A 57,671-nucleotide genomic window follows, 5' to 3' on the forward strand; every position below is an offset into this window, starting at 1 on the left:
GTGCAAAACACGGCCCTCAGCCCGCATCCATGCGGGCTGCCCCGGCCTTCCGGGAGCGTCTCAGCGATTTTGAGGCCGCCAGCACCGGCAGTTTCAGCAACAATTGTGAATAAATTAACGACAGGTCGTAAGAATGTAGGCCGGGACAGGCGCAGCCGCCACCCGGCATAAAAACGGCTCTGTGCCTGCTGTCATCGCCCGGTGGCGCTGTGCTTGCCGGGCCTACGATGTGTCAGCCTGTGAGAGGACCCCGCAGGCCGGGTAAGGCGCAGCGGCCACCCGGCAATATGACGGGCATGGTGCCTGAAAGCGTGCCCGGCGGCGCCCCTTTATTCCTGATGGCGGGTGATGTTGAGGATCTTCGCGCTGGCGCCGACCGGGAAATTGCTGAGGGCGCCGAAGTCGCTGCCCTGATAGCCCATGATCTTGCCGTCGGTGCGCATTTGCTGAAGATCGATCAGGATCACCCCCAGCGTCGGAATGATTTTCTCGCGCCAGACAAACAGATAGAGATCCTCCGCCACCAGCACATAGTGGCAGCGGTCGACATCCGCCAGCCCCTTTTCCACGCCGTCCAGACACTGCCAGGCGTAAAAATTATCGTTGAGATAGATGTGCTCATAGCGCTCGGTCGGGCTGTAGGTGTACTGATTGCGCATGCCGACCAGCGCAGGAGTAAAGCCCGGCAGCGGCCCCGGCTGCGCATCCAGGCGGGCGAAGACAAAGCGCGCTTCTACCGCGGTCAGCGGCAGGCCTCGCTCCACCCGGCTGAAGGCGTCCAGCCGCGCGGCGGCTTCGTCCGGCAGCTGGCCATAGACCAGGGTAGCGTTGCGCTGCGTCAGGTTACATACCGCGCTGATGCTGGCGTTATCCCGCTCCGGGTCAAGGAAGTCGATAAACAGAATATCCGGGCGCAGGGCGGTCGCCCGCCAGGGAGTGCGCGTGCCGTTCCAGCTTAGCGTCTGCTCATCTTCGATGATCAACTGCTGCGGCTCGCTCCCGGCGACATAAAAGGTAAAGCGCTCGTCTGCGGGCAGGCTGGCGGTGGCGAGTACATTACCGTGTGGCGCAAAACCATCGGCCAGCGCGCCGACCTGGATAAATACGGCTTCTGAAGTCATAGGGGCTCCTGAACAGAGTAGGGCGTTAGGCAAACGCCAGAGTGGGAACATCGACGATACTGGCGCCGCCGTCGGCGACCAGCGTAGCGCCGCTGATGATGGCGGCCTGCGGCGAACAGAGAAACTGACAGACCTCGGCTATCTCCACGGGGCTGGCGGGTCGGCGCAGCGGAACGTCGCGACAGACCCGCTGATACGCCTCAGTCAGCGACAACCCTTCCGCCTGCATCAGCGGGAGCATCTCTTCATCCGCCATCGGCGTGGTGACCCAGCCGGGGCAGACGGCGTTGGCGCGCACCCCCTGCGGGCCGTAATCGCGGGCGACGGAGCGCATCAGGCCGATTAAGGCGTGTTTGGCGGTGACGTAGCCGCAGGCCTGCGGACCGGCGGCCAGCGAGGCGATGGAGGCGACAAACAGCACGTTGCCGCGGCGGGCAATCAGCGAGGGCAGGCAGGCGCGAACGCTGGCGAAGGCGCTGGTGAGATTGCCGTTCAGCGCCTCGCGCCACTGGCGGTCGCTGGTATCGGCGGCGGGGCTGTTGCCCATCCCGCCGGCGCTGCAGATGAGGACATCAATACCGCCGGCCTGGTCGAGAATGGCCGGTAGTAGCCGCTGGCGCCACGCCTCGCCGTCGGCGGCATCGCCCATCAGCGCCGTGGCGCCGGTCTCATCGGCGACCGCCCGCAATGGCGCCTCGCGCCGTCCGGTAATAAACACCCGGTCGCCCGCGGCGCGCATCAGCCGCGCGCAGGTGGCGCCAATTCCGGTTCCGCCGCCGGTGATCACCACGACTCTCGCCATTCGCTCTCTCCTGTAATGGGGTTTCCGGTTACCTTAAAAAGCGCGCCAGCTCCCGGCTATCGCCCGGAAGAACGATAGCCGGGTCGGTTAATGGAGCTCGCTCACCGGGATCGCCTGCGGCGCCGGAACCGGCTTCATGGTGGCGGGGTCGACCGCCAGATAGCGTCCGGTCTTGCTGTCGATGCCGACGTAATCGATCATTTTGCCCTGCGCCCGGGTGACCATGGTGCGTCTGGCGAACGCCTCGTAGGCTTCGCTCATCGCTTTGACCCGATCGGGGTGTTGGGCCGCGACGTCATGAGTTTCCAGCGGATCGTCGTGCAGATTAAACAGCTGCCACGGCGCGTCGCCGGCGGTGAAGCCCCGCGGCACCAGCCGCCGCAGCTTCCATTCGCCATCGACCCACGCCGCCTGATGATGCAGCTCGACGCCGTAGTTCCCGCGCGGCGGCTGCTGCACTTCGCCGGTGAGATAGCGCTTAAAGCTGACGCCAATCATCGGCAGCACCGGCTTCTTCGCCAGCGATTTGTTCGGATCGATACCGGCGAATTCAAACAGGGTCGGCGCCACGTCATACACCGCCATCGTCGAGGCGTCGATTTTACCGTGGCGGGTAATCCCGGGGCCGGCGATCATAAAGTCGGTGTTAATGCCGCCCTGAGCGCTGGTGGTTTTGTGATAGTTGGCGTAAGGGGCGTTGCTGACGTTGGCCCAGTGCGGACCGTAGGAGACAAACGAGCCTTTGCGGCCAACGTTGTCATAGCTGTTGTCAAACTGCTTCCAGAATTCCGGGGTGGATTCGTAGTAGAAGCCCTGCGCCGGGTTGGCGCCGTTGTCGGTTAAGAACACCAGCAGGGTGTTTTTATCGCGACCGGTTTGCTTCAGCGTTTCCATCAGGGTGCCGATCTGCGCGTCCATATTGGCGATCATCGCCGCGTAGACCTGCATCACTTTCGCGGTATATTTCTGCTGCTCCGGGGTCAGCGCGTCCCACTCTTTATCCAGCTCAAGGTGCGGGAGCGGGGTGTTGTCATGGATAATCCCCAGCGCTTTCAGGCGGGCGATACGCTGGCGATAGACCTCGGCGTAGCCCTGCTCATACTGGCCTTCGAAGCGCTTGATCCATTCGTCAGGCGCCTGCAGCGGGTCGTGCGGGGCGGTAAAGGCCAGCCAGGCGAAGACCGGTTGTTCCTGCGGCGTGTCTTTAATCCAGCTGTTCATCTGCCGGGCGTAGGCCTCGCTGGAGTAGAAATCGTCCGGCAGGGAGACGCGCTCGCCGTCGCGGGTGTAGAAGGTGTGAAACGCTTCAACGGTACCCAGCGGAATAGCGTCGTTAAAATGGCTGGTGCCGCCGCCCATAAAGGCGAAAGCGTGGTTAAAGCCGCGGTCCTTCGGCGTGGCGCCGGGAACAAAACCGAGGTGCCACTTGCCGGCCATCAGAGTGTTATACCCCGCGTCTTTAAAGCGCTCGGCCATGGTGGTGACGCGGTCGGTCAGCCGCAGCTCGTAGCCCTCCTTGCCAATAGTGCTGTCATACCACCACATGCCGCCCATCCCGGCCTGCTGGTTGCTGTTGCCGGTGAGCAGCATGGAGCGCGCCGGGGCCGACATCGGCGAGGTGTAATACTGGCTCATGCGCATCCCCTGCTCGGCCATCGCCTGCAGGTTGGGGGTGGGGATCTCGCCGCCGAAGGGGCTAATGTCCGAGTAGCCCATATCATCGGCGATAATGACGATGACGTTCGGACGCTCCTGCTGCGCGGCGTGCGCGCCGCCGGCGAGGATGACACTGACCGCCGCGGCCATGGCTGTTTTATTCACAACGGATTCTCCTGTTTCAAAGGGATAGCTTCAGAGCAACGGGCTACGCCGGATGCGCGGCCCCGACAAACGCGGCCCGCCAGGCTTGCAGCCCTTGAAGGTCGCGGGAAAAGGGGCGCACGGGCGCAAGAATTTCGCTAAAGAAGCGGTAGTAGCCGCCGCAGAGGCGGTTGTTGCCCGCGGCGTTGAGATGCGCCGGACAGCCGCCCTGGCAGACCATTTTGACCGCGCAGGTCTGGCATTCGCGGCGCAGGCTTTTCTGCTGACCGAAAGGCAGTTGCACCGAGGCGTCGACCGCGGCGGCGAGCGTCTGCTCATCGAGGCGGCCCAGCCGATGCTCGGCGTTGATCAGATGATCGCAGGCGTAGAGCTCTCCGTCGGGCTCCATCACCAGATTGCTGCCGCAGCGGGCGCTGTGCACGCAGCTGCCGCTGGTGTGGGTGAAGTACTGCGCCCACGCCTGCTCGATATTGATGACGAACACCCGCCCCTTGTCGCAGCGCTTCTGCCACTGCCGCCAGATGCCGACCATAAAACGCCCCCAGTTATCGGCGCTCAGCTGATAGCCCTCGCGCAGCGCTGCGCCTTCGCTCATCAGCGGCTGAAACTGCAGATAGCGCGCGCCGAGGCTGACCACCCGGTCATAAATCGCCGCCGCGTGCGCCGCCATCTCGTTATGCACCACCACCAGCAGGTTAAACTCCACCTGATGCTGGTGGAGAAGGTCGATGCCGCGCAGCGCCGCCGGCCAGGTGGCCCGGCCGCGTTTATCCGGACGATGCTGGTCCTGTAGCGCTTCGCTGCCTTCGAGGCTCAAGCCGATAATAAAGCGATGCTCGCGAAACAGCCGGCACCAGGCGTCGTTGATCAGCGTGCCGTTGGTCTGCAGGCTGTTGCTGATGGTGACGCCGTCGGGGGCATAACGCGCCTGCAGGGCGAGCGCTTTTTTGTAGAAGCTCAGGCCGGCCAGCAGCGGCTCGCCGCCCTGCCAGACAAAGTTGATTTCTCGCGCGCCGGCGGGCTGGGCGGCGATATAGCGGCGGATAAACTGCTCCAGCCGCGCCTCGTCCATCTTGTTGACCGGCGTTTCATCCTGTGGGTAATAGCAGTAGCGGCAGGCGAGATTGCAGGCGGGGCCAATCGGCTTCATCAGAATATGAAACGGCACCGGCGAGCGCGGCTCAGCGGCCAGCGGAATTTGCTGCTGGCGCAGGGCGGCGATATTCAGCATCGGCTTATCCTCGGTTAATGACCGGCGCTGTTGATATTATTTTGGCAACAGCGGGTCAGGCGTAATCACATGATTAAGCCGCGGCGAAAATTAATTGCATCCTGTTAGAGGTATAAGTGAAAAAAAACAGAAATCCATCGTTCTTAAGGATGAGAGAGACGCGTCCGGGATAGGGTTTTTTTATCACCTGGGGCCTGTCCGCCGGGTGTTAATCTTTTTTGTTTATGTTTTAACGCCGCTATCGTAAAGCATGGCGGGTGTGTTTTTTAAATGCTTTATATAACAATGGATTGCTGAAAATTTTGTAACGGCTATCACACTGTTAATATGTTAATGATTGTGTTACTTAAATGTGAAATGTATGCTTCAATAATCGGTAGTCATTCATGTGTCATGTACCAGCACCTCGACGGGGAGGCCCTATCATGTCTGCTTTGTTAAAAGCCAGCCGTAATGATGCGATAATAGCCCGTTGTTTACAGACTATTTCCCAGTTAATTCCACTGTCTTCGGCGGTATTTTATCGAGTAAATAATCGGTTAAAACCCGAAAACTATATATTGCATAATATTTCTGATAATACGCACCAACAATATCTGGAAAACTTCCAGCCGCTGGATCCGTTGCTGCCGTCGCGCTTTAGCCACCAGAACACCACCATGGCGGCGATGACGCCGCGGCTCTGCGACCGCAACCGGCATTATTATCATGAATTTATGTTGCCGAATAATGTGCGCGACATGACCGAGATCTTTATTCGCCGCGAGCGGCGGATCGTCGCCGGTATCTCGCTGATGCGCGACGTGCCTTTCTCCAGCGAAGAGCGTCATCGGGCCCAGGCGGTGCTGCCGCTGGTGGAGTTGGCGATCCGCGACTGCCTGCAGGACGAAGATGACCTGCCCGCCATCCTGACGGCCAAAGAGCGGGAAATCGTCGGCATGGTGCGCGAAGGGGCCAGCAATAAGCTGATTGCCCGCCGGCTGGATATCTCGCTCTCGACGGTGAAAACGCACCTGCGCAATATTTTCGCTAAGACCGAAGTGGTCAATCGTACTGAACTCGTTTCCCGAACCTGGATGCCGGCCGCTCAGCGTACGCTGCATCTGTGATCTGACTATCGCATCCCGCGCGCGCCGTGGCAGCACGGCGTTTTCCTGATGCCTGTGGGTATCACTCCCTGGAGACCCCTCCGGGGGGAGGCTTTTTTGACCGGAGCACGCCCTACGATGTCAAGTACCCCTCTCACTGAACATGCGCTTTCCCGGCCCGCCGGGCTGGTCGTGTCCCTGCGTTTGCTGGCGGCGATTGTGATTTTCGCCGCAATTGCGCCGGGTATTCTGATGACCGCGCCGGCGGTGGCGGCGCAGCTGGCCAGCGAATGGCAGCTAAAACCCGGCCAGATCGGCTGGTTGTTCTCGGCGGAACTGGGGGCGATGAGCCTGGCGACGCTGCCGGCGTGGTGGTGGATGAGTCGCCTCGACTGGCGGCGGGTCGCCCTGACGGCCGGGGTTGTGTTTCTGACAGCCAATCTCGCCTCGGCGGCGGTGACCCAGTATGAGACGCTGCTGGCGGTGCGCTTTCTCGCCTCGCTGGCCGGCGGCACGCTGATGATTCTGTGCATCAGCTGCGCGGCGGGAACCTCGAACCCGTCGCGAGTCTATGCCTTCTGGGTGCTTGGGCAACTGCTGCTGGGGATGCTTGGCCTGCTGGTGCTGCCCGGGCTGTTTGCCAGCTTTGGCCTCAAGGTGGTCTATCTGATCCTCGCCGCCATTATGCTCTGCTGCCTGCCGCTGGTGTCGGCTTTCCCGCCGCGCTTTCAACCGTTGTCCGTCTCACGCCAGCAGCCGCCGACGGCGCTGTGGCGTCAGGCGCTGGCGGTCCTCGCGGTGCTGACCTTCTATATCAGCCTTAGCGCGGTGTGGACCTTTATCGGCACCCTCGGCGCGGCGGCGGGCCTGAGCCCGACGCAGGTCGGCCTGGTGCTGGCGGCGGCGACGGTCTGCGGCATTATCGGCGCGGGGGGCGCGGCCCTGCGCGGCACCCGGCGGGCCGATCGTTTGCCGGTGTGGCTGGGCTACGGCCTGCTGATCCTCAGCGTCGGGCTGCTGATCGGCCAGCCGCTGCTGGCGCGCTACGCCATCGCGGCGCTGCTGTTTAAGTTCACCTGGACCTTCGTGCTGCCCTTTATTCTCGCCCGCGTCGCCGGGCTCGATAACAACGGCCGGCTGATGAACAGCATTAATCTGGTGATCGGCGGCGGCATGGCGGCCGGTCCGGCATTAGCCGGGGCTTTACTGCAGCATTTTGCCAGCGCCGATCCGCTGCTGCTGGCGGCAGGGGGCTGCGCGCTGCTGTCACTGATTTTGATTGCGGCGGCGTCGGCCGCCGGCTAAGGCTTAGCCAACGGGAGGATAGAGTGAAAAGAAAAACCGGTTTCTTCTTTGATGAACGTTGTTTCTGGCACAGTACCGGTCTGCACGCGGTGACGCTGCCGGTGGGCGGGTGGGTGCAACCGCCTGCCGGCGGCGGTCATGCCGAATCGCCGGAGACCAAACGGCGGATGAAAAACCTGATGGACGTCTCCGGGCTGACGCCGCAGCTGGCGCTGCGCAGCGCGGCGCCGGCAAGCCTTGCGGACCTGCGGCGGATCCATCCCGACAGCTATCTGGAGCGCTTCAAGGCGATAAGCGATAACGGCGGCGGCATGCTGGGCAAAGAGGCGCCGTTGGGGCCGGGCAGTTATGAAATCGCCTGTCTCTCCGCCGGACTGGCCTGCGCGGCGGTGGAAGCGGTGCTGAAGGGCGAGCTGGATAATGCCTATTCGCTGTCGCGGCCGCCCGGACACCACTGCCTGCCGGACCAGTCGATGGGCTTCTGTTTCCTCGCCAATATTCCGATTGCCGTCGAGCGGGCGAAAGCGCTGCTGGGGCTCGGCAAGGTGGCGATCATTGACTGGGACGTTCATCACGGCAACGGCACCCAGCATATCTACCTGCAGCGCGACGACGTGCTGACCATCTCCTTGCATCAGGACGGTTGCTTCCCACCCGGTTATGCCGGTGAGGACGATCGCGGCGCGGGCGCGGGCGAAGGTTACAACATCAATATTCCGCTGCTGGCCGGGGCGGGGGACGACAGCTGGCGCTATGCGCTGGAAACCATCGTTATTCCGGCGCTGGCGCGCTTTGAGCCGGAGCTGATTATCATCGCCTGCGGCTATGATGCCAACGCCATGGACCCGCTGGCGCGGATGCAGCTGCACAGCGACAGCTTCCGGGCGATGACCGGGCTGGTGCAGCAGGCGGCGGATCGTCTGTGCGGCGGGAAACTGGTGATGGTGCACGAGGGCGGCTACGCCGAATCCTACGTGCCGTTCTGCGGCCTGGCGGTGATGGAGGCCCTGAGCGGCATTCGCACCGCGGTCCAGGATCCGCTGCTGGAATTTATTCAGCAGCAGCAGCCGCGGGCGGAGTTTGCGCAGTTCCAGAGGCAGGCCATCGATCGGCTGGCGCAACGGTTTGGCCTGCAGTAAACCGGCTCAGCTTCCCCGCTGTGATGGCGGGGAAGAAAATGCTTTCTCATCTACGATTTCACCGCGCATCCACTGACTGACTGCCTGATTGATCATCGCCAGCACGCTGAGCAGCAGCATCCGCTGCTGCGCTTCCAGCCGCAGATAACGGCGCAGCGGCGGCATTTTACAGACCACTTCGCTGGCGGCCCAGGGTTCAATACTGCAGCGCCAGCCGTTACCGTCAAAGGTCAACGAAAAGCGGCGGTAGTCCAGTTCGCTTAGGGTCTGCTGGAGATTAGGAAACCCGTTGAGATAGCCGGCGAGTTCCTCGCTGCCTTTGCCGCCGATAAAGCGGATCGGCTGGCGTTTCCACCAGCCGGATTGATGGGCGCGAATGTGACCGCGCACGGGCCGGGTGACCGGCCCTGCGACGACAAATTCGCAGCTGTGAATGCTGGCCATAAACAGCCGCTTCTGACGCACGCTGAAGGTGACGGCGGTGGCGTCGTTCAATCGCAGCAGCGCGCTGCGCTCGCTAAGCTTTTCGCAGGGCCAGCCGGCCAGATCGCGCTGCACCGCGTTCATTAACGGCGTCTCAAACCAGGGGACGGAGGACATCTGGCGTCATCTCCCCGCGGGTCTGTTTTTCGTAGTTGCTGATGGCGCGGTCGACCACCTCTTCCACCACCAGCGGCTTGAACGGATTGACGCGCTGTACGCACACCGTCCAGAACAGGGCGTAGGCGGCGGTCAGGCCGAGCATAATGCCGAACGGCACCAGCACCTGGCGGCTGTCCATCCCCGGCGGGGTGATATTGACGATAGCGATGATAATCCCGACGCTGGAGATAATCTGCGGCAGCGGGAACCACGGCGAGCGGTAGGCGCGCGGCAGGTCCGGGCGGCGAATGCGCAGCATCACCACCGACAGAGTAACCAGCAGATAGGCGACGCCCCAGGCGCAGACCGCGGCGAGGATCAGCGGCACGATGCGGTCCAGATCGCCGTTCAGATACCAGGCGTGCAGGCAGGGGATCGCCACCCCGATGGCGATGGCGATCACCGGCGTTTTAAAGCGCGGATGCAGCCAGGTCAGGAAGCGGGGCAGCGCGCCGTCCAGCGCCATACCGTAAATAATGCGCGGTACCGCGGCCATCAGCGTATTGATGGTGGCGCAGCCCGCCAGCAGCAGCCCGACCCCCAGCCAGTACTGGCCGGCGTGGCCCATCACCCGCTCGGCGAAGGCCGGGATCGCCATCGGCGTATCCAGCAGATGGACGTTGTTGGCCGCGTCGAGCACGGTGTTCTCCACCTGGCGGTTGATCGCCGCCCCGTAGATAAACATGCAGCTGGCGACCCCCAGCAGGCCCAGCGCCATCGCCCGCGGAATGGTACGGTGAGCCTGTTTGATCTCCGGCGCCATCGGCGTCACCAGTTCGCAACCGACGAACATAAACATCGCCATGCCGATATAGCCGAACAGGCCATGGATATCGCTGACGTTCAGCGGCGTGCCGAACCAGCCGGAAAGGTGGGTGACCGGCGCCATAAAAATGCCGCACAGGCCGAAAATGGTCAGCGTGGTCCACATGCCGAAGGTCAGCACCACTTCGACCTTGCCGAAGATTTCCACGCCGATGGCGTTCAACAGGCCGAAAACCACCACCATGCCGACGCCCACCATCCAGGTGTTCTGGTGAGCGGCCATCTGGGCGTTGATCGATTCGAAGTTCACCAGCGCCATAATGCCGGCCAGGATCGTCTCCGCCGTCCCGGCGAAAATATGCACGATCAGATAGGCGCACAGCGCGCCGGTGATGGCGAAGAAGCGTCCCATGCCGCAGGAGATATAGTCGTACACCGAACCGGTGGTGGGAATGAGCGTCGCCGCCTCGGCAAAGGTGGTGACCTGCGCCTGCATCATAATAAAGGCCAGCAGCACCGCCAGCGCGAAGGTATCACCGCCCATGCCGAAGCCGCTGGTCACCGTCAGGATCACCGGGCTGGCCATAATCAGCCCGACGGAGCTGGCGAGAGTGGTCGGGAAGCCGACGACCCCGCGCTCAAGATGGCTGGCAAGTCTGTTACTAAACATAGTCAACCTCTGCACAATAGTGGGGGAGGGCAGGGAATAGCCAGCGCCACTCCCGGATAGTCATAATTTAGGCGGGCATCCTGCTCAACGAATATCGTCCGGAAGGTGGAGGGCGGCGCATGATTCTGTGACGCCGTCGATGAATGTGAGGGTGGATAAACAACATGACCCCGAAAACCGGGGCCATCCGTCTTGCCACATTGCGCCTGTTTCTGCCGGGTGGCGGCTGGCGCCTGACCCGGCCTGGCGACGGCATTCGTCCCCCCGGCCCGGGCAAGCGCAGCGCGTTAGCGCGTCTCGACGTTCGCCAGGTAGTGCTTCACAAAGCGCGGCGTCAGGATTTTCCACTCCACTTCGGTACCCTGTTTAACAAACCAGCTGTCGCCCGGCGCAAAGCGCTGCGGCTCGCCGCCGGCGACGGTCAGCTCCACTTCGCCTTCCAGCACGGTGGCGTGTTCGGTAAACGGATAGGTCATGGTAAAGCTCCCCTCAGTGGACGAAAACAGTCCGCAGGTAAAGGCATCCTGCGGCTCGCCGTAGATCATCGCCCCGGCCACCTGCGGGTCGCCGGCGGTCGGCGTCGCGCCGAGCAGGCTGACGCTGCCGATCGGCTGCAGGTCGGGCACCGGGTGTTTAAGTTTAAAAGCGTGCATAGCGTTCTCCTGGTTAACTCCGGCCTTTCCAGAAACCGGCGGTTTGATGCATCAGTTTTCCGGCGGTGACTAATAGCAAGCGCAGGCTGTCACGGCCGTGGATGGTCGCGTGGGGGATGCTGCTCAGCAGACGATAGCGGTCGGAACCGCCGTTGATCCCTTCGGCGAGGATTTTGCACACGATGTGCGACGGGGTGACGCCGAAGCCGGAGTACCCCTGGACGTAAAAGACGTTGTTGTGATCGCGTAGGGTGCCGATCTGCGGGAACAGGTTGGCGCTACAGGCCATCGGCCCGCCCCAGGCGAAATCGATCTTCACATCCTTCAAATAGGGGAAGACCTCCGCCAGCAGGGTGCGGTTCCAGGCGGCGAAATCGTTCGGCGTATACTCCACAAAGCGGGTGGCGCTGCCGAACAGCAGGCGGTTTTCCCGGGTGACGCGGTAATAATTAATCACCGGGCGAATATCGCTGAAGGCGCCGCGCAGCGGGCTGATGCGCTCGATCAGTTCATCGGAGAGCGGCTCGGTCGATACCTGGTAGGAGTAGGTGACCAGCGTTTTGTTGTAGATCTCCGGCTCCATATTGTTGAGGAAGCTGTCGCAGGCCCATAGCAGTTTGGCGGCTTTGACGCTGCCCATCGCGGTCCGTACCCGCACCTGTTTGCCGTAATTCACCTCCACCACCGGCGAGGATTCGAAGATCTTCACCCCCAGCGAATGGGCGGCCTGCGCCGAGCCGAGGAGCATATTGAGCGAATGGATCTGCCCGCCGCCCATATGTTTCAGCGCGCCGCAGTAGACCTCGGAGCCGACCACCTGCTGCACCTCTTTCCCGGTATACAGTTCGATATCTTCATCCGGGGTGGCGGCCTTAAACTCTTTCTCCCACTGGCGCAGCGTTTTGAGCTGCCGCTGGTTATAGGCGAGGTAGCCGTAGCCGGGGACGAAATCGGCGTCGATGTTGTATTTGCGGATGCGCTCGCGAATGATGCCTGCGCCGAGGTTGGCGATTTTAAACAGCGTCTCCAGCCCCTCTTTGCCGACGTGCTTTTTTACCGCTTCGATATCGTGACCGATACCGGCCATCACCTGGCCGCCGTTGCGCCCGGTGCCGCCGTAGCCGAGATGGCGTGCTTCCAGCACCACCACGTTGGTGATGCCCTGTTCCGCCAGCTCAAGGGCGGTGTTAATGCCGGAGAAGCCGCCGCCGATAATCACCACGTCGGCTTCAATATCTTCCCGCAGCGCCGGAAAATGGAGGTGGTATTTCTTCGTCGCGCCGTAGTAGTTCAGCGCATCGATTTTGATGTTCATCGCGTTACCCTGTGGTCTTGCCTCGCTCAAGTTCCTCATCACAGCACGCCGCGCGGGCGTTGAATATCGTCCGGAAGAATGACGTTCTTTAGAACGATGGGCGGCGGCGGGAAGCCGTGCTGTGATGGGCCAACGTTGCTGAAAAAACGGGTACTGACGATGAGCGAGATAACCTTACTGGCGGAAGTGACCGCCTTTTTACGCCAGCCGCACGGGCAGTTTATCGCCGGTGAGCGAGAGGCGGGCCGCGGCGCGCCGTTTGCGGTGATCAACCCGGCCACCGGGCGGGCGATCGCCGAGGTCACCGCGGCGGATAGCGACCAGGCGGACCGCGCGGTAGAGAGCGCCCGCCAGGCGTTTAGTCAGTGGCGCGAAATGCCGACGCTGGCGCGCGGAACCTTGCTGCTGAAGCTGGCGGATGCCCTGGCTGAGCATCGCGAAGCGCTGGCGCAGCTGGAAAGTCTCTGCTCCGGTAAGACCATCACGCTGGCACGCATGTTAGAGCTGGATCAATCGGTCGCGTTCCTGCGCTACTTCGCCGGCTGGGCGGGGAAGGTGACCGGCGAAACGCTGGATGTGTCACTGCCGTCGATGGCCGGGGAGAAATATACCGCCTTCACCCGCCGTCAGCCGCTGGGGGTGGTGGTGGGCATCGTGCCGTGGAACTTCTCAATCATGATTGCCGTCTGGAAGCTGGCGGCGGCCCTGGTCTGCGGCTGCACCATCGTCCTCAAGCCGAGCGAGTATACGCCGCTGACGCTGCTGCGCGTGGCGGAGCTGGCGAAAGCGGTGGGTATTCCTGACGGGGTGATTAACGTGGTCAACGGCGCCGGCGGCGAGATTGCTCAGCGGCTGATTACCCATCCGGCCTGCGCCAAGGTGAGCTTCACCGGCTCGGTGGCTACCGGCGAGAAAGTCCAGCAGTCGGCTGGCGCTTTCGGTAAACGGGTGACCCTTGAGCTGGGGGGCAAAAACGCCGCGCTGTTTCTTGACGACCTGACGCCGGAGGCGATGGTCAACGGCATTCTTGAAGCCGGCTACCTGAACCAGGGGCAGATTTGCGCCGCCGCGGAGCGCTTTTATCTGCCGCAGGGCAAACTGGATGCGGTGCTGGCGCTGCTGAAAGAAAGACTCAGCGCCTTCACGCCGGGATCGCCGCTGGATGAGCGCACGCTGATGGGGCCGCTGGCCAATCGCCAGCAGCATGAAAAAGTATTGCGGCTCATTCAGACCGCACGCGACGAGGGCGATACCATCGTCTGCGGCGGCGAAGCCCTGCCGGGGGAGGGCTATTTCCTGCAGCCGACGGCGGTCAAAGTGCGCAGTGAAGAGAGCACCCTGATGCGCGAGGAGACCTTCGGCCCGGTGTGCAGCTTTATCGGCTATCACAGTGAAGACGAGGCGCTGGCGCGGATGAATGCCTCGCCGTATGGCCTGGCGGCCAGCGTCTGGTCGGATAATATTCGCCTGGCGCTGCGCTACTCGGAGGCGATAGACGCCGGCATCGTGTGGGTCAATATGCATACCTTCCTCGACCCGGCGGTGCCGTTCGGCGGCATGAAGGGCTCGGGCATCGGTCGCGAATTCGGCAGCGCGTTTATCGATGACTACACGGAGCTGAAGTCGGTGATGGTGCGATATTAAGTTTTCCTGACCGGGCTACAGGCGTCTACGTAGGCCCGGTAAGCGCAGCGCCAGCGGGCAAAGAGAGCGGGTAGTCAGCCGCGTATGTGCCGGACGACGACGCCTTGCCCGGCCTGGGATCGTGCAAGCGTGGGGGGAATCTAGCCGCCGCCATAGCCCCACGCAACTTGCGACAATCCCCCCTAAGTGATAAAAGGTGCCCCTTCGCAAAAACACACAGGGGAACGACGTGAAAGACGCGTCAACGTCGTCGGATGCCGTAGAAGAGAGCGGCCCGACGCTTCATCGCGGTTTACAGAACCGACACATTCAACTTATCGCCCTTGGCGGCGCGATTGGCACCGGCCTGTTTCTCGGCATTGGTCCGGCGATTCAAATGGCTGGCCCGGCGGTCTTGCTGGGCTACGCGGTGGCCGGGATTGTCGCTTTTCTGATCATGCGCCAGCTGGGCGAAATGGTGGTGGAAGAGCCGGTATCCGGCTCCTTTGCCCACTTTGCCTACAAATATTGGGGCCCATTCGCCGGCTTCCTGTCCGGCTGGAACTACTGGGTGATGTTCGTGCTGGTGGGAATGGCGGAGCTGACCGCCGCCGGGATCTACATGCAGTACTGGCTGCCCGACGTTCCGACCTGGATCTGGGCGGCGGCCTTCTTCCTCATTATTAACGCCGTCAATCTCGTCAACGTGCGCCTGTATGGCGAAGCGGAGTTCTGGTTCGCGCTGATAAAAGTGCTGGCGATTATCGGCATGATTGCCTTTGGCCTGTGGATGCTGTTTGGCGGCCACGGCGGCAGCAAGGCGGGTTTCGATAATCTGTGGAAGCACGGCGGTTTCTTCGCCACCGGCTGGCATGGTCTTATCCTGTCGCTGGCGGTGATCATGTTCTCCTTCGGCGGGCTGGAGCTTATCGGTATCACCGCCGCGGAAGCGCAAAATCCGGAAAAGAGCATTCCGAAAGCGGTCAACCAGGTGGTTTATCGTATCCTGCTGTTTTATATCGGTTCGCTGGTGGTGCTGCTGGCGCTCTACCCATGGGTGGAGATCAAATCCGACAGCAGCCCGTTTGTGATGATTTTCCATCATCTCGACAGCAACCTGGTGGCGTCCGCGCTGAACTTCGTCATTCTGGTGGCTTCGCTGTCGGTGTATAACAGCGGCGTGTACTCCAACAGCCGGATGCTGTTCGGCCTGTCGGTGCAGGGCAATGCGCCGACGTTCCTCGCCCGCGTCAGCAAGCGCGGCGTGCCGGTGAACTCTCTGCTGCTCTCGGGGATTATCACCTCGCTGGTGGTGGTGCTGAACTACCTGCTGCCGCATGAAGCGCTGGGACTGCTGATGGCCCTGGTGGTGGCGACGCTGCTGCTGAACTGGATCATGATCTGCATGGCGCATCTGAAGTTCCGCGCCGCCCAGCGCCGCAAAGGGCGTGAGTCGAAGTTTAAAGCGCTGCTGGCGCCCGCCAGCAACTACTTCTGCATTGCTTTCCTTGGGCTGATTCTGGCGCTGATGTGCACGATCGACGGGATGCGCCTGTCGGCGATCCTGCTGCCGGTGTGGATCCTGTTCCTGTTTATCGCCTTCAAACTGCTGCGCCGCCCGGCGTAAGCGAGATGCCCCGCCGTCCGGCGGGGCTGCCTGCCTTTTTATTGTGATCCTCTTCGCAGGTGGCGCATTTGCCTGGCGATCTTCTTTTTGTAATCGATTACTTTTGTTTTGTGCGATTTTGTAATCGATTACTTTTCTGAGGGCGAGCAACATGGTCACAACAACAGAAGGTCGGGAAAGTGTCCGCGTGAGCCACCGTTTTTTGGTGCCGCGGCTGTCGTTAATGATGTTTATGCAGTTCTTTATCTGGGGCAGCTGGTCGGTGACCCTGGGGCTGGTCATGACCCGCTATGAGATGTCATTGCTGATCGGCGACGCGTTCTCCGCCGGGCCGATCGCCTCCATCCTGTCTCCCTTTGTGCTGGGGATGCTGGTGGATCGCTTTTTCGCCTCGCAGAAGGTGATGGCGGTGATGCACCTGGCCGGGGCGGCGATCCTGTGGTTTGTCCCCCAGGCGCTGGTGGCGCAGAACGGTGCGCTGCTGATTGGCCTGCTGTTCGGCTATACGCTGTGCTACATGCCGACCCTGGCGCTGACCAACAATATCGCCTTCCACAGCCTGGCTAACGTCGATAAAACCTTTCCTGTGGTCCGCGTGTTCGGCACCATCGGCTGGATTATCGCCGGGATCTGCATCGGGGTGACCGGCATCTCTGACACCACCGGCATCTTCACCCTGGCGGCGCTCTGTTCGGTGGCGCTGGCGATCTACAGCCTGACGCTGCCCCACACCCCGGCGCCGGCCAAAGGCATGCCGGTTCAGTTTCGCGATCTGCTGTGCGCGGACGCCTTCGCGCTGCTGAAAACGCGCCATTTCCTGATTTTCTCCCTCTGCGCCACCTTAATTTCCGTGCCATTAGGTACCTATTACGCCTATACCGCGTCGTATCTGGCGGATGCCGGCGTTAAGGATGTCAGCACCGCGATGTCCTTCGGCCAGATGTCAGAGATCGTCTTTATGCTGGTGATCCCGCTGCTGTTCCGTCGCCTCGGGGTGAAATACATGCTGCTTATCGGCATGGTGGCGTGGTTTGTGCGCTATGCCTTTTTCGCCCTCGGCGTCAGCGAAGAGGGGCGCTTCCTGCTCTATCTCGGCATTTTGCTGCACGGCGTGTGCTATGACTTTTTCTTTGTCGTCGGCTTTATCTATACCGACCGCGTGGCGGGCGAGAAGGTCAAAGGCCAGGCGCAGAGCATGATTGTGATGTTCACCTACGGGATCGGCATGCTGCTGGGCTCGCAGATTTCCGGCGCGCTGTATAACCATCTGGTGGCCGGGCAGAGCGTGCCGCAGGCCTGGGTGACCTTCTGGTGGATCCCGGCGGTGGCCGCCGCGGTTATCGCGCTGATTTTCCTTTTCTCTTTCCAGTACAACGAGAAAGAGCCGCACTAATTTTTCAGGAGGGGGTATGAAAACGATTAAGGGACCGGGCATTTTTCTGGCGCAGTTTATCGGCCCGCAGGCGCCGTTCAACACGCTGGAGGGGGTGGCGCAGTGGGCCGCCGGCCTCGGGTACAAGGCATTGCAGATCCCCTGCAACCACCCGGCGATTTTCGATGTCGAGCGGGCGGCGGCGAGCCAGACCTACTGCGACGAGGTCAGCGGTGTCCTGGCGGAGCATGGGCTGGCGATCAGCGAGCTGTCCACCCACCTTGAAGGACAGCTGGTGGCGGTGCATCCGGCGTATGACGCGGCGTTTGACGCCTTCGCTCCGGCGGCGCTGCATGGCGATCCGCAGGCGCGCCAGCGCTGGGCGGTGGAGAAGGTCAAGCAGGCGGCGGTGGCCTCCGGTCGCCTGGGGCTGAAGGCCCATGCGACCTTTTCCGGGGCGCTGGCATGGCCCTTTTTTTATCCATGGCCGCCGCATAATCAGCCGCTTCTGGATGAGGCCTTTGCCGAGCTGGCCCGGCGCTGGCGGCCGCTGCTGGACCTCTTCGACGAGCAGGACGTTGATGTCTGCTACGAGATCCACCCCGGCGAAGACCTGCATGATGGCGTGACCTTTGAGCGTTTTCTCGCGCGGGTGGATAACCATCCGCGCTGCAATATGCTCTATGACCCGAGCCACCTGCATCTGCAGCAGATGGACTACCTGACCTATATCGATATCTATCATTCGCGTATTAAAGCGTTTCACGTCAAGGACGCCGAATTTCGCCGCAACGGGCGCAATGGCGTCTACGGCGGCTATCAGCCCTGGCAGCAGCGGGCTGGCCGGTTCCGCTCTCCCGGCGACGGGCAGATCGACTTCAAAGGGGTGTTCAGTAAGCTGACCGAATATGATTTTGACGGCTGGGCGGTGCTGGAGTGGGAGTGCTGCCTGAAGGACGCCGAGACCGGCGCGCGCGAGGGCAGCGAGTTTATTCGTCGCCATATCATTCCCGTTGCCGGGCGGGCCTTCGATGACTTTGCCGCCGGCGGGAGGGAATAATATGATTCAGGTCGCGATTATTGGGGCAGGGTTTATTGGTCCGGCGCATCTGGAGGCGCTGCGGCGGCTGGGGGATATCGAGGTGGTGGCGCTGTGCGACAGCAGCCTTGAGGCGGCGCAGCGCAAGGCGCGAGCGCTGAATATTGCCCATGCCTACGACAGCGTGGAGGCGCTGCTGGCCCATCCGGGGCTGCAGGTGGTGCATAACTGTACGCCGAACCATCTGCATGCCCAGATTAACCGGCAGATCCTCGCCGCCGGGCTGCACGTCTTCTCCGAAAAACCGCTGTGTATGACGGCGGAGGAGGCGCGGGAGCTGGTGACGTTTGCCGCCCGGGCCGGCGTGGTGCACGGCGTCAGCTTCGTCTATCGCCAGTTCGCCATGGTCCAGCAGGCGGCGGCGATGATCCGCCATGGCGATGTCGGCAGAATCTTCGCGGCGCACGGCAGCTATTTACAGGACTGGATGCTGCTGGAGACCGACTACAACTGGCGGGTTGATGCGGCGCAGGGCGGCGCGTCGCGAACGGTGGCCGACATCGGCTCCCACTGGTGCGATACCGTGCAGTTTATGACCGGTCGGCGGATTGTCGAGGTGATGGCGGATCTGTCTATCGTCTGGCCGACGCGTAAAGCGCCAGTGAATGGCAAAGCGACCTTCAGCGCCGTTCACGAGGCGCAGGGATATGAAACCCGGCCTGTCGATACCGAGGACTTTGGCTCGGTGCTGTTGCGTTTTGACGATGGCAGCAAAGGCAGCTTTATGGTCTCTCAGGTGAGCGCCGGGCGGAAAAACCGTCTGGCGGTGGAGATTAACGGCAGCCGCTGTTCTCTGGCCTGGGATCAGGAAGTGCCCCAGCGGCTGTGGATTGGCCACCGCGAGCAGCCAGATCGGCGGCTCAGCGACGACCCCAGCCTGCTGCGGCCGGAGATCGCTGACAGCGCCCATTACCCCGGCGGCCATATTGAGGGCTGGCCGGATGCCTTTAAGAATATGATGGGCCATTTTTATCAGGCGGTGCGCGCCGGGAAGATGCCGGAGGCCGGGGCCCGGCGCTTCGCCGCTTTCGACGACGGCGCCGATGTGATGTACATCATCGAGGCGATCGTCAAAAGCCATCAGCAGCAGCGCTGGGTGAGCGTCGAACGCTAAATTCTGGCGGGGCGCAGGACGCGCGCCGCCGGGTTATTTCACCCCAAGATAGCCGTCGAGATAGGCCCCGGAGAGCTCATTGCCGAACAGGACGGCATCTTTATTTTCCATCGCATTATCCCATTTGTCGCTGGCGTTGCCGGTAAAAGCGTGCTCGGTGCGGGTGCCCTGCGCCGCCTGCTGTTTGATGGCTTCGGCGGTGCGGCGGGCGTCGCTTTCGCTCATGCCAGCGGCTTTATCCTGCTGGCCGCGGGCGTACATCGCCGTGAAGGTCGGCAGGTTTAAACGGTAATTTTCCTGACGGTTGACGGTGAAGTTGCCGCCGACAAAATCGGAGCGGTGGGCGACGAACGCATAGGCGTGGCGTTCCGGTGACGATTTTGACGAGGTGCAGCCGGTGATCGTTACCAGGGCACAGCTGAGGGCGAGAATCGCGGTGGAGAGCCTCATGGGGATATCATCCTTAATCATAAAAGCACAAATGGGGCGCAGGCGGTCTGTTGCGCCTCCTGCGCTAATAAGCATATGAAACGGCAAAAGGATGCGCGTTAACGGGGCGGGAGAGAAGCCCTGATTATTAATAGTTTCCCGAGACACCGTCTTACTGAGCCGCGCTTGCGCGCCAGGCTGGCAGGCCAACCAGAGGTCATTTATGATAGCCTGCAGGATCCACCTCTATCGCAGGAAGTGCAGGGTTTATGTCTATTGTTAAAATCTTTGGCCCGGTTCATCGCCAGAGTCGGGGATAATTTTTCATGCGCAAATGGCTCAGAGTCAGCAACCACGCTGACTTCGCCAATCAGGATTTTGGTGCTGGCAGGTAGGCTGAAACCAGCCAGTTCAGCAATTTTACAGGCAGATTGACCAACGATAGCGGCATTCAGCGCACCGTTTTTAAGGATTAATGCAGAAACTGCTTTTAACTCTTTACCGCGTAGAAAATAGCCACCATGAGTGGCGAAACGTTGACGTACCGCGTCATACACGGAATCAACCACGACAATGGATTGTTCGGAAGCGCAGATGACTCCGTTGTCGAAGGTTTTGGACATTAGCACGGAAGATACGGCGCGTTTAATGTCGGCAGTTTCGTCGCTCACCACAGGTGTGTTGCCTGCACCCACACCAATAGCTGGTTTACCAGAATTGTAAGCCGCTTTAACCATACCTGGTCCACCCGTTGCCAGGATCAAATTAATATCCGGGTGGTGCATCTGGGCGCTGGACAATTCAACAGAAGGCTCTTCGATCCAGCCGATAATGTCTTCTGGCGCGCCGGCATCGATGGCCGCCTGTAAGACAATATCCGCCGCCTGGTTAGTGGCATTTTTAGCACGTGGTTGCGGGGAAAAAATAATACCATTACGGGTTTTCAGGCTGATCAGCGATTGGAAAATTGCCGTGGAAGTTGGATTCGTGGTGGGAACAATAGTGCAGATAATGCCTACTGGTTCAACAATTGTGATAGTACCAAAAGTTTCATTTTCGAACAGTATGTCGCAGGTTTTTTCGTCCTTACAGGCGTTGTAGATTTATTTAGATGCGAAATTATTTTTAATGACCTTATCTTCGATGATACCCATACCTGATTCAGAGACGGCCATTTTTGCCAGGGAAATGCGGGCGTCTGCCGCAGCCAGGGCGGCGGCACGGAAAATTTTATCCACTTTATCTTGCGAAAAGGTAGCGTATTCTGCCTGTGCTTTTTGACACGGCTAATCAGCTCATTGAGTGCCTCAAGCTGCTCTGAACGATGGTTGTCAGTCGCTGGCGGAACATCAATGTTGTGGGGCGTTTTAGTACTCATCATTGACGTGATAATTTATCCAAATATATGATCAAAAAAATATGTCTGCAATAAATAAGTTTTGTTTTCGCAAAATACATAATCATTACCTGCTGTAGTATGTAATTTAAAAGAGTTGTAGTAAGATTCACAAGATAACTAAATTCAAAACGATTTGAGTGAAATGCAATAATGAACCTACTGGAAAAGATACCGCTGACATCTCTTAAAGTATTTGAAGTTGCTGGGCGAACCTGCTCGTTTACTGCCGCTGCTGGCGAACTGAAACTGACAGCCAGTGCCGTAAGCCATTCCATAAGAAAAATGGAGAAAATGTTGGATGTCCGCTTGTTTCATCGTAATACACGGGAGATGTCGTTAACCCGAGAAGGTGAAGTTTTGCTTAGGTGTATCCAGAAGGGGTTTCAGGAGATCGAGGGGGGATTTAAATCCTTATCGTTAAGAAAAAATCGTCCCCTACGTATCCACACCGCACCAAGTTTTGCAAATCAATGGCTTTTGCCAAGACTCTCTTCTTTCATTAGCGCTTTTCCTGATGTGGAACTAAAATTTTCGGCGGATACCGACCCCGTCCGATTCGAAGATGATGAATTTGATGTGGATATCATTTATGGTGAAACCGCTAAGCCTGGCTGTCATCAAATCCCACTCTCGGTTGAACAACTCACGCCGCTCTGTAGCCCGAAGATAGCTCAACGTATTAAAAAACCAGAAGATTTGTATCAATGTTTATTAATTCAATGCGATATTCAGCTTTATCAGTGGCGTGGATGGTTTGAAGAAAATAATCTCGCCCCGCCGGAAAGTTATGGTTTAAGCTTTGATCGGAGTTTTATGGCGATCAAAGCGGCATCTGATGGTCTCGGCGTGGTTCTGGAGTCAATGCTGCTCGCTGAACAAGAGCTTAAGCATGGAATTCTGGTTTGCCCTTTAATGAAAACGACAAAAGAAATACATTACATTGGCCACTATCTATGCTACCCAAAATTTAATCAGCACTCGCATCTTCAGATATTTCAGGACTGGATTTTAAAGGAGCTCAATATTGCACATCATCGTTGAGCTGAATCACATTGTTGGCCCGTCAGCGGTAAGTATTCAACCCGTCATAATATACGTAACGTGATCAACATCACTCCACCGGTTGCCAGGTAAAACATCCGTCACGGATACGTTAGTCATGGGATGGAAAATGGCAATATACAAGGCGATAGGATATTGCAATAGATATTCAGCAGGGCAAGGCGTACTGATTATTCAGCCGGCAGGGAAGGAGGGAAACTCAGGCGGCCTGAGCGTGGGGGGGATAAGCATGCGTGAAACCCTATTGAATACCTTATTGATATCACGCACGCCTGATTGATAAACAGAACAGATACCGAAGTTTTACTTTTGCAGATGTTCAGGCATGGATGCGCCAACAGGCAATGGTTCTTTAATGGTAAGCACGACAAGGAGGCAGACTAATGCAGCGATAGACAGGCTTATAAAGACGGCGTTCCAGTCATATTTATCCAGTAATATCCCCACGATCAGCGGCATACACACTGCGCCAATTTGACCGCCGGTATTGATGATTGAATAGGCAACCGGATAGCAGTCTTTTGACGCACGGCCCATGGCATACACAGAGTAGGCCGAGTAGCCCAGCGACAGTAAGAAGCCAATACTGAACAAAATAACCCCCAGCGCCAGCTTGCCCTGCGGGCCGGTGAGCATAAATCCCATCATGATGATGGTACAGAATGCGCTGAACAGCATTAATGGTTTACGTCTTTTACCAAACACATTATCTGACAACCATCCTCCCAGCAGATTACCAAAAACGTTGCCTGCGAACGGTGTGGAAGCCAGAATGGCGGAATTGATAATATTAAACCCATGCTCCTGCAGTAAATATTTTGGCAGCCACGACATGAGTACGCCATCCACAATGCCCACCATGCACATGTAGCCCATGGCGGCGCCATAAATATCCCAGCTGCTGAAGATCTCACGCGATGTTTTAAGCGGCGACAGCGCCGTTGTTCTGATGAAACGGTCGATCACCCCGTACTTAAATGGCCTGGCCTTAAATCGCTTTTGATTCTCCGTTGCGTGTTCATTTTCATCCTGAAATTGATCATTGATATAGTCCGCTTCTTCCTTATTGACAAACGGACTTTCGGCGGGTTTGTTTCTTACCAGCACATACCACACGATTGACAATATCATGCCCGGGACGGCGAAAAAATAAAAGATATGTCGCCAGTCATAATGAATCAGGATCCATGCGCAAATCGGCGGCACTAAAAAAGGTCCGAATTTGGAACCCGCGAGAAAAATACCCGTGGCGGTGCCCTTCTCTTTACTGGGAAACCAGTTATTGATCGTGGCGGTGGAGCTAATTACGACCGGGGCTTCACTGATGCCAACCAGCGCCCGTAAAACTTTAAGGACGACGAAAGAGTCGACTCTTCCCATAAAAAAAGTAAAAATTGAGGTCAGCGCCATCCCTAAAGCATAGGAAAATCGCACACCTTTTTTTCTGACCAGGTAGCCGGAAGGGATCTGGCATAGCGCGTAGCCGGCAAAAAACAAACTGATAATTACCCCAATATCAGTATTACTGAGTTTAAACTCGTCCTGGATATACGGGATAGCAAAACCAATGTTGGCCCTGTCTGCCTGGGCAACGACGAATATAATAAAGATAAGGGCCATAACAAACCAGCGATACTGGCTCTTCCGCTGAGTCTTTTTCTGTTTTAATGACTCAATATTATTTGTGGTCATATAAACCTCACGCTGGGTAATAGAGGTAACTCAATGCCGCCTTATGCGGCGGCATAATATCTGTTATCGAGTGGTTAGTTGATACGGTTTTTGATTTTTTCCACCAGTGCAGTGGTTGAAATACCGTAGCGATCGTGCAGCGTGGGCAGCGCACCGGCATGCAGGAATTCATCCGGGAGAGAAACCACGTCAAATTCACAATTCACGCCTTTGCGCATCAGCAGCGCGGCAACCGCTTCGCTCAGGCCGCCCACGCAGGTATGGTTTTCTGCCGTGACGACCAGACGACCCGGTTTTGCTGCCTGCGCGAGGATAGTTTCTTCATCCAGCGGCTTGATGGTCGGCACGTGCAGCACTGCCACGCTCACGTTGTCCTTACGCAGCTTTTCCGCCGCTTCCAGGGCGCGCATGGTCATCAGGCCGGAAGAGATAAGCAGTACATCGTTACCCTCTTCTAGCAGCTTCGCTTTGCCCAGTTCAAACTTGTAGCCATATTTGTCCAGTACCAGCGGCACCTTGCCGCGCAGCAGGCGCATATACACCGGGCCTTTATGGTCGGCAATTGCTGGCACGGCCTGTTCAATTTCCAGTGCATCGCACGGATCGATGATGGTCAGTCCCGGAATGCCGCGCATGATCGCCAGATCTTCAGTCGCCTGGTGGCTGGGGCCGTAGCCTGTGGTCAGGCCCGGCAGGGCAGCGCAAATTTTCACATTCAAGTGTTCTTCGGCAATGACCTGGTGAATGAAGTCATAAGCGCGGCGGGTTGCGAATACCGCGTAGGTGGTGACGAAGGGGGTGAAGCCCTCTTTTGCTATTCCGCCTGCCGCACCCATTAGTAGTTGCTCGGCCATTCCCATCTGGAAGAAGCGTTCAGGATAGGCCTGGGCAAAAATATGCAGGTCGGTATATTTCGACAGGTCAGCGGTCATGCCGACAATGTCCGGGCGTTCTGCCGCCAGTTTCGACAACGCAGTGCCGAAGGGGGCGGAAACCGTCGCCTGGCCTTCATCAGCGATAGACGCGATCATGGCAGACGTTTTTAAGCGAGTTTTAGTCTGATTTGGCTGGCTCATTACAGCACTCCTTCCGGTTTATTGGCATCCAGCACGGCGATCGCTTTCTGCCATTCATCGGCGTCGACGCGGATAAAGTGGTTTTTGTCGCGGGTTTCCAGGAACGGCACGCCTTTGCCCATTAGCGTGTCGCAGAGGATCACGCGCGGTTGGTTTTCCGGCCAGCTTTTCGCGTTTTCAAACGCTTTGATAACGGCAGATACGTCATTGCCATCTATGCGCTGAACGTACCAGCCAAACGATGTCCACTTCTCATGCAGCGGCTCAAAGCCCAAAATCTTACGCGAGTCGCCATCGGCCTGCTGCTTGTTCACGTCTACGATGTTGATAAGGTTAGTTAGCCCGTAGTGTGCGGCAGACATGGCCGCTTCCCAGGTTGAACCTTCATCCAGTTCGCCATCCGACATGGAGTTGATGACCAGCGCCGGATTTTTCTTCTGGCGCAGACCCAGCGCCATCCCGATGGCGATGCTCAGCCCCTGGCCTAACGAACCGCCGGATATTTCCATCGCCGGGGTGTAAGTGGCCATGCCGGACATCGGCAGGCGGCTGTCATCAGAGCCGTAAGTTTCCAGCTCCTCTTCCGGGATAATTCCAGCTTCAAGCAGCGCCGCGTAATAGGCGATAGCATAGTGACCGTGTGATAGCAGGAAACGGTCGCGTCCTTCCCACTCCGGCTCTGACGGACGGAAATTCATCATGTGCGCAAAGGCCGTTGCTAACACATCGGCATAGCCCAGAGCCTGACCGATATAACCTTGCCCCTGAACTTCCCCCATACGAAGGGCATAGCGACGGATGCGCCATGCGGCGGCCGCGACTTTCTGTAATTCAGTTTGTGCCATAATAAACTCTCAGTTAACTTATTGATTCTGATAAAAATATCAGTTACGTCAAAATTTATTTAACAGGTGGCCTTGACGGATATAGAAATATGTCCGTGTAAATAATTAAATATTAATTAAGCGATTGTTATTGGATATTCCACGTTTCAATAACGCGGCTATCATCTTTCAGGCCAAGTCCGGCATTTAATGCAGCAAGATAACGTTGATGAGCAACCTCAAGCATAGGAACCTGAGCGTGACAACGTTGCGCCGCGACTGAAACTAATCCACTGTCTTTGACAAAAATATTAATGGTACTGGTCACCTCAACATCGGTACCTTTTAACATTCGGGGCCCGCGGTCGGATAACATCCAGGATCCTGCCGCGCCTTTTTCTATTAACGGTAATACGTTTTTTGGATCGAGCCCCAGTTGGCGGGCAAGATTTAATGCCTCGGCGGCCGCAACAATATGAATGGAACACAGATGCTGGTTAATCACTTTAATGGCCTGCCCGTCGCCGATGTTTTTGCCGACAAAACGCACACTGCCCATGGCCTGTAATACCGGGCCGACAGCCTCAATGTCATGCTCAACGCCGGACGCGAAAATCACCAGCTCTCCCGTTGATGCCCGCGCCGTTCCCCCGGTAACCGGCGCGTCAATGACTCTGGCGCCAGCGCGGTTGAGTTCGCGGGCGGCAAGACGAGCAGCATCCGGGCCCACGGTGGACATAATCACCCATGTCTGCCCAGCCAGATAATCGCCTGCCTCTGCAACCAGCTGCTCCAGCTGTTTTGGCGTTGCCACCATCACAACCACTATCTCAGCGTCCGGGACTGACTTAAGGTTTTTTACGACGTGAATATTCTGTTCAGCCGCCCTGGCAATAGAGCTTTCAGCCAGATCAACGCCAGTTACGGAATGCCCTGCCAGCTGGATTTGTTTCGCCATCGGCAAGCCGATAGCCCCCACACCCACAAATACAACGTTCATTCTCCTTCTCCTTTCTTTCTCTGGCTGCGCAATGCTTCTCTGTATCAGGGAATATCGCGGCGGCCCGGTCACGATATTTAAGTGCTTTGGACCGGGGGTGACAAACAAACAACATTCAACAGCCGTTGAATTTGAGTCACAAAACTTACTGAGCTTTAAGGCGTACAGCTGGTCGGTGCAAGCTACCCGTTGACAGCTGATTTGGCGCGTAGCTGAAGCGAATTAGGTGCTGAAACAGGTCAATTTACTCTGTCTTACAGAGACAGGAATCACTGCGAGATTATTCAGGTTTATTCATTAAGCAGGGCTGTCAGATAAGACCTCATCGGTATATCAATAGCAGCAATCAAATTGACCGGCTGTTAACCTTCAGCAACCTCGTCTGAGGAGTGAGTATGGTTCGAAACAAAATTTGAAGAACATCACATTTTTAAATGAGCTGATAAAGGTCCGCGATCAGGTAAAATTTTAATTGTTGTGATCTCATCCACTTTAAATGTTCAGGCGTGGAAAAGTAAATCAATGGAAATAATATAGAAATATTACCTTCTTTTGCCGAAGGTTCGCGAAATTATTTATGTTTCATAATAAAAAGTTGAGATGGTGTTATTTACATATAATAAAGATAAATATCTAAATATAATAAGATTTACTCTCCCCGAGCATTGCAAAGCCTCTTTGATCGCTTGCGGAAACTTAATATTTTCATGCGAACCTGGCCCTCCCGGTATCTCTGCTGACGATAAAAATTCAGCATCACAACCGCCTCCGCTGGCGACGCAGGCGACGCAGGCGACGCTCATTTATGATAATCTGCGAAACATCATGTCTATGCGGGAAGTGCTGGGGTCATGTCTATTCAGAAAATTGCTCGTCTGGCCGGCGTTTCGGTGGCCACGGTGTCGCGGGTGCTGAACAACAGCGATACGGTAAAAGCCAAAAACCGTGAGCGCGTGCTGCAGGCGATCAAAGAGAGCAACTATCAGCCGAACCTGCTGGCGCGTCAGCTGCGAACCGCCCGCAGCAATATGATCCTGGTGATGGTCTCCAATATCGCTAACCCCTTTTGCGCCGAGGTGGTGAAAGGGATAGAAGAAGAGGCGGAAAAGAACGGCTACCGCATTCTGCTGTGTAACTCCGGGTCGGATCTGGCCCGCTCGACCTCCGGCCTGCAGCTGCTCTCCGGCAAAATGGTCGATGGCATTATCACCATGAACGCGCTCTCCAGCCTGCCGGAACTGACCACCATGATTGGCGATGCGCCCTGGGTACAGTGTGCGGAGTATGCCGACACCGGCAGCATCTCCTGCGTCGGGATTAACGACGTCGAGGCGGCCCAGGGGGCGGTGTCCCGGCTGGCCGACGGCGGCCGCCGCCGCATCGCGCTCATTAATCACGACCTCAGCTATCGCTACGCCCGTCTGCGCGAGCGCGGCTATAAAAGCGTGCTGCACGTGCACGGTCTGGCGTATCAGCAGGTAACCTACGCGCAGGATCTTAGCGCGGCGGCCGGTAAACGGGCGATGGAGCAGCTGCTGTCGCAAGATGAGAAGCCCGACGCGGTATTTGCCGTATCGGACTCCCTTGCCGCCGGGGCGCTGCGGGCGATTGACCAGGCCGGGCTGCGGGTGCCGGAGGATATCGCGGTGATCGGCTTCGACGGCACCGAGCTGGCGGAAGTGGTCTCTCCGCAGCTAACCACCGTTGAACAGCCCTCCCGGGCGATCGGCCGCACGGCGGTGGATCTGTTAATGAAACGCATCGACGATCCCGATGCCGCCGTCGAGCGGGTGATGATGGACTGGCGCGTGATCGCCCGCGCCAGCGCCTGAGGTCAGCGGGAGAAGGCCCCCGCCAGCGCGCGAATGTCGTTGCCGGTGGGCGTTTGATGAATGCGTAAGCCAAACTCCTCCACCACGGCGAAGACATGGTCGAAAATATCCGCCTGGATCCCCTCATATTCCGCCCACACCACGGTGTTGGTGAAGCAGTAGATCTCGATCGGCAAGCCGTTGGCATCCGGCGCCAGCTGGCGCACCATCAGGGTCATATCCTGGCGGATGCGCGGATGATGACGTAAATACTCCTGCAGATAGGCTCGAAAGGTGCCGACATTGGTCATTCGGCGCTCATTGAGAACCGATTGCTCCCCGGCATACTGCTGGTTCCAGGCGCTAATCTCCTCGTGGCGCGAATCCATATAGGGTTTAAGCAACTTCGCCCGGATCAAGCGCTGCTGCTCCTGTTCATCGAGGAAATGAATGCTGGTGGTGTCGATGTTGAGGCTGCGCTTAATGCGGCGGCCGCCGGAGGCCGACATCCCGCTCCAGTTTTTAAACGAGTCGGAGACCAGCGACCAGGTCGGAATGGTGGTGATGGTGTTGTCCCAGTTGCGTACCTTGACCGTGGTGAGACCGATATCGATCACCGCGCCGTCGGCGCCGTACTTCGGCATCTCCAGCCAGTCGCCAAGCTTGAGCATATCGTTGGCCGAGAGCTGGATACCGGCCACCAGACCAAGGATCGGATCTTTAAATACCAGCATCAGTACCGCGGCCATGGCGCCGAGCCCGCTAATCAGGATCGCTGGCGACTGGCCTATCAGCAGGGAAATAATCAGGATGCCGATAATAATCGCCGTCACCAGCTTAATTCCCTGGAATATCCCCTTCAGCGGTAGCTGAGAGGCGGCGGGAAATTTCTGCGCCAGCTTTAAGATCACATCCAGCAGCGAGAAGAAGGACAGCATGGCATATATCATCACCCATAGCTGAGCCACGGTGGTTAATATTTCCGCGGCCTCGCTGCCTTTTTGCAGCCACAGCACCGCCTGCACGTTAACGATGATCCCCTGCAGAGTAAAGGCCAGTCGGTGAAAGAGTTTATTCTGCGTGATGATTTGCAACCACAGATGGCTGCTGGCCAACGCCCGTTTTTCAAAAGCGCGCAGGACCACTTTGTGCAATATCAGATGCACGACGACGGCGGTGAACAAGATAATGCCGAAGATAATCATCAGCGAGCGGGTGGGGGTTATTTCGATTCCTAAGGCGGCAATTTGCGATATTAATTCCTGCATAACGTCTCCTGAATATCCAGCGGGTATGATGACCGCTGGATAACGATTATGCAAATTACCGCCGCCGGTATTACGACGCCGCCGTCGCCGGCTGTCGGTTGAGATGATGGCGCAGCCACAGCGCGATGGCCCCCAGCAACAGCATCATGGCCACCTCGACCAGCAGAAAATCAATCAGCGCCTGCGGATAGTTTCCGCCGCCGCGGCGGGCCAGCGCCAGGAACAGCGATCCGAGGATAGCCGGCCCGAGACCGAGGGTCGCCTGCTGCAGGGTGCTGAGGATGGCGCTCCCGGCCCCGGCGTCGCTGGCGCTGATATCGCGCATGCCAATCCGGTAAAAGCTGTTGACGATCAGCGCCTGACCGTAGCCGATCAGCGCCGTGGCGGGGACCAGCGTCAGGGCGGTGGTGGCGATGCCGAAGCGGGAGAAGGTGGCGCACAGCAGCAGTAGCCCGGCGATCTGCACCGTCAGACCGGTTAACAGGATCCGCCCCATGCTATAGCGGGCGATAAGCCGCGGGGCATACAGCGCCGAAATAAAATAGGCCACGCCGAGGGCGATAAAGCTATTGCCGGACTGCCACGGCGCCATCCCCAGCCCTTCCTGCATGGTCAGCGCCATGCAGAACATAAAGCCGGACCAGGCGCTGAAGAACAGCAGAGCGATGGCCATCCCGAAGCGGATGCTGGTCAACTGCAGCAGACGCGGCGGCAGCAGGGGATGGTCGCCGCGCTGCTGCTGGCGCAGGGCGCTCTGACGCATGGCGAACAGCAGCGGCAGGACCGCCACCAGCATCAGCTGCAGCCACAGCGGCCAGTGCAGCTCGGGACCGAGGGCCATCGGGAACAGCAGGCAGCAGAGGATGAGGGCGAGGTACAGGGTACCCTGCCAGTCAATCCGCGACGGCGTCTCACGACGGGTTTCCGGCACATAGCGGCGGCTCAGGGCCAGCACCAGCAGGCAGATCGGCACATTGATAAAAAAGGCGTTGCGCCAGCCCAGCCCGGCGATATCCGCCGATACCAGCCAGCCGCCGCCCATCTGACCGACGATAAACGCGATCCCGCCGATCCCGCCATACAGGCTGATGGCCCGGGCGTGGGCCGGGCCTTTGAGGGTGACGTGCAGGGTGGCGAGGATCTGCGGCACAATCAGCGCCGCCCCGGCGCCCTGCAGTGTACGGGCGGCCAGCAGGGCGCTGATGCTGTTCGCCATGCCGCACAACAGGGAAGCGATGCCAAAGAGAGCGACGCCCCACATAAACAGGCGACGGCGGCCATAGTTATCGCCAAGCTTACTGCCCATCGCCAGGCAGACGGCAAAGGCGACGCCGTAGAGCGCGACGATAAGCTCCAGCTGCGTGGCGCTGGCCGCCAGGGTGTGGGTGATGGCGTCCAGCGCCACATTGGTGATCGAGGTATCAATAAGCGGCAGCATCTGGCCGCCCAGCAGCAGCCACAGACCGGCGCGGCCGGGTGAAACAGCAGACGTTTTCATGGGGTTCTCCATTGCGTCATTCAGCAGACCGACGTAGCATTACCGATAAATTAAACGGGTACCAGTTCCTGTCTATACTGGTACTGGAACTACCATGCTGGAGGGGTGATGACCACGATGCCGCAACGAGAGTCGACGTTCGCCGTGCCGGACGATCGGCGCAAACAGCTGGGGGCGTTTCTGCGCGCCCGGCGTGAGAGCCTCGATCCGCAGCGCCTGGGGTTGCCCCGGGTGGGCCGCCGGCGCACGCCGGGTCTGCGCCGGGAGGAGGTGGCGATGCTCGCCGACGTCGGCGTCACCTGGTACACCTGGCTGGAGCAGGGGCGGGAGGTGAATCCGTCGGAAGCGGTGCTGGTGGGGGTAGCGAATGCCCTGCAGTGCAGCCCGCTGGAGACCCGGCACCTGTTCGTGCTCGCCGGGCTGACCCCGCCGGAAGCGACCCAGGTGACGGTATGCGAAGGCATCAGCCCCGGCACCCGGCGAATGCTGGACAGCCTGATGCCGCAGCCGGCCAGTATTCAGAAACCGAACTTTGATATTGTGGCCTGGAACGACAGCTTCTGCCGCCTGATGGGCATCGATTTCGCCACCCTCCCGGAAGAGGATCGCAACTGTATATATCTGTATCTGACCCATGAGACCTGGCGCAGCCGGATCGAAAATCGCGATGTGCTACCGACCTTCGTCTCCTATTTCCGCGCCGCGATGGCCGAGCACCGTGGCGATCCGGCATGGGAAAACAAACTGGCGCGCTTTTTCGCCGCCTCGTCGGAGTTTGAAGCGCTGTGGCATCAGCGCTACGAGGTGCGCGGCGTGGAAAACCAGATTAAACATTTTAACCACCCGCAGCTCGGGCGATTCAGCCTGCAGCAGATGTACTGGTATTCGGCGCCGCGCAACGGTTCGCGCCTGCTGGTCTACCTGCCGATGGACGAGGCGGGCGAGCAGGCGCTGGCGTGGCTGGACCAACATTAATCACAAGGAATCAGATGGCTGGCAATGTGCCATCTTCGGGTATTGCCCGGCCTGCCGGGAACGTCTCAGCGATGTTGAGGCCGCAACACCGGCAGTTTCAGCAGCCCCAGGCCCGGCGGTGATTTGGGACCGTAGGCCGGGTCAGGCGCAGCCGCCACCCGGCAATATGACGGGTATCGAGCCTGATATCATGCCCGGCGGCGCTGCGCTTACACGGGCCTAGGTTGCGGGGTAACAATCTGATATATAAATGGTTAGGTAGGCCGGGTCAGGCGCAACTGCCACCCGCAGAAAGGCGAGCACATTAGCGAAAACAGGTTTGTCATCAGTCTCAAGGAATGCCTATGAACGTAACCCGAAAAGAGCAGCGCATTATTCAGCGCGCGCTGAACGCCTGGCAGGCCAGCGGGGAGTTAACCCCGGCGGACAGCCAGCGGCTGGCGCAAACGCTGCGCGTCTCCCCCTTCGACTGGCGGCGCCTGAGCCGCTATGCCTTCTGGACCGCGCTGACCTGCGTGCTGATTGCTCTGGGCAGTCTGTTCGCCGACAATGAACTGGTGGCGTGGCTGCTGAGCCTGTTCAGCCGCTCGGCGCTGACGCGGATCCTGCTGCCTGCGCTGCTGGCTGTCGCCTGCTACGCCTGGGGTTATCGCCGCCAGCGGCGGGAGACGCAGTGGCACTACAGCACCGAGGCGATTTTGTTTCTGGGCGTTGTCTTTACCGCGGTGGCGCTATGGCAGCTTGGCGAACGGCTGGATAACGGCAGCGGCCATATCGCGCCGCTGTTTCTGGCCGGATGCGTGATTTACGGCGCTATCGGCTATGCTGCCCGCTCCGGGCTGGTGTGGCTCTTTTTTCTGCTGGCGCTGGGCAACTGGTTTGGCGCGGAAACCGGCTATGTCTCGGGGTGGGGCGCCTACTGGCTGGGCATGAACTACCCGATTCGCTTCGTCCTGTTCGGCGGCGCGCTGCTGGCGCTCTGCTACGGCGCGCAGTCCCTGCTTCGCCAGCGGCAGCTGTTTACCGTCAGCAAGGCGATGGGCCTCACGTATCTGTTTATTGCGCTGTGGATCCTGTCGATTTTCGGCAATTACGACGCTGACAGCTGGTACAACGTAAGCCAGGCGCGACTCCTGCCGTGGGGGCTGCTGTTTGCCGCGGCGGCCGGCGTCTGCATTTTTATCAGTCTGAAAACCGATGACGCAATGCTGCGCGGCTTTGGGTTAACCTTCCTGGCGATCAATCTCTATACCCGCTTCTTTGAGTTTTTCTGGAACGGGATGCACAAGGTGCTGTTTTTCCTGATCCTTGCCGTCTCGCTGGCGGTGATTGGCCGCTATGCCGAGCGCATCTGGCACGCGGGTGAAAGGCAGGTGGAGAACAACTAACCTCGCTTTGAGAACGCTAACCACTCAGGCCGCGCTAAGTCGCGGCTTTTTTTCGTCCATGATTCCAGTTTCAGCACGTTTTTCTGCGATTGGCAGCAAATGCGCATACGCTTGCCGGGCATCGGCAAAATTAGCCTTTAAGGCAATTTGCCTTATATGCTAACATTTAGAGGAAGGGAGTCTGATGTTCAGAATGGTTGTGCACGTGGACGTTAAAAAGGAATTGCAGGCGCTTCCGGCCATTGTCCAGGCGAAGATGATCAGGCAATTAGACAAGTTACGCCAAAATCCCACCGCGCTGAGAGAACCTGACAGTAAACCGCTGGGGCAGGGGCTATTCGAAATTCGGGCGTTAGGTTCGGTACAGGGGCGGGGGATTTACGTTTTTCAGCAAGGCAAGACGCTCTTTCTGCTACGGGTTTTTGTCAAGAAAACGCAAAAAACCCCGTCATCGGAAATTCGCCTGGCGCTGAAGCGATTAGAGGAGATGCGCAATGAGTAAAAAGATCATTGACTGGGATACGTTAAAAACGGAACTGCTCAGCCAGCCTGAGGTTCAGGCTGCGTTCGATGCGCAAGAACGTCAACATCGATTACGTACTATGCTGGCGCAATGGCGCGAGCAGGCGGGGCTGACACGAGCCCAGGTGGCGCAGAGGATGGGGGTGAGTGCGCCAACGGTCTCCAGAATGGAAGCCAATATCACCCGCGCCAGTCTGGATACCTTAACGCGATACGCGTTAGCCTGCGGTATAAAGCACCCACAAGTTTTACTGTATTAAATTAACGCGCCCGGCGGCGCTGCGCTTGCACGGGCCTACGGTGAGGGCTAACCAGCTGATATAGAGAGGGTTATGTAGACCGGGTCAGGCGTAGCCGCCACCCGGCACTGACAAGCGACACCACAGGCGCCCGGTTAAAGGCGCCTTGTGGGGAGATTAAATCTCGGTAATCGTCGTCGACTGCGGCAGACGCGACTTCGGCAGGGAGGCGTTAAAGTCTTCAACGCTATGATGGCCGACCGGGACCACCACCAGGCTGGTGTAGCCCTGGGCTTTCAGGTCAAATTCCTCATCGAGGATCGCAAAATCAACCCCTTCAATCGGCACGGCGTCGAGACCCATCGCCGCTACGCCCAGCAGGAAATTGCCGACGTTGAGATACACCTGCTTCGCCATCCATTGATCGTCATCCTTCAGCTCTTTGCGGTGCATATCGGCAAAGAAAGTGCGACCCTTGTGGTTAGCGGCTTTTGCGTCCGGGGTGGCGAAACGGCCATCGGCCTCTTCCTGATCCACGACGCGCTGCAGCCAGGCGTCGTCCATCGCGGTTTTCGCGCAGAACACCACCACGTGCGAGGCGTCGAGAATTTTACGTTCGTTGAACACGTAGGTACCGCTGGCGGCTTTCGCCACGCGGGCTTTCCCTTCATCGGTGCTGGCGACGATAAAGTGCCACGGCTGGGAGTTGGTGCTAGACGGGCTGTACTGCAGCAGCGTTTTCAGCTGTTCCGCTTCCCCGGCAGTCAGCTTTTTCGTGGCGTCAAAGGCCTTGGTGGAATAGCGCTTCAAAGCGACCGATACGATATCCATAACTCTTCCTCACAGTTTACAGCACCTTACCGGTGCGTTCAGGAGAGGAAGAGTACAGCGAAGATCGCCAAATGATAAGGGTGAAAAATGCGATAACACTTATCGCGTTTGGCTGAAAATCAGCGCGGACGCAGGCGCTGCTGGGCCTTTTTGCTCAGCTTGTTCACCACCTGATGCCATGAGTCGTCAATCAGCTCGGCCAGCAGATCCTCGCTGATGTCGTCCCCCGGCACCACCGTGATCCAGTGTTTCTTGTTCATATGGTAGCCCGGTTCGATACTGCGATAAATTTCCTGATTGAGCAGCGACTTCTGCGGCTCGGCCTTGAGGTTGACCAGCGCCCGGCCGCGAATGGTCATGGTGATCATAAAGATGCGGCCGTCGACCTTAAACACGTCGTACTCCGGCCCAAAGGGCCAGCAGTGCTCGGTAAACGGGTAGGTCAGGGCGATACGGTGGGCGCAGGGGTGCAGCGTTTCCGGCGTCATTTGGCATCCGCCTCATGCAGGGCGTTCCACATGGCTTCAAAGCCAAGGGCGATAATCTCCCGGGCGCGCTGCGGATCGTGGCTGGCGAATTCGATAGTGGTTTCCGCCAGCGACAGAAACAGGGCATCGCCAAAGGCGCGATACGCTTCGCTGAGGAATATCTCTTTCACCGACAGCTGGCACATTTCGTTGAGCTCCGGAAAGCTCTCTTTCACCTGGCGGCGGGTTTCGTCCGTGATGCGCTCGCTGAGCGCCATCCGGCGGATCGCCTTGTGCTCCATCGGGTTGCGCACGCCCCAGTCGATATAGCTGTTCCAGATATTGCGCGCGTTCTCTTTCGGGCGCTTTTCGTCCGGATCCAGCCCGGCGATCATCATCCGCACCAGGCGCAGCTTAATGGCGAGGTACAGTTCGTTGAGCAACTCATCCTTGGTGGCGAAATAGCGAAACAGCGTCCCCTCGGCAACCCCGGCGCTGCGGGCGATGGCCGACGTCGAGGCGGCGATGCCGGACTGGGCGAAAGCCGCGGCGGCAGCTTCCAGTAACGCTTGCTTTTTATCTTCACTCTTTGGACGAGCCACTACATTTTTCCTCACGCAGGTTTAAACAAACCGCCGATCTTTGCACGTCTGACCAGGTCGCTGCAACGGCGGAACGCAAAAATTGAAAATCGTCTTGACGACTTTCATCACATTCCTAATAATGAGTGCGTACTCACTCATAATCAAGTTATATCATAAAGCCTCCGGGATGGGGGCTTTTGTCTGGTCAGGATATGAACCGTGTCACTTTCAGCGTGGTCGCCATCATGTTACTCGCAGCAGCAACGACATTGCCGTTTGTCCTCAATGCCGGTTTTGGTAAGGCGCCGCAGGGGGCACAGCTTAGCCAGGTGGAAGCGTCTCCCCACTACCGGGACGGCCAGTTCCATAACCAACTGCCCACGCCGGGATTCACCGGGCAGAAAAATATGCTGGCGGCGTGGTGGGATTTTTTGATGACCAAACGGGAAAACGCCCGTCCCGCGCAGCCGCTGCCGCTGGTGAAAACTGATCTGGCGACGCTGCCCCTCGGGCAGGACGTAATGGTCTGGCTCGGCCACTCTTCCTGGTATCTGCAGCTGGCGGGAAAACGCATCCTGATCGACCCGGTGTTCAGCGATTACGCGGCGCCGTTCTCCTTTATCAATAAAGCCTTCCCCGGCGATTATCCGTGGCGGGCGGAAGGGATGCCGGAGATCGATCTGCTGATCGTCTCCCACGATCACTACGACCATCTGGATTACGCCACCATCCGCGCTCTGCTGCCGAAAATTAAGCGGGTCATTACGCCGCTGGGGGTTGGGTCGCACCTGCGCTACTGGGGAATGGACGGGGCGCTGATTACCGAAGCGGACTGGCAGCAGGCGATTCCGGTTAGCGATGAGCTCACCGTCCACGTCCTGCCGGCGCGGCACTTTTCCGGCCGTGGGCTGAAGCGCAACCAGACGCTGTGGGCCAGTTTTCTGTTCGTTACCCCGCAGCAAAAGATTTATTACAGCGGCGACAGCGGGTATGGGCCGCACTTTAAAGCGATAGGCGATGAGTTCGGTCCGATCGATCTGGCGATCATGGAGAACGGACAGTATGACCAGGACTGGAAATATATCCACATGATGCCGGATGAAACGGCTCAGGCTGCTGACGACCTGCGCGCTCGCGCGGTGCTGCCTGGGCATGCAGGACGATTCGTTTTGGCGAAACACAGCTGGGATGAACCGTATCAACGGCTGGCGGCTGCCAGCGAAGGAAGGGCCTGGCGTCTGCTGACGCCTGTGCAGGGCGAGCCGGTGTGGGTCGCCGATAAGACGCAATCATTTAACGCCTGGTGGCGCTAAGCGCCAGTGCAGTATCAGAGGAGAGAGCATATGACGATTTCCGCTCAGGTGATTGACACTATCGTCGAGTGGATTGATGACAACCTGCATCAACCGCTGCGTATTGATGATATCGCTCGCCATGCCGGGTATTCGAAATGGCATCTGCAACGGCTGTTTTTACAGTATAAAGGGGAGAGCCTGGGGCGCTATATACGCGAAAGGAAGCTGCTGCTGGCCGCCCGCGATCTGCGCGACACCGATCAGCGGGTCTACGATATCTGCCTGAAGTATGGCTTCGATTCACAACAGACCTTTACCCGCGTCTTCACCCGGACCTTCAATCTGCCGCCGGGCGCCTACCGTAAAGAGAACCACAGCCGCGCCCACTGAGGCGCGCCCTTCCTGATTTAGCGTTCGAGGGAAAACCAGCGACGCCACACCCAGCGCAGCACCAGATACTCAATGGCGCCCAGCGCCAGGAACCACAGACAAAACAGCACGGTATAAAGCTGGTTGAGATCCATCATATGGAATGTCTCAACCAGCTTTTGCGCCAGCGTCAGGCCCAGCGACGGCGCGGGCAACAGCAGACAGGAGAGCAGGGCCAGCAGTAAGATCCCGGCGGCGGAGAGGAGCGTTTCCAGCGGATGTTTCATGTCATGTTAATCATCAGTTAAAAAACATATTGTCCGGCAAAATAACACCTAACGCAATATGCTTTGTATTTTACTCGCCTTAATGCGCCTCTTTTTAATATTATTGCCTGCGTTGTCTTCTCATGTTAATTAATCTGAAATAATTTGTAATTAAATTAAAATTCGTTGCTTGTAAATTAACGTCATTATTATGCCAGCGCTTTTACAAAACTATAAGTGCTATACCCAACCAGCGTGGCAGCGATGATGGCCAGCAGGATGTACAGCGCCAGACGGCGTCCGCGGTAGATTCCAAACATATTTGACCTCGTTTAGTTTTGGTTTATTAATATTCTGTAATAGTTGATTCGTGGAATTAACTTACCACATATTTTTTATTTTGCGAAAAATTTAGGCTTGTAATGGTTCACATTTTTATCGGCTTTTTTGCCACCTTTTATTGCATTGGCCAGGAATGATTTCAGGCTTTCCGACTCACGGAATTTATAAGGAAAATGTAATTTGACCAAGATGAATAACCCAAAGTTTACGACGCCCTCGGGCGACACCGCGCCACGGCAGGTCTGGCAGCAGACCGTTGACGCAGTGCTGGCGCAGACCAAAAGCCAGGCCGCTGGGTTAAGTTCCGCAGACGCCGCCGAGCGCCTGAATACCTGCGGGCCGAACGCGCTGCCGGAAAAGAAGGGAAAACCGACCTGGCTGCGCTTTCTCGCCCACTTTAACGACGTACTGATTTATGTGCTGCTGGCCGCTGCGGCGCTCACCGCCATCATGGGTCACTGGGTCGATACCCTGGTGATCCTTGGCGTGACGGTGATTAACGCCCTGATCGGCCATATCCAGGAGAGCAACGCCGAAAAATCCCTGCAGGGGATCCGCAACATGCTCTCCAGCGATGCCCGCGTCCAGCGTAACGGCAAACATGAGACTATCCCGACGCGCGACCTGGTTCCGGGGGATATCGTTATCCTGCGCGCCGGCGACCGCGTGCCGGCGGACATGCGGCTGATTGAAACGCACAACCTGCGGGTGGAAGAGGCGATCCTCACCGGCGAGTCGACGGTGGTGGATAAAATCACCGACGCGCTGGAGGGCGACCTGCCGCTGGGCGACCGGGTGAACATGGTCTTCTCCGGGACCACCGTCAGCGCCGGCGGCGGCGTCGGCGTGGTGACCGCCACCGGCGCGCAGACCGAACTCGGCCATATCAACCAGATGATGGCGGGCATTGAGAAGCACCGCACCCCGCTGCTGGTGCAGATGGATAAGCTCGGCAAAGCGATTTTCGTCATTATCCTCGCCATGATGGTGGCGCTGTTTATTTTCAGCCTCGCGTTGCGGGACATCCCGATGGGCGAACTGCTGCTGTCGCTGATTAGCCTGGCGGTGGCCGCGGTACCGGAGGGGCTGCCGGCGATCATCTCGATTATTCTGTCGCTCGGCGTCCAGACGATGGCGCGCAAGCGGGCGATTATCCGTAAGCTGCCGACCGTGGAAACCCTCGGCGCCATGACCGTGGTCTGCTCGGATAAAACCGGCACCCTGACGATGAACGAAATGACCGTCAAGGCGATCATCACCGCCGACTGCTGCTACCGGGTGGAAGGCGACAGCTATGAGCCGCAGGGGCGGATCTTCCTTGAGGGGAGCGATGAGCCCGTGCAGGTTCAGCCGGGTACCGTGCTGGAGACCTGGCTGCGCACCATCGACCTGTGCAACGACAGCCAGCTTACCCAGGATGAGCGCGGTCTGTGGGGGATCACCGGCGGGCCGACCGAAGGGGCGCTGAAGGTGCTGGCGGCGAAAGCGCAGCTCCCGGCGGTGGAGGCCCGTCTGGTGGCCAAGATCCCTTTTGACTCACAGTACAAATATATGTCGACGCTGCAGCACATTGATGGCGATGCCCGGGTGTTAATCACCGGTGCGCCGGACGTCATCTTCGGCATGTGCCGCGAGCAGATGACCCGCCAGGGCGCGGTGCCCTTCGAGGCGCAGTACTGGGAAGAGGAGATGGCGCGCTTCGCCCGTCAGGGGCTGCGCATGGTGGCGGCGGCCTGTAAGCCGGCCAGCGTTGATGCCACCACGCTGAACCATGAGGACCTGCAGGAGGGACTGATTTTCCTCGGCATCGCCGGGATGATGGATCCCCCGCGTCCGGAAGCGATTGACGCTATTCACGCCTGCCAGACCGCCGGCATCCGCGTGAAGATGATCACCGGCGACCACCCGCAGACGGCGATGAGCATCGGCCAGATGCTGGGGATCACCAACAGCAGCCAGGCCATGACCGGCTACCAGCTGGAGCACATGGACGATGCGGCGCTGGCGAAGGCGGCGGTGGAGTACGACATCTTTGCCCGCACCAGCCCGGAGCATAAGCTGCGCCTGGTGAAAGCCCTGCAGGATAACGGCGAAGTGGTCGGCATGACCGGCGACGGCGTCAACGACGCGCCGGCGCTGCGCCAGGCCGACGTGGGTATCGCCATGGGCATCAAAGGCACCGAAGTCACCAAAGAGGCGGCTGACATGGTGTTGACCGATGATAACTTCGCCACCATCGCCAGCTCGGTAAAAGAGGGCCGTCGGGTCTATGACAACCTGAAGAAGACCATCCTCTTCATCATGCCGACCAACCTGGCGCAGGGGCTGCTGATCATCATCGCCCTGCTGGCGGGGAACATGATTCCGCTGACCCCGGTGCTGATCCTGTGGATGAACATGGCGACGTCGGCGACCCTCTCCTTCGGCCTGGCCTTTGAGGCCGCGGAGCGCAACGTGATGAACCGCCCGCCGCGTAAAACCGGCCAGCACGTGATGGATGGTTTCGCCGTGTGGCGGGTGGCTTTCGTCGGGTCGATGATCGCGATTGCCGCCTTTATCCTTGAGGCCTGGCTGGCGCCGCGCGGCCACAGTCCGGAGTTTATCCGCACCGTGCTGCTGCAGATGCTGGTGACGGCGCAGTGGGTCTACATGATCAACTGCCGCAGCAGCGACAGCTTCTCCCTGAGCATGGGCCTGCTGCGCAATAAAGGCATCTGGCTGGTGACTGGTGTCCTGCTGCTGATGCAGCTGGTGATTATCTATGTCCCGCTGATGCAGAGCATGTTTGGCACGGAAGCGCTGCCGCTGCGCTACTGGTTTGTCACCCTGGTCATCGGCATCGCCATGTTCCTGGTGGTGGAAGTCGAGAAGCGTCTGACGCGCCGGTTCCGCAAAACGGCCTGATCGATCTCGCGCGCCTGGCTGCAGGCGCGCGTTACTTTCGCAAGGATCCTCTATGATTAACACCTTTCGCTTTGCGCTGCTGGCCTGCGTCCTGGGCGGCAGCGCCTTGACGGCGACCGCCGCGCCGGCGGTGCCGGTCCGCGTCGCCACGGTAGAACGGGCTCCTCACGCTGAAGAACGCGCCATCCCCGGGCGGGTCGAGGCGATCCGCGCCGTCGACATTCGCGCGCGCACCGAAGGGGTGATTGTTCAGCGCCACTTCCAGGACGGGCAGTATGTGACCGAGGGCGACCTGCTGTTTACCCTCGACGACGCGCAGCCCCGCGCGGCGCTGGCCCTGGCGCAGGCCGAGCTGAAAAGCGCCGAAGCCTCGCTACGCCAGTCGCAGCAGCTGCTCACTCGCTATGAGCGGCTCATCAACAACCACTCCATCAGCCGCAACGACCTCGACACGGCCCGGATGCAGCGCGACGTCGCCGCCGCTGCCGTGCAGCAGGCGAAAGCCCGCGTCGAGGCTCAGCAGATTGTGCTCGGTTATACCCGGATTGCGGCGCCGGTGACCGGGCGGGTGGGCCACAGCGCCTTTCACGTCGGGACGCTGGTCAACCCGTCCAGCGGGGTGCTGGCGGACATCGTGCAGCTCGATCCGGTACGGGTGTCGTTTGCCCTCGACGAAGCCGCGTTTTTCAGCAAAACCGGCCAGCATGCCGACATCCACGCCCTGAAGCAGGCATGGCTGGCGCAAATTGACGTGGATGGCAAACGGCGCGACGGCGTGTTGACTTCCATCGATAACCGGATCGACGCCCGCACCGGCAGCGTGGCGGTGCGGGCGGAGTTTGCCAATCCGCAGCACCGTCTGCTGCCGGGCGGCAGCGTGACGATCCTGTTCCGTCCGCAAGCGCTGTCGTCGCGGGTGATGATCCCGGCTGCCGCCGTGCAGCAGGATCCGCAGGGCTTTTTCAGCTGGGTGCTGAAGCCGGACCACACCGCCGGGCAGCGTCGTCTGACCCTTGCGGGGCAACAGGGGCAGCAGTTTGCGGTCGAGAAAGGGCTGCAGGCGGGCGAGCAGGTGATCACTGACGGCGCGCAGCGGCTGCGCGAAGGCGCCGCGGTGCAGGTGCTGAACTAGCTAAGGAGAGGGGATGCTGACCTTTTTTATCCGTCGTCCGCGATTTGCGATGGTGATCGCGCTGCTGCTGACCTTTGTCGGCGCGGTATCGCTGAAACTGATCCCGGTGGAGCAGTACCCAGCGATCACGCCCCCGGTGGTGAACGTCACCGCCAGCTGGCCGGGCGCCAGCGCATCAGACGTGGCGGAGGCCATCGCCGCCCCGCTGGAGACCCAGCTCAACGGCGTCGATCATATGCTGTATATGGAGTCCACCAGCTCGGACGAGGGGACGTACCGCCTGAGTATCACCTTCGCGGCAGGCACCGATGCCGATCTGGCGGCGATCGACGTGCAAAACCGGGTGGCGCAGGCGCTGGCGCAGCTCCCGGCGGAAGTGCAGCAGAATGGCGTCCAGGTGCGCAAGCGCGCCAGCAACCTGCTGATGGGGGTAAGCCTTTACTCGCCGCTGGGCACGCTGTCGCCGCTGTTTGTCAGCAATTACGCCAGCACCCAGGTGCGCGAGGCGCTGGCCCGCCTGCCAGGCGTCGGCGAGGTGCAGATGTTTGGCGCCCGGGATTACAGCATGCGCATCTGGCTGCGCCCGGACCGCATGAACGCCCTCAACATCACCACGGATGACGTTGCCCAGGCGCTGCGCGAGCAGAATGTGCAGGGGGCGGCGGGGCAGGTGGGCACCCCACCGGTGTTCAACGGCCAGCAGCAGACGCTGACCATCAACGGACTGGGGCGTCTGAACGAGGCGGCCAGCTTTGGCGAGATTATCCTCCGCCGCGGCGCGCAGGGGCAGCTGGTGCGCCTCGCCGACGTGGCGACCATCGAGCTGGGCGCCCGCAGCTACAGCTCCGGCGCGCAGCTGAACGGTAAAGCGTCGGCCTATCTGGGGATCTATCCGACGCCTACCGCCAACGCCCTGCAGGTCGCCAGCGCGGTGCGCGCGGAGCTTAACCGCCTGCACACTCGCTTTCCGGCGGATCTCACCTGGGAGGTGAAGTTCGATACCACCCGCTTTGTGGCGGCGACGATCAAAGAGATCGGCGTTTCGCTGGCGCTGACCCTGCTGGCGGTGGTGGTGGTGGTGTCGCTGTTCCTGCAGAGCTGGCGGGCGACGCTGATCGTGGCCCTGGCGATCCCGGTGTCACTGATCGGCACCTTTGCGGTGCTCTATCTGCTGGGCTACAGCGCCAACACCCTCAGCCTGTTCGCGATTATTCTCGCCCTGACGATGGTGGTGGATGACGCCATTGTGGTGGTGGAGAATGTCGAAACCAAAATGGCGGAAGGACTGGATCGCCTGCAGGCCACCGCCCAGGCGCTGCGGCAGATCGCCGGGCCGGTGATCGCCACGACCCTGGTGCTGTTGGCGGTGTTTGTGCCGGTGGCGCTGCTCCCGGGGATCGTCGGCGAGCTGTATCGGCAGTTTGCCGTGACGCTCTCCACCGCGGTGGCCCTGTCGAGCCTGGTGGCGTTAACCCTGACCCCGGCCCTCTGCGCACTGCTGCTGCGCCCGCGACCCGCCCGGCCGGCGGCAGTGTGGCGGGCGTTTAACCGTCTTCTCGACGGCACCCGCGACGGCTATGGCCGGCTGGTGGGGTGGATGAACCGCCGCCCGTGGCTGGCGCTGGCGGCGACGGTGGCGGCGGGCGCGCTGGTGGCGTTCTGCTTCACCTCGATGCCGAAAGGCTTCCTGCCGCAGGAAGATCAGGGCTACCTGTTTGCCAGTGTGCAGCTGCCGGAGGCGGCGTCGCTGGAGCGCACCGAAGCGGTGATGGCCCAGGCGCGCAAGCTGCTGGCGGCTAACCCGGCGGTGGAGGATGTGATTCAGGTGTCCGGCTTTAACATTCTCAACGGCACCAGCGCCGCTAACGGCGGGTTTATCTCGGTGATGCTCAAGGACTGGCATCAGCGGCCGCCGCTGGATACGGTGATGGCGGATATTCAGCGCCAGCTGCTGTCGCTGCCGGAGGCGACGATCATGACCTTCGCGCCGCCGACCCTGCCGGGCCTGGGCAATGCCTCGGGGTTTGATCTGCGCATTCTGGCGCAGGCCGGTCAGTCGTCGGCGGAGCTGGAGCAGGTGACGCGGGAGATCCTTCAGCTGGCGAACCAGCATCCGCAGCTGAGCCGGGTATTTACCACCTGGAGCAGCAACGTGCCGCAGCTGACCCTGACGGTCGACCGCGATCGGGCGGCGCTGCTGGATGTGCCGGTGGCGCAGATCTTCAGCAGCCTGCAGACGGCGTTCGGCGGCACGCGCGCCGGCGATTTCAGTCTTAACAACCGTGTCTATCATGTGGTGATGCAAAATGAGATGCAGTGGCGCGAGCGGGCTGAGCAGATTAGCGAGCTGTACGTCCGCAGCCGCGACGGCGAGCGGGTGCGGCTGAGCAATCTGGTCACCATTACGCCGACGGTGGGGGCGCCGTTTATTCAGCAGTACAACCAGTTCCCGTCCGTGTCGGTGAGCGGTTCAGCGGCCGAGGGGGTCAGCAGCCGCACGGCGATGGCGGCCATGGAGCAGATTTTGCAGGCCCATCTGCCGCCGGGGTATGACTACGCCTGGAGCGGGATCTCCTGGCAGGAGCAGCAGACCGGCAATCAGGCGGTGTGGATCGTGCTGGCGGCGGTGGCGATGGCGTGGCTGTTCCTGGTGGCGCAGTATGAAAGCTGGACGCTGCCGGCGAGCGTCATGCTCTCGGTGCTGTTCGCCATCGGCGGAGCGCTGGTCTGGCTGTGGACGGCGGGCTATGCCAACGATGTGTATGTCCAGATAGGGCTGGTGCTGCTGATCGCCCTGGCGGCGAAGAATGCGATTCTGATCGTTGAGTTCGCCCGCAGCCGGCGCGAGGAGGGGCTGTCGATAGTCGACGCCGCGCGTGAGGGCGCCACCCGCCGCTTCCGCGCGGTGATGATGACCGCGGTGTCGTTTATTATCGGCATCATGCCGATGATGCTCGCCACCGGCGCCGGGGCGCAGAGCCGGCGGATCATCGGCACCACGGTATTCAGCGGGATGCTGGTGGCGACGATGGTTGGCATCCTGTTTATTCCTTCGCTGTATGTGCTGTTTCAGCGTATGCGCGAGTGGGCGCATCGGCGGGGGTAAGCGCGGCGCCACAACGACTACCGGGCGCTCCCCTCCTTTTGGGGAGAGCCGGGGTCAGGGGGAATCGGCCCCGCTGCACGCCCGTAGCTTTCAGGGGCCATACCATAGCGAGCAGACGTTGTAGGCCCGGTAAGCGCAGCGCCACCGGGCAAGGACATCGGGCACGGCGGCAATCCCTTGCCCGGCCTGTCGTTAATTTATTCACTCTCCTGGCTGGAATGGCCGCCCCCAAACGCGTCCGCTATTTCCTCTCCACCGTTATCATGGTCACGAACGGATGATACTGCCACGGCACGCTGCCGCCTTTGCGGTACATCTTCGACAGGGTGCCGTCGAGATAAAGCATCTGCCGCACCCCAAGCTTTGATTGCGCATAGCAGGCAAAATCATAGAAGTTGGTCTCGCGCTCGCTGAGCATAAATATCACCCGGCCCTGCTTATCGATGCCAACGGCGTTGCGCAGTTTGCGCGAGCTGGCGGAGGGCTTCAGCCGCCAGTTGATAGCGCCATTTTCAATCAGCATCGGGCCGGACTGCACCGCATAGCGGATGGCGGGAGAGCGTTTAAACGCCGGCAGCGGCACGATTTTCGCCCGGCCGTTCTCCACCAGGAATACGCCGCCGGGGCGGATAAAGAAGTTCCCGCCGCCGGCGGAGCGGTTTACCGGCGTCAGGCGCTTGCCGTCTTCGATATACAGCCCCAGCGGCGCGTAGGCCTTATCGTAAATGCCGCCGTTCATCGCCATCTGCACCCGGCCATCGCCATCGATACCCGCCAGCAGCGAACGCAGGGAACCCCAGGCTTTGCCGTGCCGATCCTGCCAGTACATCGCAATGCGCTCTTTCTGCGCATCCACCCGATAGCTCTGCAGGGTCAGCGTCGGGTCGGTGAGGGTACAGGCGGCGCTGGCGAGGGTGGCCAGGGGCAGCAGCGCCAGGGGGAGCAGGCAGCGTAATAACATGGGCGGTCCTTTCTATGGTCTGCGCCGAGTATACCCGCCTCGCTGTCTTATGCCGCCCAAATCTCACAGTGTTTTTGCACCAGCCCGGAAAGCGAACCGCCGTTGGCGATAAACTCGCGCATCTGCTGCGCCTCGCTGTGCGGCGATTTCGCCTGGCGAACCACCGCCTCCAGCGCCGCCGTCGCCTTCAGCTGATGGGCGAAAGGAGCCAGCCGGTCGGCGAGCTGCAGGATCTCCTGGCGGATGCTGCGCTGCTCCCCGCCGCGCACATCGGTGAGAGTCCCGTCCAGCCCGTAGCGGCAGGCCTGATAGCGGTTAAAAGGATACAGCAGATAATCGTCAGGCTGGTGCTTAAAAGGACGCTCCGTCAACAGCCAGCAGGCCAGGGTCTGAATAAAGCCGGCGATATGGATCGCCTGGGCGAGGGTCAGGGGGGTGTCCATCACCCGCACCTCGACGGTCCCAAACTGCGGGCTGGGGCGAATATCCCAGTGCAGATCCTTCATGCTGTCGATCATGCTGGTGTAGCTCAGCTGGCGGAACAGGCGACGAAACCCCTGCCAGTCGGCCACCCACGGCATCGGGCCGTTGTCGGGATAAGAGGAGAAGCGGTTGAGGCGCGAGCAGGCGAAGCGGCTGTCGGTGCTGTCGAACCACGGCGAGGCGGCGTTAAGGGCGATGAAATGCGGCACAAAGCGCGACAGGCCGTGCAGCAGATAGATGGCGTCGTCGCCGCTCTGGCAGCCGACGTGCACATGCTGGCCAAAGACCGTCGCCTGCTGCGCCAGATAGCCAAAATGCTCGACGGTTTTGACATAGCGCGGATTGTCGCTGATCTGCTGGCGCTGCCAGGCATGAAAGGGGTGCGAACCGCCGCCGCAGATCTGCAGATGATGATGCAGCGCCGCGCGCTGGACCGCCTGCTGGATGGCGCTGAGCTGGGCTTGCGCATGGCTGATGTCGCGACACACCCCGGTGGCGATCTCCAGCATGCTCTCGGTGATATCGTGCTTGGCTTCTCCCACGGTCAGTTCATGCTGGACGTCGGCAATCAGGGTCGAGGCATCCTGGCTGAGGTCGTAACCCGGCGGGTTCACCACCTGCAGCTCCAGTTCGATACCGAGGGTAAACGGATCGGAGCGGTGAAAATCGGCTAAAGGCATAGTCTCTCCCGGTCGATGTGTTCTCTGAAGTATAGAAGGGATTGTTCCCGGCGGAGAATACGCCGCGGCGGGGGAGGGGGAAGCATAAAAAAGTGACGCGACGTGATTATTTAAATTTTGCGATATAGCGACTGGTGCAATTCTGCAACATATTTCCCGCTGGCGGTGCGGCAGAATAAGGTTGAATTATTTTCCCATAATTATCATGGTGATAATATAAGTCCTTCTTATTTTATCGATCGGTTTCGGCCTATTTCCGCCCGCACCAGAGCTGGTACGCATTTTGCCTGTTAATCAGTGACACTTTATTTAACAGGGATCATGTGATGCACAAAACGACGTTATTTTCGCGTGCCGGTCGTCTCGCCGTGGCGGTGAGCGGCGCACTGGCCCTGGCGGGCGCCGCCTTACCTGCCAACGCCTCCACGCTGCGGATCGCCATGACCGCCGCGGATATTCCGTTGACCCTCGGCCAGCCGGATCAGGGCTATGAGGGCAACCGCTTTACCGGCATCCCGCTGTACGACGCGCTGGTGGAGTGGGATCTGTCGCAAGGGGAAAAGCCCAGCGGTCTGGTGCCGGGGCTGGCGACCGAGTGGCACATCGATCCGCAGAACACCCGCCGCTGGATTTTCACCCTGCGTCCGGGAGTGAAATTTCATGATGGGAGCGAGGTGAACGCCGACGCCATCGTCTGGAACGTGGATAAGGTGCTCAATAAAGCAGCGCCACAGTACGCCCCGGGTCAGATCGGCAACACCCTGTCGCGGATGCCGACCCTCGCCGGCGCGGAGAAAATTGACGATCACACCGTGGCGCTGACCACCTCGGAACCGGACGCGCTGCTGCCGTACAACATCACCAACCTGTTTATTGTCTCGCCCACGGCGTGGCAGAAGCAGTATGACGCGGTGCCGGCCAGCGCGGGAGATAGCGCCGCGCGCAGCAAACAGGCGTGGACCGCCTTCGCCGCCCACGCGGTGGGCAGCGGCCCGTTCAAACTGGAGAAGCTGGTGCCGCGTCAGCAGCTGATCCTCGATAAAAACCCCGACTACTGGAACAAAGATCGCATTCCCCGGGTGGATAAGGTGGTGCTGATCCCCTTGCCGGAGGCCAACGCCCGTACCGCGGCGCTGCTGTCGAAGCAGGTGGACTGGATTGAAGCCCCGGCGCCGGACGCCATCGATCAGATCAAGTCTCAGGGTTTTCACCTCTACGCCAATACCCAGCCGCACCTGTGGCCCTGGCAGTTCTCCTTTGAAAAAGGATCGCCGTGGCAGGACATCCGCGTGCGCAAAGCGGCCAACCTGTGTCTGAACCGCGCCGAGCTGAAGAGCTACCTTGGCGGCTACATGACCGAGGCCACCGGGGTTTATGAGGCTGACAGCCCGTGGCATGGCAAACCCACCTTCCAGATCAAATATGACCCGGATACCGCCCGCCAGCTAATGACCGAGGCCGGATACAGCGCCAGCAAACCGCTGCACGTCACGGTGGCCACCTCGGCCTCCGGCTCCGGGCAGATGCAGCCCTTGCCGATGAACGAGTATATCCAGCAGAGCCTGAAGAGCTGCTTCTTCAATGTGGATATCAAAGTGGTGGAATGGAACACCCTGTTTACCAACTGGCGCCTGGGCGCCCGGGACCCGTCGGCGAAAGGGATCGATGCGATCAACGTCAGCGCCGCGGTTAACGATCCTTACTTTGGCCTGATCCGCTTCTCGACCGCCAAAGCGTTTCCGCCGGTGGCGACCAACTGGGGTTACTTCTCCACTCCGGAGACGGAGAAGCTGGCCGCCGCCGTCAAGCACGCCTTTACCCCGGAAGCGATGAATAAAGCCGCCGGCGAGCTGCACGCCGCGCTGGTGGATCAGGTGCCGTTCCTGTTTGTCGCCCACGACGTCGGGCCGCGCGCGATTTCGCCCGCGGTGACCGGGGTGGTGCAACCGCAGAGCTGGTTTATCGACCTCAGTCTGGTGAGCAAAAAAGAGTAATCGCGAAAGGGGCGACCGATGATCAATACGCTGCTATACCGCATTCTGCTGGCTATCCCCACCATGCTTGGGGTGGCGGTGATCTGTTTCATGCTGGTGCAGATAGCGCCTGGCGACCCGCTGGTGTCGGTAATGCCGCCGGACGCCTCGGAGGCGCTGCGCCAGACGTTGATGCAGGCTTACGGCTTTGATAAGCCGCTGCCCCTGCAGTTTATCCACTGGCTGTGGCGGGCGCTGCACGGCGACCTCGGTATGTCGGTCGCCACCGGCCGCCCGGTTATTGACGAGGTGATGACCGCGGTAAGCTACTCCCTGCGCCTGGCGCTGCTGGCGACGGCGATCGGTTTCGTCCTCGGCAGTCTGTTCGGCTTTGTCGCCGGCTATTTTCGCAACAGCGTCATTGACCGTCTGGCCTCGGTGTTGTCGGTGTTTGGCGTCAGTGTGCCGCACTACTGGCTGGGGATGCTGCTGGTGATCCTCTGCAGCGTCAAGTTCGCGCTGCTGCCGGCCACCGGCGGCGGGCCGATAGGCGAGGTGGGCTGGCAATGGGACTGGGCGCACCTGCAGTTCATGCTGCTGCCGGCCATCACGCTGTCGGTGATCCCGACCGGGATTATCGCCCGCACCGTGCGCTCGCAGGTCGCCGATATCCTCAGCCAGGAGTTCATCGTTGGCCTGCGCGCTCGCGGGCTCAACGAGTCGCGCATCTTTGTCCACGTCATGAAAAATGCCGCGCCAACCGCGCTGGCGGTGATGGGGCTGCAGGTGGGCTATCTGATGGGCGGCTCGATCCTCGTGGAGACCGTCTTCTCCTGGCCGGGAACCGGACTGCTGCTCAACACCGCCATTTTTCAGCGCGACCTGCCCCTGCTGCAGGGCACCATCTGGGTGTTGGCGCTGTTTTTCGTATTGCTCAACCTGTTGGTGGATATTCTGCAGACCACCCTCGACCCGCGCATAAAGAGGAGCTGACCATGGTGGATACGGCAACGACGAAAGCGGTCCCGGCCGCGCCGGCCAACGCTTCCCGGCAAGGTTACTGGCGCGGCGTGCTGCGCCGCTTACTGCGCGACCCGGGCGGGGTATTCGTCGGCGCGATCATTCTCGTTCTGCTGGCCCTGGCGCTGTTCGGGCCGTGGCTTATCGTCAAAGACCCCTATCAAACGTCGATGTTCCTGCGCCTGAAGCCCATCGGCAGCGACGGTTTCCCGCTGGGCTCTGATGAGCTGGGGCGCGACATGCTGTCGCGACTGATCCTCGGCACCCGGCTGTCGCTGTTTATGGGGATTGTCCCGGTGGTGTTCGCCTTTTTTATCGGCGGCGCCATCGGGATCATCGCTGGCTACATGGGCGGCAAAATCAATACCCTGATCATGCGCACCGTGGATGTGTTCTATGCCTTTCCCTCGGTCCTGCTGGCGATTGCGCTGTCGGGGGCGCTGGGGGCGGGCATCGGCAATGCGCTGCTGTCGCTGACCCTGGTGTTTGTCCCGCAGGTGGCGCGGATTGCCGAGAGCGTGACCGCCCAGGTACGGCATATGGACTATATCGACGCCGCCCGGGCCACCGGCGCCAGCGCGTTGACCATTATCCGCGTCCAGGTGCTGGGTAACGTGCTCGGGCCGATCTTCGTCTTCTCCACCGGACTGATTTCGGTGTGCATGATCCTCGCCTCCGGCCTATCGTTTCTCGGCCTCGGCGTGCGGCCGCCGGAGCCCGAGTGGGGGCTGATGCTCAATACGCTGCGCACGGCAATCTATACCCAGCCGTGGGTGGCCGCCCTGCCGGGCCTGATGATTTTTATCACCTCCATTTCGTTCAATATCCTCGCGGACCGCCTGCGTGCGGCAATGGCGATTAAGGAGTAAGCGATGCAACCCTTTACCAATATCGACCTCGGCGGGCCGGCGCAGCCGCTGCTGAAGGTCAATCACCTGCTGAAGTACTTCCGCGGCGGCAAAGGCCGGGAGGTGGTCCAGGCGGTGGACGATATCAGCTTCACGGTGATGAAAGGCGAAACCCTGGGGGTGGTCGGCGAGTCGGGCTGCGGCAAATCGACCACCGCCCGGCTGCTGATGCAGCTGCTCACCCAGGACAGCGGCGAACTGATCTTCGACGGGCTGGGGGTCGGCTCGTCGCGTCTGCCGCTGAAAGCCTACCGTCGCCAGGTGCAGATGGTTTTCCAGGACAGCTATGCCTCGCTCAATCCGCGCCTGACCATGGAGGAGAGCATCGCCTTCGGCCAGCGGGTCCACGGCGTCAGCGCCAGAGAGGCCAGCGAATACGCCCGCTATCTGCTGGCGCACGTTGGCCTTGAGCCGGCGCGCTTTGCCGACCGCTATCCCCATGCGCTCTCCGGCGGCCAGCGGCAGCGGGTGAATATCGCCCGCGCGCTGGCGATGAAGCCGCGGCTGGTCATTCTTGATGAAGCGGTGTCGGCGCTGGATAAATCGGTGGAAGCTCAGGTGCTGCAGCTGCTGCAGGAGCTGAAGCGGACCCTCGAGCTGACCTATGTGTTTATCAGCCACGATCTGCACGTGGTGCGCTGGCTGTCGGATCGGATCCTCGTCATGTACCTTGGCGAAGTGGTGGAGATTGGCCCGGCGGAGCAGCTGTTTACCGCCTCCGCCCATCCCTATACCCGGGCGCTGTTAAGCTCGATGCCCTCCATGGATCCGCAAAACCGCACCCTGACCTCGCCGCTGAGCGGCGATCCCCCCAGCCCCATCGCGCCGCCGAGCGGCTGCCGCTTTCACACCCGCTGCCCGCACGCGAAGGCGGTCTGCGCCGAGGTGAAACCGCGGTTGGAGGCGGTTGGGGAGGGGCACCAGAGCGCCTGCCTGATGGCACAGCCAGCCTCGCCCTGGCATCAGCGCATCCCTCTTAAGGAGGTCAGCCATGTCGCATAACGCCTTTGTCCATGTGCGCGACCTGCGGGTCGTCTTTCGCCGCGACGGACAGACCATCAACGCGGTCAACGGGGTCTCCTTTGACGTACAAAAGGGGGAGGTGATGGCGTTGATTGGCGAGTCGGGTTCCGGCAAGAGCGTGACCCTGCGGGCGCTGATGCGCCTGCACCCGCCGGGGAGCAGTGAGCTCTCCGGCACCCTGCGGGTGGGGGACGACGCGGTGCTGACGATGAACGCCAGCCAGCTGCGGCGCTATCGCGGCGGGCGCTGCGCGATGATTTTTCAGGAGCCGCTTCTGGCCTTCGATCCGGTCTACACCGTCGGGCAGCAGATTATAGAAGGGCTGCGCCGCCACGAAGGGCTGTCGCGCCAGGCGGCCCGGGACAGGGCGCTGGAGGCCCTGCGTCAGGTGCGCATTCCCAGCCCCGAACGGCGGCTGGAGGCTTACCCGCACGAGATGTCCGGCGGGATGCGCCAGCGGGCGATGATCGCCCTTGCCCTCTCCTGTAACCCGCAGCTGCTGCTGGCGGATGAGCCGACCACCGCCCTCGACGCCACGGTGCAAATCCAGATCCTGATCCTGCTGCGCGAGCAGCAAAAGCAGCGCGGGCTGTCGATCGTGTTTGTGACCCACGATATCGGCGCCGCGGTGGAGATTGCCGACCGGGTGGCGGTGATGTACGCCGGGCGGATCGTCGAGGAGGCCGCCATGAGCGAGATCCTGCGCCACCCGCGCCATCCTTATACCCGGGTGCTGCTGGGCAGCCGGCCGAAAGAGGGGCTCAAGAAAGGCGATGCCCTGCACTGCATTCCCGGCGCGCCGCCGGATCTGGCGCGCTTGCCCCCCGGCTGCGCCTTTGCCGAGCGCTGTCCGCACCGTCGCCCGGTCTGCGAGCAGAGCCTGCCGCCGACGGAGGCCGCAGCGGAGCGCCACACGGTGAGTTGCCACCGCTGGCGCGAGCTGGCGATTGACGCCCACGCGCAGGCCCTGGCCGTCTGACCGACGGCAACACACTCTACAGATGAAGGCCAGGCGCTGATGCCTTATTTTCCACCGCCGGTTGCGCTGGCGGCGACCTTGATGTCAGGAGACCACCATGAGCAGTGATGTACTTTTTACCCCCGCCACCGACACCACCCGCTGGCGCATCAATGGCGACCGCCTGTGGGCGTCGTTAATGGACCTTGCTCAGATCGGCGCCACGCCGAAGGGCGGCTGCCGCCGTCTGACCCTCACCGACCTCGACCGCCAGGGGCGGGACCGGGTGATTGGCTGGGCGCGGGAGGCCGGGATGAGCGTCACCATCGATAAAATCGGCAATGTGTTTATGCGCCGGGAAGGGCGCAACCCCAGCCTGCCGCCCATCGTCTCCGGCAGCCATATCGACACCCAGCCCTCCGGCGGCAAATTTGACGGCAACTACGGCGTGCTGGCGGCGCTGGAGGTGGTGCGCACGCTCAACGATCGGCAGATTGCCACCGAGGCGCCGATTGAGGTGGTGTTCTGGACCAACGAAGAGGGGTCGCGCTTTGTGCCGGTGATGATGGGCTCCGGGGTCTTTGCCGGGGTCTTCCCGCTGGAGGAGACCTGGGCCGTCACGGATAAAGAGGGCGTCAGCGTCGGCGAGGCGCTGGCGCAGATCGGCTATATCGGCGAGCAGACCCCGGGAGAGCATCCCGTCGGCGCCTATTTTGAGGCGCACATTGAGCAGGGGCCGATTCTCGAAGATGAAGCGAAAACCATCGGTATCGTGCAGGGCGTGCTGGGGATCCGCTGGTACGACTGCGTGGTGACCGGTCAGGCGTCGCACGCCGGGCCCACGCCGATGCGCCTGCGTCAGGATGCCCTGCAGGTGGCGACCCGCATTATGCAGGAGGTGGTCGCCATTGCCGGGCGCAGCGAAGAGGGACGCGGCACCGTCGGCAGCGTGCAGGTGTGGCCCAACAGCCGCAACGTGGTGCCCGGAGAGGTCACCTTCTCCATTGATATGCGCAATCTCAGCGATGCGCTGGTGGATGAAATGGATCGCCAGCTGCGGGCGTTTATCGCGGAGATTGAGCGGCAAAGCGGTCTGCAGGTGGCCCTGAAGCAGGTGAGCCACTATCCGGCGGCGCCCTTCGATGGCGAATGCCAGCAGGCCATTGCCGATGCCGCGCAGCGGCTGGGCTACCCGGCGCGGCCGATCGTCTCCGGCGCCGGGCATGACGCCGTGTATATGAGCTACCTGGCGCCGACCGGGATGATTTTTATCCCCTGCAAGGACGGGATCAGCCATAACGAAATGGAGTATGCCTCGCCGGAGCACGTCGCCGCCGGGGCCAACGTGCTGCTGCAGGTGATGCTCCAGTACGCGCGGCCGGTGTAGGCGGTCATCCCCCCCGGCGGGGCGACGCGTCAGGTCAGGCGCGGCTCCCGCTCCCTGCGCCAACCCGCTGGCGGCCAAATTTGCGCGAACCCACCACGCTCAGCACCACCCCGAGGGTGACCGCCAGCATCAAGGGGCTGACGGTTTCGTGCAACAGCGCCGCCGACAGGCCAAGCCCAAAGAACGGCTGCAATAGCTGGAGCTGGCCGACGGCGGCGATCCCGCCCGCGGCCAGCCCTTTGTACCAGAAGATAAAACCGATCAGCATACTGAAGAGCGACACATAGCCCAGCGCGGCCCAGGAGGAGGTCGATATGGCGCGCCAGGAGGCGGGCTGAACCATCAGCGAGGCGGGGAGCATCAACGGCAGGGCTATCACCAGCGCCCAGCAAATCACCTGCCAGCCGCCGAGCTCCCGGGTCAGCTTTGCCCCTTCCGCATAGCCGAGGCCGCAGGCGATCACCGCCGCCAGCATCAGCAGATCGCCGCTGAGCGACGCCGCCGCACTTTGCGTCAGGGCGAATCCCATCACCAGCAGGCTGCCCAGCAGCGAAAAGATCCAGAAAGCCCGCCGCGGACGTTCGCCGCCGCGCAGTACGCCGAAGAGGGCGGTCATCAGCGGCAGCAGGCCAATAAACACAATCGAATGCGCCGAGGTGATGCGCTGCAGGGCCAGCGCCGTGAGCAGGGGAAAGCCGATCACCACCCCGGATGAGACGATGATCAGGGGCACAAGCTGCGCCAGGCGCGGGCGTTTCTGACGAAAGCCGACCAGCAGGGCGACGGCAAGCAGCCCGGCGATGGAGGCGCGCAGAAAGGTCAATAACAACGGATCCATATCCTGCACCGCCAGCCGCGTCGCGGGCAGCGAACCGCTGAAAATGATCACTCCCAGTAAACCATGAAGCCATCCGGACCAGGGGCCGGGCGCCGATTTATCCAGTGTTGAATCTACCACGTTAACCTCGCGTTATCTGATTGGGCTGCGCCCGCTTGAGCATCGTCAGCGGCGATGGTAATGTGGCCAATCTGATACAATCAAATTATTGTCATAGATACATTTCACGATGAAAGCCCGATACAAAGCCGTTGTCGACCGATACGCGCAGGCGATTCGCAGCGGGCAGCTGCCCGCCGGCACCCGTCTGCCGACGCATCGTACCCTGGCCGCCGAGGAACGCCTCTCGCTGGCCACCGCCACGCGCGTCTACCGTGAACTGGAGGAGATGGGGCTGGTCAGTGGCGAAACCGGGCGCGGCACCTTCGTGCGGGACCTCTCGCTGCCGCCGGGGCATGGGGTCGACCAGCAGGCGGTGGCCGCCGACGTCGTGGATCTTAACTTCAACTACCCTTCGCTGCCGGCGCAGGGCGATGCGCTGCGCGAGGCGCTCAGGCAGCTGGCGATGGCGGGCGATATTGACTCGCATCTGCGCTATCAGCCTCACGCCGGGCGGCTCGCCGAGCGGGAAATCATCGCCCGCCATTTGACCTGCCGGCACTTTGCGCCGGACGCGGAAAATGTCCTGATCGTCAACGGCGCGCAGCACGGGCTGGCGGTGACCGTTATGGGGCTGTTACGTCCGGGGGATGTGGTGGCGGTGGATGCGCTGACCTATTCGGGCTTCAAGGTGCTGGCGGCGCTCTATCATCTGGAGCTGGCGGCGATCCCCTGTCGGGCCGAGGGGCCGGACCTGCAGGCGCTTCACACGCTGTGCCAACAGCGGCGGGTGCGGGCGGTGTATACCATGCCGACGCTGCACAATCCGCTGGGCTGGGTGCTCAACGCCGGGCAGCGGCAGGCGCTGGCCGACCTCGCGCGCCAGCACGATCTGCTGATTATCGAAGATGCCGCCTACGCCCGGCTGGTGAGCCATCCGCCGCCGCCGGTGGTCAGCTATGCGCCGGAAAGAACGGTGTATGTCACCGGATTTTCGAAAAATATCGCCACCGGACTGCGCGTGGGGGTGGTGATTTCTCCGCCGCGCTATCGGCCGGAGATTGAGCGCGCCATCCGGGCCACGACGTGGAATACGCCGACGCTGATAAGCTCGCTGATCTGCGCCTGGATTGAAGATGGCACGGTGGCCCGCTTTGAAACGCAGAAACGACAGGATGCGCGACAGCGGCAGCAGGTGGCCCGCGAGGTGCTCTGTGGCCTTACCGTCGTGAGTCATCCCGATTCGTACTTCGTCTGGCTGCCGCTGGGCGAAGAGAGCCGGGCCGACCGGCTGGCGAATGCGCTGATGGAACGCCGTATTTCGGTGTCGACCGCCGAGCCGTTCTGCGTCTCCGCCACGATCCCACAGGCGCTGCGCATCGCGCTCGGTTCGGTGCCTTTCGACAGCCTGCGCCCGGCGCTGCTCAACGTGCGCGATGCCGTCGAGTATGAGCAATCCCGCTAACCCATCTGCT

General features: G+C 60.3%; 49 protein-coding genes and 1 pseudogene (1 of these 50 running past the window's edge). 26 read left to right on the forward strand and 24 right to left on the reverse strand.

Annotated features, from left to right (window positions below; translation table 11 throughout):
* Positions 1-329: 329 nt before the first annotated feature.
* The 4 genes from ABLU95_RS18610 to ABLU95_RS18625 form a co-directional block, all read right to left on the reverse strand.
* Positions 330-1,121 carry a MoaF C-terminal domain-containing protein gene (locus tag ABLU95_RS18610; protein WP_317590361.1) on the reverse strand — a complete coding sequence of 264 codons (792 nt, stop codon included), beginning with the start codon at positions 1,119-1,121 and terminating at the stop codon, positions 330-332.
* A gap of 25 nt (positions 1,122-1,146) precedes the next feature.
* Positions 1,147-1,923, reverse strand: a complete 777-nt coding sequence (locus tag ABLU95_RS18615; protein WP_317590359.1) for an SDR family oxidoreductase — start codon at positions 1,921-1,923, stop codon at positions 1,147-1,149.
* Positions 1,924-2,010: 87 nt separating this feature from the next.
* Positions 2,011-3,744 (reverse strand): arylsulfatase, encoded by a 1,734-nt coding sequence (locus ABLU95_RS18620; RefSeq protein WP_322358955.1) that lies wholly within the window; start codon positions 3,742-3,744, stop codon positions 2,011-2,013.
* Positions 3,745-3,787: 43 nt separating this feature from the next.
* On the reverse strand, positions 3,788-4,975 hold the full coding sequence (locus ABLU95_RS18625) for an anaerobic sulfatase maturase (RefSeq protein WP_060589575.1): 1,188 nt from the start codon (positions 4,973-4,975) through the stop codon (positions 3,788-3,790).
* A 425-nt stretch (positions 4,976-5,400) separates the two neighbouring features.
* Here ABLU95_RS18625 and ABLU95_RS18630 point away from each other — a divergent pair, with 425 nt between their 5' ends.
* The 3 genes from ABLU95_RS18630 (at position 5,401) to ABLU95_RS18640 (ending at position 8,507) form a co-directional block, all read left to right on the forward strand.
* Positions 5,401-6,084 (forward strand): LuxR family transcriptional regulator, encoded by a 684-nt coding sequence (locus ABLU95_RS18630; RefSeq protein ID WP_032454931.1) that lies wholly within the window; start codon positions 5,401-5,403, stop codon positions 6,082-6,084.
* Between the two features lie 117 nt (positions 6,085-6,201).
* On the forward strand, positions 6,202-7,368 hold the full coding sequence (locus ABLU95_RS18635) for an MFS transporter (RefSeq protein WP_317590353.1): 1,167 nt from the start codon (positions 6,202-6,204) through the stop codon (positions 7,366-7,368).
* A gap of 23 nt (positions 7,369-7,391) precedes the next feature.
* Positions 7,392-8,507: a class II histone deacetylase gene (locus tag ABLU95_RS18640; protein ID WP_023288712.1), complete on the forward strand. Its 1,116-nt coding sequence runs from the start codon at positions 7,392-7,394 to the stop codon at positions 8,505-8,507.
* Positions 8,508-8,513: 6 nt separating this feature from the next.
* On the opposite strand, the gene ABLU95_RS18645 is transcribed toward ABLU95_RS18640, so the two are convergent.
* The 4 genes from ABLU95_RS18645 to ABLU95_RS18660 form a co-directional block, all read right to left on the reverse strand.
* Positions 8,514-9,107, reverse strand: a complete 594-nt coding sequence (locus tag ABLU95_RS18645) for a DUF3156 family protein (RefSeq protein WP_087824407.1) — start codon at positions 9,105-9,107, stop codon at positions 8,514-8,516.
* Complete coding sequence (locus ABLU95_RS18650; protein ID WP_032454960.1) at positions 9,085-10,584, reverse strand: APC family permease; 1,500 nt, start codon at positions 10,582-10,584, stop codon at positions 9,085-9,087. The genes ABLU95_RS18645 and ABLU95_RS18650 overlap by 23 nt, the downstream gene beginning before the upstream one ends.
* A 287-nt stretch (positions 10,585-10,871) precedes the next feature.
* Positions 10,872-11,237: a cupin domain-containing protein gene (locus ABLU95_RS18655; RefSeq protein WP_002892824.1), complete on the reverse strand. Its 366-nt coding sequence runs from the start codon at positions 11,235-11,237 to the stop codon at positions 10,872-10,874.
* Between the two features lie 13 nt (positions 11,238-11,250).
* Positions 11,251-12,552 (reverse strand): FAD-binding oxidoreductase, encoded by a 1,302-nt coding sequence (locus tag ABLU95_RS18660; RefSeq protein WP_023288715.1) that lies wholly within the window; start codon positions 12,550-12,552, stop codon positions 11,251-11,253.
* 159 nt (positions 12,553-12,711) lie between these two features.
* On the opposite strand from ABLU95_RS18660, the gene ABLU95_RS18665 reads away from it, so the two are divergent.
* The 5 genes from ABLU95_RS18665 to ABLU95_RS18685 all read left to right on the forward strand — a co-directional run bounded on the left by ABLU95_RS18665 (position 12,712) and on the right by ABLU95_RS18685 (position 19,387).
* The gene (locus tag ABLU95_RS18665) at positions 12,712-14,196 is read left to right on the forward strand and encodes an aldehyde dehydrogenase family protein (RefSeq protein WP_085551244.1); all 1,485 of its coding nucleotides are present in this window, start codon (positions 12,712-12,714) and stop codon (positions 14,194-14,196) included.
* Between the two features lie 229 nt (positions 14,197-14,425).
* Complete coding sequence (gene pheP, locus ABLU95_RS18670; protein WP_023288717.1) at positions 14,426-15,802, forward strand: phenylalanine transporter; 1,377 nt, start codon at positions 14,426-14,428, stop codon at positions 15,800-15,802.
* Positions 15,803-15,989: 187 nt separating this feature from the next.
* Positions 15,990-17,195: an MFS transporter gene (locus tag ABLU95_RS18675; RefSeq protein ID WP_072420798.1), complete on the forward strand. Its 1,206-nt coding sequence runs from the start codon at positions 15,990-15,992 to the stop codon at positions 17,193-17,195.
* Between the two features lie 16 nt (positions 17,196-17,211).
* The gene (locus ABLU95_RS18680) at positions 17,212-18,234 is read left to right on the forward strand and encodes a sugar phosphate isomerase/epimerase (RefSeq protein WP_065882589.1); all 1,023 of its coding nucleotides are present in this window, start codon (positions 17,212-17,214) and stop codon (positions 18,232-18,234) included.
* 1 nt (position 18,235) lies between these two features.
* A complete protein-coding gene (locus tag ABLU95_RS18685) occupies positions 18,236-19,387 on the forward strand; it encodes a Gfo/Idh/MocA family oxidoreductase (protein WP_087849365.1) in 1,152 nt (383 codons plus the stop codon).
* Between the two features lie 33 nt (positions 19,388-19,420).
* On the opposite strand, the gene ABLU95_RS18690 is transcribed toward ABLU95_RS18685, so the two are convergent.
* Positions 19,421-19,837, reverse strand: coding sequence for an Exc2 family lipoprotein (locus ABLU95_RS18690; RefSeq protein WP_023288721.1), 417 nt, complete (start codon positions 19,835-19,837; stop codon positions 19,421-19,423).
* Positions 19,838-20,097: 260 nt separating this feature from the next.
* Positions 20,098-21,170, reverse strand: a pseudogene (locus ABLU95_RS18695) (aldehyde dehydrogenase family protein); the annotation flags it as partial.
* A gap of 195 nt (positions 21,171-21,365) precedes the next feature.
* Here ABLU95_RS18695 and ABLU95_RS18700 point away from each other — a divergent pair.
* A complete protein-coding gene (locus ABLU95_RS18700; RefSeq protein ID WP_348880163.1) occupies positions 21,366-22,256 on the forward strand; it encodes a LysR substrate-binding domain-containing protein in 891 nt (296 codons plus the stop codon).
* 324 nt (positions 22,257-22,580) lie between these two features.
* Here the strand turns inward: ABLU95_RS18700 and ABLU95_RS18705 are convergent, their stop codons facing one another.
* The 4 genes from ABLU95_RS18705 to ABLU95_RS18720 form a co-directional block, all read right to left on the reverse strand.
* Positions 22,581-23,969: an MFS transporter gene (locus ABLU95_RS18705; protein WP_241515630.1), complete on the reverse strand. Its 1,389-nt coding sequence runs from the start codon at positions 23,967-23,969 to the stop codon at positions 22,581-22,583.
* 74 nt (positions 23,970-24,043) lie between these two features.
* Entirely contained in the window at positions 24,044-25,045 is a 1,002-nt protein-coding gene (locus ABLU95_RS18710; protein WP_087776291.1) for a transketolase family protein, read from the reverse strand.
* Positions 25,045-25,890, reverse strand: coding sequence for a transketolase (locus ABLU95_RS18715; protein WP_087776289.1), 846 nt, complete (start codon positions 25,888-25,890; stop codon positions 25,045-25,047). The genes ABLU95_RS18710 and ABLU95_RS18715 overlap by 1 nt, the downstream gene beginning before the upstream one ends.
* 127 nt (positions 25,891-26,017) lie before the next feature.
* The gene (locus tag ABLU95_RS18720; RefSeq protein WP_087776287.1) at positions 26,018-26,869 is read right to left on the reverse strand and encodes an NAD(P)-dependent oxidoreductase; all 852 of its coding nucleotides are present in this window, start codon (positions 26,867-26,869) and stop codon (positions 26,018-26,020) included.
* An 851-nt stretch (positions 26,870-27,720) separates the two neighbouring features.
* On the opposite strand from ABLU95_RS18720, the gene ABLU95_RS18725 reads away from it, so the two are divergent.
* Positions 27,721-28,701, forward strand: coding sequence for a LacI family DNA-binding transcriptional regulator (locus ABLU95_RS18725; protein ID WP_017900840.1), 981 nt, complete (start codon positions 27,721-27,723; stop codon positions 28,699-28,701).
* 2 nt (positions 28,702-28,703) lie between these two features.
* Here the strand turns inward: ABLU95_RS18725 and ABLU95_RS18730 are convergent, their stop codons facing one another.
* A complete protein-coding gene (locus ABLU95_RS18730; RefSeq protein WP_004202471.1) occupies positions 28,704-29,948 on the reverse strand; it encodes a mechanosensitive ion channel family protein in 1,245 nt (414 codons plus the stop codon).
* A 70-nt stretch (positions 29,949-30,018) separates the two neighbouring features.
* Positions 30,019-31,446: an MFS transporter gene (locus ABLU95_RS18735; protein WP_048296961.1), complete on the reverse strand. Its 1,428-nt coding sequence runs from the start codon at positions 31,444-31,446 to the stop codon at positions 30,019-30,021.
* A 108-nt stretch (positions 31,447-31,554) separates the two neighbouring features.
* Here ABLU95_RS18735 and ABLU95_RS18740 point away from each other — a divergent pair, with 108 nt between their 5' ends.
* The 4 genes from ABLU95_RS18740 to ABLU95_RS18755 all read left to right on the forward strand — a co-directional run bounded on the left by ABLU95_RS18740 (position 31,555) and on the right by ABLU95_RS18755 (position 34,591).
* Complete coding sequence (locus ABLU95_RS18740; RefSeq protein ID WP_023288725.1) at positions 31,555-32,421, forward strand: helix-turn-helix transcriptional regulator; 867 nt, start codon at positions 31,555-31,557, stop codon at positions 32,419-32,421.
* Between the two features lie 344 nt (positions 32,422-32,765).
* Positions 32,766-33,809, forward strand: coding sequence for a DUF2157 domain-containing protein (locus tag ABLU95_RS18745; protein ID WP_241515631.1), 1,044 nt, complete (start codon positions 32,766-32,768; stop codon positions 33,807-33,809).
* A gap of 184 nt (positions 33,810-33,993) precedes the next feature.
* Entirely contained in the window at positions 33,994-34,311 is a 318-nt protein-coding gene (locus ABLU95_RS18750; protein WP_049013659.1) for a type II toxin-antitoxin system RelE/ParE family toxin, read from the forward strand.
* Entirely contained in the window at positions 34,304-34,591 is a 288-nt protein-coding gene (locus ABLU95_RS18755; protein ID WP_049013658.1) for a helix-turn-helix transcriptional regulator, read from the forward strand. The genes ABLU95_RS18750 and ABLU95_RS18755 overlap by 8 nt, the downstream gene beginning before the upstream one ends.
* A gap of 156 nt (positions 34,592-34,747) precedes the next feature.
* On the opposite strand, the gene nfsB is transcribed toward ABLU95_RS18755, so the two are convergent.
* From nfsB to ABLU95_RS18770, 3 genes are all read right to left on the reverse strand, one after another.
* The gene (gene nfsB, locus ABLU95_RS18760; protein ID WP_023288731.1) at positions 34,748-35,401 is read right to left on the reverse strand and encodes an oxygen-insensitive NAD(P)H nitroreductase; all 654 of its coding nucleotides are present in this window, start codon (positions 35,399-35,401) and stop codon (positions 34,748-34,750) included.
* A gap of 119 nt (positions 35,402-35,520) precedes the next feature.
* Positions 35,521-35,889 (reverse strand): MmcQ/YjbR family DNA-binding protein, encoded by a 369-nt coding sequence (locus ABLU95_RS18765; protein WP_004202487.1) that lies wholly within the window; start codon positions 35,887-35,889, stop codon positions 35,521-35,523.
* A complete protein-coding gene (locus tag ABLU95_RS18770; RefSeq protein ID WP_023288732.1) occupies positions 35,886-36,470 on the reverse strand; it encodes a TetR/AcrR family transcriptional regulator in 585 nt (194 codons plus the stop codon). Before ABLU95_RS18770 ends, ABLU95_RS18765 begins: the two co-directional genes overlap by 4 nt.
* Before the next feature lie 179 nt (positions 36,471-36,649).
* Here ABLU95_RS18770 and ABLU95_RS18775 point away from each other — a divergent pair, with 179 nt between their 5' ends.
* On the forward strand, positions 36,650-37,765 hold the full coding sequence (locus tag ABLU95_RS18775) for an MBL fold metallo-hydrolase (RefSeq protein ID WP_162543091.1): 1,116 nt from the start codon (positions 36,650-36,652) through the stop codon (positions 37,763-37,765).
* Positions 37,766-37,795: 30 nt separating this feature from the next.
* Positions 37,796-38,137 carry a RamA family antibiotic efflux transcriptional regulator gene (locus tag ABLU95_RS18780; protein ID WP_004202492.1) on the forward strand — a complete coding sequence of 114 codons (342 nt, stop codon included), beginning with the start codon at positions 37,796-37,798 and terminating at the stop codon, positions 38,135-38,137.
* 17 nt (positions 38,138-38,154) lie between these two features.
* On the opposite strand, the gene ABLU95_RS18785 is transcribed toward ABLU95_RS18780, so the two are convergent.
* Positions 38,155-38,403: a DUF1158 domain-containing protein gene (locus ABLU95_RS18785; protein WP_002893037.1), complete on the reverse strand. Its 249-nt coding sequence runs from the start codon at positions 38,401-38,403 to the stop codon at positions 38,155-38,157.
* A 501-nt stretch (positions 38,404-38,904) separates the two neighbouring features.
* Between ABLU95_RS18785 and ABLU95_RS18790 the strand changes: the two genes are divergently transcribed.
* From ABLU95_RS18790 to ABLU95_RS18800, 3 genes are read left to right on the forward strand one after another with little or no spacing between them, the layout of a single operon-like run.
* Positions 38,905-41,628 carry a cation-transporting P-type ATPase gene (locus ABLU95_RS18790; RefSeq protein WP_348880166.1) on the forward strand — a complete coding sequence of 908 codons (2,724 nt, stop codon included), beginning with the start codon at positions 38,905-38,907 and terminating at the stop codon, positions 41,626-41,628.
* A gap of 52 nt (positions 41,629-41,680) precedes the next feature.
* The gene (locus ABLU95_RS18795; RefSeq protein ID WP_023288735.1) at positions 41,681-42,760 is read left to right on the forward strand and encodes an efflux RND transporter periplasmic adaptor subunit; all 1,080 of its coding nucleotides are present in this window, start codon (positions 41,681-41,683) and stop codon (positions 42,758-42,760) included.
* Positions 42,761-42,773: 13 nt separating this feature from the next.
* Positions 42,774-45,866: an efflux RND transporter permease subunit gene (locus tag ABLU95_RS18800; RefSeq protein ID WP_241515614.1), complete on the forward strand. Its 3,093-nt coding sequence runs from the start codon at positions 42,774-42,776 to the stop codon at positions 45,864-45,866.
* A gap of 241 nt (positions 45,867-46,107) precedes the next feature.
* On the opposite strand, the gene ABLU95_RS18805 is transcribed toward ABLU95_RS18800, so the two are convergent.
* Both ABLU95_RS18805 and ABLU95_RS18810 read right to left on the reverse strand, forming a co-directional pair.
* A complete protein-coding gene (locus ABLU95_RS18805) occupies positions 46,108-46,827 on the reverse strand; it encodes a phosphodiester glycosidase family protein (protein WP_348880169.1) in 720 nt (239 codons plus the stop codon).
* A 47-nt stretch (positions 46,828-46,874) separates the two neighbouring features.
* The gene (locus tag ABLU95_RS18810; RefSeq protein WP_048296974.1) at positions 46,875-47,990 is read right to left on the reverse strand and encodes a YbdK family carboxylate-amine ligase; all 1,116 of its coding nucleotides are present in this window, start codon (positions 47,988-47,990) and stop codon (positions 46,875-46,877) included.
* A 326-nt stretch (positions 47,991-48,316) separates the two neighbouring features.
* Between ABLU95_RS18810 and ABLU95_RS18815 the strand changes: the two genes are divergently transcribed.
* The 6 genes from ABLU95_RS18815 (at position 48,317) to ABLU95_RS18840 (ending at position 55,259) form a co-directional block, all read left to right on the forward strand.
* Positions 48,317-49,984, forward strand: coding sequence for an ABC transporter substrate-binding protein (locus ABLU95_RS18815; protein WP_241515615.1), 1,668 nt, complete (start codon positions 48,317-48,319; stop codon positions 49,982-49,984).
* An 18-nt stretch (positions 49,985-50,002) separates the two neighbouring features.
* The gene (locus ABLU95_RS18820) at positions 50,003-50,956 is read left to right on the forward strand and encodes an ABC transporter permease (protein ID WP_023288740.1); all 954 of its coding nucleotides are present in this window, start codon (positions 50,003-50,005) and stop codon (positions 50,954-50,956) included.
* A 2-nt stretch (positions 50,957-50,958) separates the two neighbouring features.
* Positions 50,959-51,852 (forward strand): ABC transporter permease, encoded by an 894-nt coding sequence (locus tag ABLU95_RS18825; protein WP_023288741.1) that lies wholly within the window; start codon positions 50,959-50,961, stop codon positions 51,850-51,852.
* Between the two features lie 3 nt (positions 51,853-51,855).
* Positions 51,856-52,893 (forward strand): ABC transporter ATP-binding protein, encoded by a 1,038-nt coding sequence (locus ABLU95_RS18830; protein ID WP_023288742.1) that lies wholly within the window; start codon positions 51,856-51,858, stop codon positions 52,891-52,893.
* Positions 52,883-53,893: an ABC transporter ATP-binding protein gene (locus ABLU95_RS18835; RefSeq protein WP_044521499.1), complete on the forward strand. Its 1,011-nt coding sequence runs from the start codon at positions 52,883-52,885 to the stop codon at positions 53,891-53,893. The genes ABLU95_RS18830 and ABLU95_RS18835 overlap by 11 nt, the downstream gene beginning before the upstream one ends.
* A 97-nt stretch (positions 53,894-53,990) precedes the next feature.
* Entirely contained in the window at positions 53,991-55,259 is a 1,269-nt protein-coding gene (locus tag ABLU95_RS18840; protein WP_243805529.1) for a Zn-dependent hydrolase, read from the forward strand.
* A gap of 34 nt (positions 55,260-55,293) precedes the next feature.
* On the opposite strand, the gene ABLU95_RS18845 is transcribed toward ABLU95_RS18840, so the two are convergent.
* The gene (locus tag ABLU95_RS18845; RefSeq protein ID WP_101976845.1) at positions 55,294-56,202 is read right to left on the reverse strand and encodes a DMT family transporter; all 909 of its coding nucleotides are present in this window, start codon (positions 56,200-56,202) and stop codon (positions 55,294-55,296) included.
* A 124-nt stretch (positions 56,203-56,326) separates the two neighbouring features.
* On the opposite strand from ABLU95_RS18845, the gene ABLU95_RS18850 reads away from it, so the two are divergent.
* Entirely contained in the window at positions 56,327-57,661 is a 1,335-nt protein-coding gene (locus tag ABLU95_RS18850) for a PLP-dependent aminotransferase family protein (protein WP_241515617.1), read from the forward strand.
* On the opposite strand, the gene ABLU95_RS18855 is transcribed toward ABLU95_RS18850, so the two are convergent.
* Positions 57,658-57,671, reverse strand: the 3' end of a protein-coding gene (locus ABLU95_RS18855; RefSeq protein WP_023288747.1) for a PLP-dependent aminotransferase family protein. The gene runs 1,450 nt beyond the window's last position; 14 of the gene's 1,464 nt are visible here — the last part of the coding sequence; the start codon falls outside the window, past its right edge; its stop codon occupies positions 57,658-57,660. The two genes, ABLU95_RS18850 and ABLU95_RS18855, sit on opposite strands and share 4 nt — an antisense overlap.

It is taken from the genome of Klebsiella sp. GG_Kp146, assembly GCF_040061975.1.
GTDB classification, from domain to species: domain Bacteria; phylum Pseudomonadota; class Gammaproteobacteria; order Enterobacterales; family Enterobacteriaceae; genus Klebsiella; species Klebsiella quasipneumoniae.

Excerpts from the sequence above, each read along its gene's own strand:
- ABLU95_RS18645 (WP_087824407.1), bottom strand. The coding sequence starts at position 9,107 with ATGTCCTCCGTCCCCTGGTTTGAGACGCCGTTAATGAACGCGGTGCAG.
- ABLU95_RS18635 (WP_317590353.1), top strand. The coding sequence starts at position 6,202 with ATGTCAAGTACCCCTCTCACTGAACATGCGCTTTCCCGGCCCGCCGGG.
- ABLU95_RS18685 (WP_087849365.1), top strand. The coding sequence starts at position 18,236 with ATGATTCAGGTCGCGATTATTGGGGCAGGGTTTATTGGTCCGGCGCAT.
- ABLU95_RS18720 (WP_087776287.1), bottom strand. The coding sequence starts at position 26,869 with ATGAACGTTGTATTTGTGGGTGTGGGGGCTATCGGCTTGCCGATGGCG.
- ABLU95_RS18765 (WP_004202487.1), bottom strand. The coding sequence starts at position 35,889 with ATGACGCCGGAAACGCTGCACCCCTGCGCCCACCGTATCGCCCTGACC.
- ABLU95_RS18745 (WP_241515631.1), top strand. The coding sequence starts at position 32,766 with ATGAACGTAACCCGAAAAGAGCAGCGCATTATTCAGCGCGCGCTGAAC.
- ABLU95_RS18825 (WP_023288741.1), top strand. The coding sequence starts at position 50,959 with ATGGTGGATACGGCAACGACGAAAGCGGTCCCGGCCGCGCCGGCCAAC.
- ABLU95_RS18810 (WP_048296974.1), bottom strand. The coding sequence starts at position 47,990 with ATGCCTTTAGCCGATTTTCACCGCTCCGATCCGTTTACCCTCGGTATC.
- ABLU95_RS18780 (WP_004202492.1), top strand. The coding sequence starts at position 37,796 with ATGACGATTTCCGCTCAGGTGATTGACACTATCGTCGAGTGGATTGAT.
- ABLU95_RS18735 (WP_048296961.1), bottom strand. The coding sequence starts at position 31,446 with ATGAAAACGTCTGCTGTTTCACCCGGCCGCGCCGGTCTGTGGCTGCTG.
- ABLU95_RS18665 (WP_085551244.1), top strand. The coding sequence starts at position 12,712 with ATGAGCGAGATAACCTTACTGGCGGAAGTGACCGCCTTTTTACGCCAG.
- ABLU95_RS18820 (WP_023288740.1), top strand. The coding sequence starts at position 50,003 with ATGATCAATACGCTGCTATACCGCATTCTGCTGGCTATCCCCACCATG.
- ABLU95_RS18660 (WP_023288715.1), bottom strand. The coding sequence starts at position 12,552 with ATGAACATCAAAATCGATGCGCTGAACTACTACGGCGCGACGAAGAAA.
- ABLU95_RS18835 (WP_044521499.1), top strand. The coding sequence starts at position 52,883 with ATGTCGCATAACGCCTTTGTCCATGTGCGCGACCTGCGGGTCGTCTTT.
- ABLU95_RS18700 (WP_348880163.1), top strand. The coding sequence starts at position 21,366 with ATGAACCTACTGGAAAAGATACCGCTGACATCTCTTAAAGTATTTGAA.
- ABLU95_RS18655 (WP_002892824.1), bottom strand. The coding sequence starts at position 11,237 with ATGCACGCTTTTAAACTTAAACACCCGGTGCCCGACCTGCAGCCGATC.
- ABLU95_RS18805 (WP_348880169.1), bottom strand. The coding sequence starts at position 46,827 with ATGTTATTACGCTGCCTGCTCCCCCTGGCGCTGCTGCCCCTGGCCACC.
- ABLU95_RS18840 (WP_243805529.1), top strand. The coding sequence starts at position 53,991 with ATGAGCAGTGATGTACTTTTTACCCCCGCCACCGACACCACCCGCTGG.
- nfsB (WP_023288731.1), bottom strand. The coding sequence starts at position 35,401 with ATGGATATCGTATCGGTCGCTTTGAAGCGCTATTCCACCAAGGCCTTT.
- ABLU95_RS18740 (WP_023288725.1), top strand. The coding sequence starts at position 31,555 with ATGACCACGATGCCGCAACGAGAGTCGACGTTCGCCGTGCCGGACGAT.
- ABLU95_RS18630 (WP_032454931.1), top strand. The coding sequence starts at position 5,401 with ATGTCTGCTTTGTTAAAAGCCAGCCGTAATGATGCGATAATAGCCCGT.
- ABLU95_RS18730 (WP_004202471.1), bottom strand. The coding sequence starts at position 29,948 with ATGCAGGAATTAATATCGCAAATTGCCGCCTTAGGAATCGAAATAACC.
- ABLU95_RS18710 (WP_087776291.1), bottom strand. The coding sequence starts at position 25,045 with ATGAGCCAGCCAAATCAGACTAAAACTCGCTTAAAAACGTCTGCCATG.
- ABLU95_RS18830 (WP_023288742.1), top strand. The coding sequence starts at position 51,856 with ATGCAACCCTTTACCAATATCGACCTCGGCGGGCCGGCGCAGCCGCTG.
- ABLU95_RS18725 (WP_017900840.1), top strand. The coding sequence starts at position 27,721 with ATGTCTATTCAGAAAATTGCTCGTCTGGCCGGCGTTTCGGTGGCCACG.
- ABLU95_RS18650 (WP_032454960.1), bottom strand. The coding sequence starts at position 10,584 with ATGTTTAGTAACAGACTTGCCAGCCATCTTGAGCGCGGGGTCGTCGGC.
- ABLU95_RS18785 (WP_002893037.1), bottom strand. The coding sequence starts at position 38,403 with ATGAAACATCCGCTGGAAACGCTCCTCTCCGCCGCCGGGATCTTACTG.
- ABLU95_RS18795 (WP_023288735.1), top strand. The coding sequence starts at position 41,681 with ATGATTAACACCTTTCGCTTTGCGCTGCTGGCCTGCGTCCTGGGCGGC.
- ABLU95_RS18625 (WP_060589575.1), bottom strand. The coding sequence starts at position 4,975 with ATGCTGAATATCGCCGCCCTGCGCCAGCAGCAAATTCCGCTGGCCGCT.
- ABLU95_RS18715 (WP_087776289.1), bottom strand. The coding sequence starts at position 25,890 with ATGGCACAAACTGAATTACAGAAAGTCGCGGCCGCCGCATGGCGCATC.
- ABLU95_RS18615 (WP_317590359.1), bottom strand. The coding sequence starts at position 1,923 with ATGGCGAGAGTCGTGGTGATCACCGGCGGCGGAACCGGAATTGGCGCC.
- ABLU95_RS18815 (WP_241515615.1), top strand. The coding sequence starts at position 48,317 with ATGCACAAAACGACGTTATTTTCGCGTGCCGGTCGTCTCGCCGTGGCG.
- ABLU95_RS18610 (WP_317590361.1), bottom strand. The coding sequence starts at position 1,121 with ATGACTTCAGAAGCCGTATTTATCCAGGTCGGCGCGCTGGCCGATGGT.
- ABLU95_RS18680 (WP_065882589.1), top strand. The coding sequence starts at position 17,212 with ATGAAAACGATTAAGGGACCGGGCATTTTTCTGGCGCAGTTTATCGGC.
- ABLU95_RS18850 (WP_241515617.1), top strand. The coding sequence starts at position 56,327 with ATGAAAGCCCGATACAAAGCCGTTGTCGACCGATACGCGCAGGCGATT.
- ABLU95_RS18705 (WP_241515630.1), bottom strand. The coding sequence starts at position 23,969 with ATGACCACAAATAATATTGAGTCATTAAAACAGAAAAAGACTCAGCGG.
- ABLU95_RS18800 (WP_241515614.1), top strand. The coding sequence starts at position 42,774 with ATGCTGACCTTTTTTATCCGTCGTCCGCGATTTGCGATGGTGATCGCG.
- ABLU95_RS18755 (WP_049013658.1), top strand. The coding sequence starts at position 34,304 with ATGAGTAAAAAGATCATTGACTGGGATACGTTAAAAACGGAACTGCTC.
- ABLU95_RS18750 (WP_049013659.1), top strand. The coding sequence starts at position 33,994 with ATGTTCAGAATGGTTGTGCACGTGGACGTTAAAAAGGAATTGCAGGCG.
- ABLU95_RS18690 (WP_023288721.1), bottom strand. The coding sequence starts at position 19,837 with ATGAGGCTCTCCACCGCGATTCTCGCCCTCAGCTGTGCCCTGGTAACG.